Annotated in this window: 51 protein-coding genes and 3 pseudogenes (2 of these 54 cut by a window edge); 19 read left to right on the top strand and 35 right to left on the bottom strand. The window is 66.3% G+C overall.

The genetic code is table 11. The features are described 5' to 3' along the window. On the top strand, positions 1-950 hold the 3' end of the coding sequence (locus MOTC310_RS08925) for a molybdopterin-containing oxidoreductase family protein (RefSeq protein WP_331301555.1). 1,129 nt of this gene lie to the left of the window's left edge; only the last 950 of its 2,079 coding nucleotides appear in the window; its start codon lies off the left edge, out of view; it ends in the stop codon at positions 948-950. A 70-nt stretch (positions 951-1,020) separates the two neighbouring features. On the opposite strand, the gene MOTC310_RS08930 is transcribed toward MOTC310_RS08925, so the two are convergent. From MOTC310_RS08930 to MOTC310_RS08970, 9 genes and pseudogenes are all read right to left on the bottom strand, one after another. Next, the gene (locus tag MOTC310_RS08930; protein ID WP_091784834.1) at positions 1,021-2,799 is read right to left on the bottom strand and encodes a c-type cytochrome; all 1,779 of its coding nucleotides are present in this window, start codon (positions 2,797-2,799) and stop codon (positions 1,021-1,023) included. A gap of 97 nt (positions 2,800-2,896) precedes the next feature. Beyond that, complete coding sequence (locus tag MOTC310_RS08935) at positions 2,897-3,910, bottom strand: Vgb family protein (RefSeq protein ID WP_331301556.1); 1,014 nt, start codon at positions 3,908-3,910, stop codon at positions 2,897-2,899. A gap of 91 nt (positions 3,911-4,001) precedes the next feature. Next, positions 4,002-5,264 carry a DUF2325 domain-containing protein gene (locus MOTC310_RS08940; protein ID WP_091784837.1) on the bottom strand — a complete coding sequence of 421 codons (1,263 nt, stop codon included), beginning with the start codon at positions 5,262-5,264 and terminating at the stop codon, positions 4,002-4,004. A gap of 162 nt (positions 5,265-5,426) precedes the next feature. Next, positions 5,427-5,914: pseudogene (gene cynS, locus MOTC310_RS08945) on the bottom strand (cyanase). A 79-nt stretch (positions 5,915-5,993) separates the two neighbouring features. After that, complete coding sequence (locus MOTC310_RS08950) at positions 5,994-7,181, bottom strand: NAD-dependent formate dehydrogenase (protein WP_091784840.1); 1,188 nt, start codon at positions 7,179-7,181, stop codon at positions 5,994-5,996. A 284-nt stretch (positions 7,182-7,465) separates the two neighbouring features. Continuing rightward, positions 7,466-7,663, bottom strand: coding sequence for a hypothetical protein (locus MOTC310_RS08955; protein ID WP_091784844.1), 198 nt, complete (start codon positions 7,661-7,663; stop codon positions 7,466-7,468). Between the two features lie 11 nt (positions 7,664-7,674). Beyond that, complete coding sequence (locus tag MOTC310_RS08960) at positions 7,675-8,592, bottom strand: LysR family transcriptional regulator (RefSeq protein WP_331301557.1); 918 nt, start codon at positions 8,590-8,592, stop codon at positions 7,675-7,677. A 28-nt stretch (positions 8,593-8,620) separates the two neighbouring features. Then, on the bottom strand, positions 8,621-8,998 hold the full coding sequence (locus MOTC310_RS08965) for a hypothetical protein (protein ID WP_331301558.1): 378 nt from the start codon (positions 8,996-8,998) through the stop codon (positions 8,621-8,623). Between the two features lie 190 nt (positions 8,999-9,188). After that, positions 9,189-9,533: a winged helix-turn-helix domain-containing protein gene (locus MOTC310_RS08970; protein WP_091784853.1), complete on the bottom strand. Its 345-nt coding sequence runs from the start codon at positions 9,531-9,533 to the stop codon at positions 9,189-9,191. Between the two features lie 182 nt (positions 9,534-9,715). Between MOTC310_RS08970 and MOTC310_RS08975 the strand changes: the two genes are divergently transcribed. Continuing rightward, the gene (locus tag MOTC310_RS08975) at positions 9,716-11,248 is read left to right on the top strand and encodes an aldehyde dehydrogenase family protein (RefSeq protein WP_331301559.1); all 1,533 of its coding nucleotides are present in this window, start codon (positions 9,716-9,718) and stop codon (positions 11,246-11,248) included. Between the two features lie 45 nt (positions 11,249-11,293). Here the strand turns inward: MOTC310_RS08975 and MOTC310_RS08980 are convergent, their stop codons facing one another. Continuing rightward, positions 11,294-12,532, bottom strand: a complete 1,239-nt coding sequence (locus tag MOTC310_RS08980) for a molybdopterin molybdotransferase MoeA (protein WP_244514079.1) — start codon at positions 12,530-12,532, stop codon at positions 11,294-11,296. Positions 12,533-12,717: 185 nt separating this feature from the next. Between MOTC310_RS08980 and modA the strand changes: the two genes are divergently transcribed. The 3 genes from modA to MOTC310_RS08995 are packed head-to-tail and all read left to right on the top strand — an operon-like array spanning position 12,718 to position 14,251. Beyond that, positions 12,718-13,497: a molybdate ABC transporter substrate-binding protein gene (modA, locus tag MOTC310_RS08985; protein ID WP_091784859.1), complete on the top strand. Its 780-nt coding sequence runs from the start codon at positions 12,718-12,720 to the stop codon at positions 13,495-13,497. Positions 13,498-13,529: 32 nt separating this feature from the next. Further along, a complete protein-coding gene (locus MOTC310_RS08990; protein WP_091784862.1) occupies positions 13,530-13,739 on the top strand; it encodes a TOBE domain-containing protein in 210 nt (69 codons plus the stop codon). Continuing rightward, positions 13,739-14,251 carry a hypothetical protein gene (locus MOTC310_RS08995; protein WP_091784866.1) on the top strand — a complete coding sequence of 171 codons (513 nt, stop codon included), beginning with the start codon at positions 13,739-13,741 and terminating at the stop codon, positions 14,249-14,251. The genes MOTC310_RS08990 and MOTC310_RS08995 overlap by 1 nt, the downstream gene beginning before the upstream one ends. Positions 14,252-14,279: 28 nt before the next feature. On the opposite strand, the gene MOTC310_RS09000 is transcribed toward MOTC310_RS08995, so the two are convergent. The 3 genes from MOTC310_RS09000 to MOTC310_RS09010 form a co-directional block, all read right to left on the bottom strand. After that, the gene (locus tag MOTC310_RS09000; RefSeq protein WP_331301560.1) at positions 14,280-15,110 is read right to left on the bottom strand and encodes a substrate-binding domain-containing protein; all 831 of its coding nucleotides are present in this window, start codon (positions 15,108-15,110) and stop codon (positions 14,280-14,282) included. A 104-nt stretch (positions 15,111-15,214) separates the two neighbouring features. Further along, entirely contained in the window at positions 15,215-15,709 is a 495-nt protein-coding gene (locus MOTC310_RS09005; protein WP_091784878.1) for an SAM-dependent methyltransferase, read from the bottom strand. 320 nt (positions 15,710-16,029) lie between these two features. Continuing rightward, a complete protein-coding gene (locus MOTC310_RS09010; protein WP_331301561.1) occupies positions 16,030-16,791 on the bottom strand; it encodes a molybdate ABC transporter substrate-binding protein in 762 nt (253 codons plus the stop codon). Positions 16,792-17,830: 1,039 nt separating this feature from the next. On the opposite strand from MOTC310_RS09010, the gene MOTC310_RS09015 reads away from it, so the two are divergent. Together MOTC310_RS09015 and MOTC310_RS09020 are read left to right on the top strand one after the other, a co-directional pair. Then, complete coding sequence (locus MOTC310_RS09015; protein ID WP_331301562.1) at positions 17,831-18,826, top strand: ABC transporter substrate-binding protein; 996 nt, start codon at positions 17,831-17,833, stop codon at positions 18,824-18,826. A gap of 380 nt (positions 18,827-19,206) precedes the next feature. Next, positions 19,207-19,839, top strand: coding sequence for a tyrosine-type recombinase/integrase (locus tag MOTC310_RS09020; RefSeq protein ID WP_331301563.1), 633 nt, complete (start codon positions 19,207-19,209; stop codon positions 19,837-19,839). A gap of 167 nt (positions 19,840-20,006) precedes the next feature. Here the strand turns inward: MOTC310_RS09020 and MOTC310_RS09025 are convergent. Beyond that, positions 20,007-21,888, bottom strand: a pseudogene (locus MOTC310_RS09025) (GAF domain-containing hybrid sensor histidine kinase/response regulator). Between the two features lie 281 nt (positions 21,889-22,169). Between MOTC310_RS09025 and MOTC310_RS09030 the strand changes: the two are divergent. Both MOTC310_RS09030 and MOTC310_RS09035 read left to right on the top strand, forming a co-directional pair. Continuing rightward, a complete protein-coding gene (locus MOTC310_RS09030) occupies positions 22,170-22,943 on the top strand; it encodes a COG4705 family protein (protein ID WP_091778561.1) in 774 nt (257 codons plus the stop codon). 35 nt (positions 22,944-22,978) lie between these two features. Then, on the top strand, positions 22,979-23,755 hold the full coding sequence (locus MOTC310_RS09035; protein WP_091778562.1) for a COG4705 family protein: 777 nt from the start codon (positions 22,979-22,981) through the stop codon (positions 23,753-23,755). Positions 23,756-23,792: 37 nt separating this feature from the next. Here MOTC310_RS09035 and MOTC310_RS09040 read toward each other — a convergent pair whose 3' ends face one another. The 8 genes from MOTC310_RS09040 to MOTC310_RS09075 all read right to left on the bottom strand — a co-directional run bounded on the left by MOTC310_RS09040 (position 23,793) and on the right by MOTC310_RS09075 (position 32,617). Next, positions 23,793-25,121, bottom strand: coding sequence for a sensor histidine kinase (locus tag MOTC310_RS09040; RefSeq protein WP_091778563.1), 1,329 nt, complete (start codon positions 25,119-25,121; stop codon positions 23,793-23,795). Beyond that, positions 25,121-25,783, bottom strand: coding sequence for a response regulator (locus tag MOTC310_RS09045; protein WP_091778564.1), 663 nt, complete (start codon positions 25,781-25,783; stop codon positions 25,121-25,123). Before MOTC310_RS09045 ends, MOTC310_RS09040 begins: the two co-directional genes overlap by 1 nt. A 77-nt stretch (positions 25,784-25,860) precedes the next feature. Further along, positions 25,861-26,253, bottom strand: a complete 393-nt coding sequence (locus tag MOTC310_RS09050) for a hypothetical protein (protein ID WP_091778565.1) — start codon at positions 26,251-26,253, stop codon at positions 25,861-25,863. A 154-nt stretch (positions 26,254-26,407) separates the two neighbouring features. Further along, the gene (locus MOTC310_RS09055) at positions 26,408-27,193 is read right to left on the bottom strand and encodes a COG4705 family protein (protein ID WP_091778917.1); all 786 of its coding nucleotides are present in this window, start codon (positions 27,191-27,193) and stop codon (positions 26,408-26,410) included. Between the two features lie 117 nt (positions 27,194-27,310). After that, positions 27,311-30,421, bottom strand: coding sequence for an efflux RND transporter permease subunit (locus tag MOTC310_RS09060; protein WP_331301564.1), 3,111 nt, complete (start codon positions 30,419-30,421; stop codon positions 27,311-27,313). Next, the gene (locus MOTC310_RS09065) at positions 30,418-31,632 is read right to left on the bottom strand and encodes an efflux RND transporter periplasmic adaptor subunit (RefSeq protein ID WP_244513909.1); all 1,215 of its coding nucleotides are present in this window, start codon (positions 31,630-31,632) and stop codon (positions 30,418-30,420) included. Before MOTC310_RS09065 ends, MOTC310_RS09060 begins: the two co-directional genes overlap by 4 nt. Beyond that, positions 31,629-31,841 carry a hypothetical protein gene (locus MOTC310_RS09070; RefSeq protein ID WP_091778567.1) on the bottom strand — a complete coding sequence of 71 codons (213 nt, stop codon included), beginning with the start codon at positions 31,839-31,841 and terminating at the stop codon, positions 31,629-31,631. Before MOTC310_RS09070 ends, MOTC310_RS09065 begins: the two co-directional genes overlap by 4 nt. An 11-nt stretch (positions 31,842-31,852) precedes the next feature. Continuing rightward, positions 31,853-32,617 carry a COG4280 domain-containing protein gene (locus MOTC310_RS09075; RefSeq protein ID WP_091778568.1) on the bottom strand — a complete coding sequence of 255 codons (765 nt, stop codon included), beginning with the start codon at positions 32,615-32,617 and terminating at the stop codon, positions 31,853-31,855. 151 nt (positions 32,618-32,768) lie between these two features. On the opposite strand from MOTC310_RS09075, the gene MOTC310_RS09080 reads away from it, so the two are divergent. After that, a complete protein-coding gene (locus MOTC310_RS09080; RefSeq protein WP_091778569.1) occupies positions 32,769-33,617 on the top strand; it encodes a MurR/RpiR family transcriptional regulator in 849 nt (282 codons plus the stop codon). A gap of 244 nt (positions 33,618-33,861) precedes the next feature. On the opposite strand, the gene MOTC310_RS09085 is transcribed toward MOTC310_RS09080, so the two are convergent. The 4 genes from MOTC310_RS09085 to MOTC310_RS09100 form a co-directional block, all read right to left on the bottom strand. Beyond that, positions 33,862-34,338, bottom strand: a complete 477-nt coding sequence (locus MOTC310_RS09085; RefSeq protein ID WP_331301565.1) for a hypothetical protein — start codon at positions 34,336-34,338, stop codon at positions 33,862-33,864. 154 nt (positions 34,339-34,492) lie between these two features. Continuing rightward, a complete protein-coding gene (locus MOTC310_RS09090) occupies positions 34,493-34,933 on the bottom strand; it encodes a DUF421 domain-containing protein (RefSeq protein ID WP_091778571.1) in 441 nt (146 codons plus the stop codon). A 2-nt stretch (positions 34,934-34,935) separates the two neighbouring features. Continuing rightward, entirely contained in the window at positions 34,936-35,457 is a 522-nt protein-coding gene (locus tag MOTC310_RS09095; RefSeq protein WP_091778572.1) for a hypothetical protein, read from the bottom strand. 23 nt (positions 35,458-35,480) lie between these two features. Beyond that, complete coding sequence (locus MOTC310_RS09100) at positions 35,481-35,645, bottom strand: hypothetical protein (protein ID WP_331301566.1); 165 nt, start codon at positions 35,643-35,645, stop codon at positions 35,481-35,483. Between the two features lie 409 nt (positions 35,646-36,054). Between MOTC310_RS09100 and MOTC310_RS32780 the strand changes: the two are divergent. Both MOTC310_RS32780 and MOTC310_RS09105 read left to right on the top strand, forming a co-directional pair. Then, positions 36,055-36,183: pseudogene (locus tag MOTC310_RS32780) on the top strand (FAD-dependent oxidoreductase); the annotation flags it as partial. Positions 36,184-36,327: 144 nt separating this feature from the next. Beyond that, positions 36,328-37,233, top strand: coding sequence for an SDR family oxidoreductase (locus tag MOTC310_RS09105; protein WP_091778573.1), 906 nt, complete (start codon positions 36,328-36,330; stop codon positions 37,231-37,233). An 81-nt stretch (positions 37,234-37,314) separates the two neighbouring features. Here MOTC310_RS09105 and MOTC310_RS09110 read toward each other — a convergent pair whose 3' ends face one another. The 5 genes from MOTC310_RS09110 to MOTC310_RS09130 all read right to left on the bottom strand — a co-directional run bounded on the left by MOTC310_RS09110 (position 37,315) and on the right by MOTC310_RS09130 (position 44,791). Beyond that, positions 37,315-37,758 carry a low affinity iron permease family protein gene (locus tag MOTC310_RS09110; protein ID WP_091778574.1) on the bottom strand — a complete coding sequence of 148 codons (444 nt, stop codon included), beginning with the start codon at positions 37,756-37,758 and terminating at the stop codon, positions 37,315-37,317. Between the two features lie 30 nt (positions 37,759-37,788). Then, entirely contained in the window at positions 37,789-38,751 is a 963-nt protein-coding gene (locus MOTC310_RS09115) for a CorA family divalent cation transporter (RefSeq protein WP_331301567.1), read from the bottom strand. 425 nt (positions 38,752-39,176) lie between these two features. Beyond that, positions 39,177-41,834, bottom strand: a complete 2,658-nt coding sequence (locus MOTC310_RS09120) for an MHYT domain-containing protein (protein ID WP_091778576.1) — start codon at positions 41,832-41,834, stop codon at positions 39,177-39,179. Positions 41,835-42,286: 452 nt separating this feature from the next. Beyond that, complete coding sequence (locus MOTC310_RS09125) at positions 42,287-43,684, bottom strand: TadE/TadG family type IV pilus assembly protein (protein ID WP_091778921.1); 1,398 nt, start codon at positions 43,682-43,684, stop codon at positions 42,287-42,289. 423 nt (positions 43,685-44,107) lie between these two features. Beyond that, positions 44,108-44,791 (bottom strand): sigma-70 family RNA polymerase sigma factor, encoded by a 684-nt coding sequence (locus tag MOTC310_RS09130; protein WP_419539878.1) that lies wholly within the window; start codon positions 44,789-44,791, stop codon positions 44,108-44,110. Between the two features lie 312 nt (positions 44,792-45,103). On the opposite strand from MOTC310_RS09130, the gene MOTC310_RS09135 reads away from it, so the two are divergent. From MOTC310_RS09135 to MOTC310_RS09150, 4 genes are all read left to right on the top strand, one after another. Beyond that, positions 45,104-45,784, top strand: a complete 681-nt coding sequence (locus MOTC310_RS09135) for a response regulator transcription factor (RefSeq protein ID WP_091778578.1) — start codon at positions 45,104-45,106, stop codon at positions 45,782-45,784. Continuing rightward, positions 45,768-47,135 (top strand): sensor histidine kinase, encoded by a 1,368-nt coding sequence (locus tag MOTC310_RS09140; protein WP_331301569.1) that lies wholly within the window; start codon positions 45,768-45,770, stop codon positions 47,133-47,135. The genes MOTC310_RS09135 and MOTC310_RS09140 overlap by 17 nt, the downstream gene beginning before the upstream one ends. 344 nt (positions 47,136-47,479) lie before the next feature. Continuing rightward, complete coding sequence (locus MOTC310_RS09145; protein ID WP_175543975.1) at positions 47,480-48,202, top strand: Crp/Fnr family transcriptional regulator; 723 nt, start codon at positions 47,480-47,482, stop codon at positions 48,200-48,202. Between the two features lie 978 nt (positions 48,203-49,180). After that, the gene (locus MOTC310_RS09150) at positions 49,181-49,663 is read left to right on the top strand and encodes a hypothetical protein (RefSeq protein WP_139174033.1); all 483 of its coding nucleotides are present in this window, start codon (positions 49,181-49,183) and stop codon (positions 49,661-49,663) included. Positions 49,664-49,924: 261 nt separating this feature from the next. Here the strand turns inward: MOTC310_RS09150 and MOTC310_RS09155 are convergent, their stop codons facing one another. Beyond that, positions 49,925-50,218: a hypothetical protein gene (locus MOTC310_RS09155; RefSeq protein ID WP_175543976.1), complete on the bottom strand. Its 294-nt coding sequence runs from the start codon at positions 50,216-50,218 to the stop codon at positions 49,925-49,927. Between the two features lie 713 nt (positions 50,219-50,931). Between MOTC310_RS09155 and MOTC310_RS09160 the strand changes: the two genes are divergently transcribed. Further along, complete coding sequence (locus MOTC310_RS09160; RefSeq protein WP_091778583.1) at positions 50,932-51,507, top strand: helix-turn-helix transcriptional regulator; 576 nt, start codon at positions 50,932-50,934, stop codon at positions 51,505-51,507. Here MOTC310_RS09160 and MOTC310_RS09165 read toward each other — a convergent pair. Beyond that, positions 51,504-51,794 carry a hypothetical protein gene (locus MOTC310_RS09165; protein WP_091778584.1) on the bottom strand — a complete coding sequence of 97 codons (291 nt, stop codon included), beginning with the start codon at positions 51,792-51,794 and terminating at the stop codon, positions 51,504-51,506. The two genes, MOTC310_RS09160 and MOTC310_RS09165, sit on opposite strands and share 4 nt — an antisense overlap. A gap of 567 nt (positions 51,795-52,361) precedes the next feature. Here MOTC310_RS09165 and MOTC310_RS09170 point away from each other — a divergent pair. Next, entirely contained in the window at positions 52,362-53,636 is a 1,275-nt protein-coding gene (locus tag MOTC310_RS09170; protein WP_091778923.1) for a flavin monoamine oxidase family protein, read from the top strand. A gap of 95 nt (positions 53,637-53,731) precedes the next feature. Here MOTC310_RS09170 and MOTC310_RS09175 read toward each other — a convergent pair whose 3' ends face one another. Further along, positions 53,732-54,424 carry an ArsR/SmtB family transcription factor gene (locus MOTC310_RS09175; RefSeq protein WP_091778586.1) on the bottom strand — a complete coding sequence of 231 codons (693 nt, stop codon included), beginning with the start codon at positions 54,422-54,424 and terminating at the stop codon, positions 53,732-53,734. A 177-nt stretch (positions 54,425-54,601) separates the two neighbouring features. On the opposite strand from MOTC310_RS09175, the gene MOTC310_RS09180 reads away from it, so the two are divergent. Then, the gene (locus MOTC310_RS09180) at positions 54,602-55,369 is read left to right on the top strand and encodes an antibiotic biosynthesis monooxygenase family protein (RefSeq protein ID WP_091778588.1); all 768 of its coding nucleotides are present in this window, start codon (positions 54,602-54,604) and stop codon (positions 55,367-55,369) included. Here the strand turns inward: MOTC310_RS09180 and MOTC310_RS09185 are convergent. Then, positions 55,344-56,090: the 3' portion of a DMT family transporter gene (locus MOTC310_RS09185; RefSeq protein WP_331301570.1), read on the bottom strand. The gene runs 192 nt beyond the window's last position; the window shows 747 of its 939 coding nt (coding positions 193-939); its start codon lies off the right edge, out of view; it ends in the stop codon at positions 55,344-55,346. The genes MOTC310_RS09180 and MOTC310_RS09185 overlap by 26 nt on opposite strands.

Genomic DNA, 56,090 nt, shown 5'->3' on the forward strand with positions numbered 1-56,090 from the left:
TCCACGCCCTGCTCGTGCAGAGCGGCAATCCCGCCTCGGTCTGTCCGGATAGTAACCGGGTCCGGCAAGGGCTGATGCGCGAGGACCTGTTCACCGTCGTGCACGAGCAGTTCTTGACCGAGACGGCGCGCTACGCCGATGTCGTGCTGCCGGCGACGATGTTCCTGGAGCACGACGATATCTACCAGGCCATGGGGCACAGCCACATCCAGATCGGACGGGCGGTCATCGATCCGCCTGGCGAGGCGATCTCTAATCACGACCTCGTCTGCGCGCTGGCGCGGTGCTTCGGCCTCGATCACCCGACCTTCGCGATGACCGCCCTGGAATTGGCCGACGCCACGCTGCGCGCCTCCGGCTATCCGCCGGCCGCCGACCTGGCGGAGCGGCGCTGGCTCGACGTTCAGCTACCGTTCCGATCAGCCCATTTCCTCGACGGGTTTGCGCATCCGGACGGCCGGTTCCGCTTCCGGGCCGATTGGCGGGCGCTGGGCGACACGGAGGGCCGGCTGTCCCCGCTGCCCGACTGGCTGCCGCTGATCGACGGCGCGACGGACGATCGCCCTCTGCGCCTCGTCACCGCCCCGGCCCGGCAGTTCTTGAATTCGACCTTCACGGAGACGCCCAACGCCCGCAAGCGCGAGGGCCGCCCGCAGGTGCTGATCTCCCCGGAAGACGGTCTCCGCTTCGGGGTTGGGGACGGGGCGCTCGCACGCCTTGGCAACGCGCGCGGCGAGGTAGTCCTGCACGCCCGGCACGTGCCGGGCCAGCGGCTAGGCACGATTGTGGTGGAGAGCATCTGGCCAGCAGGCGCGTTCGGAGGCCCGGGCCACGGCATCAACGTTCTAACCTCGGACGAGGCCGCGCTCCCGTCGGGGGGCGCCGTCTTCCACGACACCTCCGTGTGGATCCGGGCGGAGGCCGAGGCCGTGACGACAGTCGCGGCCTGACACCGGCTGGCCCTGGTGACGTGGCCGCCCGGTGGCTGCCGCCTGACGAATGGTCGAACCTCGCCGGGCCTCAGTTCCTGCGCTGGCCGAGCGCCCACACGTAGGCTGCCACCGCCTTCAGGTCGGCCTGGGACAGCTCCACGCCGCCCATCGGCGGCATTGCGTTCTGGTGTTCCTTCGGCTCGGGCACGCCGTTGGCGATCGTGCTCTCGATGCCCGCGAGGCTGCCGTCGCTCCAAAGCCAATGGCCGCTGGTGAGATCGGCCCCGACTGGTGAGCCCTTGCCGTCCGAGCCGTGACAGCCGCCGCAGGTAGCCCCGGCTACTTCCCCGTGGAAGATCCGCTCGCCAAGCGCGACTTGGTCGCGCGTCGCGCCCTTCGGCACCGGCAGAGCGGCGACAGTACGGCCAGCATCCGGATGCATGCCCTCCGGCGGCGATGCCTTCTTAGATGCAGTTGGTGCCGCCTGCGGGCTCGGCGCCGCAGCGACCGCCGCGTTCGGATCGCCACCCGTGTAGGTGACGCGCCAGATGCGGCCCTTCACGTCGTCGGAGATGTAGAGCGCCCCGTCCGGGCCGACGGCCAGACCGGACGGCCGGTACTCCGCCCGGCCCGGTTCCTTGACGGCCCCGGCGAAGCCGTCGGCGAAGACGATAAAATCGCCCGCGGTTTTGCCGTCCTTGAACGGCTGGAAGACGACGCTGTAGCCACCCTGCGGACCGGGCGCCCGGTTCCAGGACCCGTGGAAGGCGATGAAGGCGCCGTCGCGATAGGCTTTCGGGAAGGCTTTCTCAGTCCCGGACCCGACGTAGAACTTCATGTCGTTGGGCGCCCAGTGCGCCGGAAACCACGCGACCGGCCCCTGCCGGTCGGCACAGAGCCCGACTTTGCGGCCGCCATCGCCGCCATATTCGGGAGCCAGCACCAACTTCTTCTGCGCCGGATCGAAGTAGCATTCCGGCCAGCCGTAATCGGCGCCCTGCTTCAGCTCGACCACCTCCTCGGAGGGCAGCTCGAAGCCCTGCTTGGCCGTGTAGAGCTTCGGCCAGTCCTCGTGCAGCTGGTCGCGGCCGTGCTGCGTGGCGAACGCTCGGCCCTGGGCATCGAGGGCGATGCCCTCGCCGTTGCGGATGCCGGCTGCATACCGCTCGGCTGGCGAGAACGTCTGGTTCCGCGCGTTGGCGTCGTAGCGCCAGATGCCGCCACGCGTCTCCTTCTCTGTGCAGGGCTCGTTGCCGGGCGAGCCCGGCACGCGGTTCTTCACCTCGCAGGCGTTCGTCGCCGAGCCGAGATCGACGAGGAGATCGCCCTTCGGCGTGATCGCGAACGGGTGCATCGGGTGATCGCCGGTCAACGGCAGGCCCGAGACGACGACCTCACCGGCAGCTTTGGGCGCCACCTCACCCGCCTTCAACGGATAGCGCATGATACGGTCGTTGCTCTCGGCGAAAACCGCGCCTTGGTGGAGTGCCAGTCCGGTACCGCCGTGACCGCCCTCGGCCGGGCTCTCGCCGAAGCGCTCCGTGACGTCGGCCTTGCCGTCGCCGTTCGTGTCCCTGAGCGCGACCAAGAAGCCACCCGGCGGGGGCGTGTCGTTCTTGTAGTACCGGCCGCTCCAGGTGTTGACGTAGAGCGTACCGTCGGCCGCGATGGCCATCTGCCGGGCATGGCCGATCCCATCGGCGAAGATCGTCGCACAGAAGCCAGTCGGCAGGCTGAGGCCGCCCGTACCGGTCTTGCAGGCTGTCTCGGCAGCCCGCGCGGGGATGATGGCTGGCCAAGCGGCCAGGAGGGCGATCGTCGCGACTCCAGCCGACACGACGCGATTCACCGGATGGATACGGGGCATGATGGGTCCTCTCGGAACGCTGCGACAAGCCACGAATGCAGGAACTAGGGCGCACGCGGCCGGACGTCCTGGAACCGCCTACGCGCGGCAACACGCGTCATGGGGAGCCCAGCGGCACGGCCAGAACCCGGAACGGCAGGTCGGGCTTCGATCCCTTCCGCGCCGGGTCTGTGATGACGGCGAGTTGCCCGACCGTGATGAAAGCCGTCGCGCCGACCTTGGTGGCGCCTGTGACACCGCCAGCGATGCCATCTCGCAGAACCTCCACCTTCGCGGTGTCACCCGAGAAGGTCACGCGATCGAGCCGGCCGCCGCCTTCGGCTAAGAGGAAGGAGCCGTCGCCGAGCGGCCGCAGCCCATCGGCGAGCACCAGCGGTCGCGAGGGCGTCAGCGGTGTCACCGCACCGGCCTGCCCATCCTTCACATCGATCCGGAACAGCTCTGCGGTGGTGAAGGTGTCCACATAGAGGTTGCCGTCAGTGCCGAAAGCGATGCCATCGAGCCCGGCCTCCTTGCCTGCGGGCGCGAACAGCGGGTCGCTCTTCCAGATCTCCAGCGTCTGCGAGCCGGGCTTCAACCGCAGGATCTGCGGTCCCAGCGTGTTGGTGACGTAGGCTGCTCCGTCCGGTCCGATCGCGATGTCATTGCAGATGGCCGGGCTGACAGGGAACGACGCGCTGACCTTACCGGCGCCCGTCTTCAAGTCGAAGCCCTTCAGCGCCGCACCCTTCACATCGCTCGGTCCCTTGATGCCGAGCGCCGAGAGATCGTTCGAGCAGACCCACAGCGTGCCCGACGCCTCGTCGGCGAGCACGCCGAAGGTCGAGCGTGTCTCGAACGCTCCGGGTACGATCCAGACCTCGCCTGAGGTGGCGCCCGGCTTGATCCGCGTGACGCCGCCGCCGGCGAAGTTGCTGACGTAGAGTGTGCCGTCCGCGGTGGCGGTGATGCTCTCGGGATGGGCTGCGTCCCCAGGCAGTGCGATATCCTTCGGGGCGGCCAAAGCCCCTCCACCTGCGGCTTGAATCAGGAGGCCAGCGAGAAGCGTCACGCCGAGCTTCTGCAGCGGCGCGCCTCGCGAAGACGGGTTGCACACCTTCGTTCGCATCATTGCTGAACCTTTTGCATGCCGCGCAGGGCCCACACGCCTGGGCCGGGATCGCCGCGTTGCCTATCGGCAACCCGGAGATCCGATTGCGATCTCAGGAGGCGCCTGCGCAGGTCACGGCGGGCGCGATCGCGTGCACAAAGCTCGCGAGACTGGCGCTGCGCACCGGCCGAAATGCCTTACCGCTCATCTCGCAAGCTCGCTTCACCATGCCGGTCGCCTCGTGGCTGACGCACTCGACTGGGAACAGCACCAGATCGCTTCTGCTGACGAGACCGGGCAGGAGAGACATGTTCTCTTCGGTGCCGCCGTCGTGGCTGAGTAGCCGCCCCCCGCGCGCTTCGACGAACCGGCGCAGCCGTGCCACCTGCCGTGGACGGCCGCCGACGTAGAGCAACGTGCGCTCCGCGAGGGCATCATTCCGGTCGGCGCGGCAGGGTAGTGGGTGAGCGTCGATCGGCTCGTTCGCGCCTGCCAGCAAGGCTTCGACCGCAGCAAGTTCCGCCTCGACCGCCTGACGGCGTGCCGCTTCGGCTTCCAGATCGGCGCTTAGCTTGCCTGCGGCGTGCATCAGCACGGCTACCTTCTCTTCGAGGGCCTCTGCGTGGGCGCGCTCCCGTTCGAGATGTGCAGTCAGATTTTTCACATTCTCACGGTCCGCGTCTGCCGGCTCGGCGACGGCTATGCGGGAGAGCGCCTGCTCCGCCGCGATGGCGCGGTTGCGGACACTCAGGCCGTCGCGCTGCTCCATCAGATCGACGACGCGGCCCTCCAGAGCTGCGATCCGCTCGTCACGCTCCGCGAGATCGGCCTCGAGTTGGCGCAGGCGTCGAATGTCGGCCCGGTTCGACTGGCCGACCAAGTGCGAGAGCATGTGCACCTCGCCGAACACGTCCTGCACAAGGGTCCAGTCGGTGGCGGGGTGTGTAATGGCCGCCCAGTAGGCGCCGGGTATCTCGCCGCGCTCGACCGAGGCTCGCCAGAGCGCCCTGACCGCCTCAGCGGTGTGCGCTTCAGCGAAGCGCTCGATTTCCCGCTCATGCCGCCGGTCTAGGGCCTTCTGGAGCAGGCGACCGCCCCCGTCCTTCCGGCCGGCGATCTGAACGATCTCGCCATGCAGCCGATGCTCAGTGATCGTTCGCGCATCCGGTCGCCCGAGCTTGGCCAGGATCGCGCGAGCCTCGGCATTGGTCAGGCAGGTGCCGACGATCGAGCAGTGCAGGCTCTCGGCCAATTCCCAGATGCGGTCACGCGGCTTGTCGGCCGCATCTGCACAAGGCGGGGGAACGAAGGCGGGATGGCCGCCCGACACGAGCGCGCGCAGTGCGGGACCGTCGAGATGGGCATGTGGCGGCACCGGCCTCTCCCCAGAGCGCTATATCCGTTCATATATAGCACTCTGCCAAAATCGACACGGTCTGCCTAGGGGGCTGGTCGACCGTTTCGGTCAAGCCTGTCCGTGGCGGTGCGGACAAGGTTCGGAGGCGCCATCCGTCACGGCCCGCCGGCCTTCTTGGATCTACGTTTCCTTGAGGCCGTATTCCGGCGTATCGTCGTCGTTGCCGTAGTACTTGTACGGCAGGAACTTGCCCGACATGGTGAGCTTCACGCGGTCACCCTTGTTGTCGGCCTCGCGGGCCATGTCCATGTTGAAGTCGATCGCCGACATGATGCCGTCGCCGAACTCCTCCTGGATCAGCTCCTTGAAGGTCGTTCCGTAGACCATCACCAGCTCGTAGAACCGGTAGATCAGCGGGTCGGTGGGCGGCATGGACGGGATCGAGCCGCGATAGGGCGGCTCGTTGAGCATCCGCTCCTCGGAGGGGGTGAGGCCGAAGAGCTCGGCCGCCCGCTTGGCCTGGACTTCGGCAGCTTCATCTGGCCCATGCAGGCCGCGGTGATCAGGAACGGCGACAGGCCGCCGATCTCCTCGTGGATGTGTTTCCAGCTCCAGCCCTTCTCGCGCTTGATGTCGAGAAGCTTCTCGGTGAGGTCCTCGCGCTTCATCGTCGGCTCCCGATCCCCTCGTGAGAGTGAAGCAGCCGGCCGCCGCGGCGGGCCGGCCACTTTGCTTTGGATACCGACGTCAGGCCTTGGCCATCTGCCCCTTGCCGGCGTCGCTCACGCTGTAGGAGCGGGCCCCGACGCCAGCGAGCTTGCCCCCCTGAACGATCAGATACTCGTCGCGGATGGGGCGGCTCTCGAAGTAGCATTCGAGGATCTCGCGCGTGCCGGCCGCGTAGCGCGCCTGGGCGGATAGCGAGGTGCCGGAGATATGTGGTGTCATGCCGTGATGTGGCATGGTCCGCCAGGGATGGTCCTTCGGCGCCGGTTGCGGGAACCAGACATCGCCGGCGTAGCCCGCGAGTTGACCGGACTCGAGGGCACGCACGATCGAGTCGGTGACCGCGAGCTTCCCACGAGCGGTGTTGACGAGGTAGGCGCCGCGCTTGAACAGCTTCAGAGTCTCGTCGTTGATCATGTGCTCCGTCTCCGGATGGAGGGGGCAGTTCAAGGTCACGACATCGCAGACGCCGTACATCTCCTCGCGGCTGGCGTGCCACGTCAGGCCCAGTTCCCGCTCGACGCTCTCCGGCAGCCGATGGCGGTCTGTGTAGTGCAGGTGCATATCGAACGGCTTGAGGCGCTTGAGCACCGCGAGGCCAATGCGGCCGGCGGCGACCGTGCCGACATGCATGCCCTCGACGTCATAAGAGCGGGCGACGCAGTCGGCGATGTTCCAGCCGCCCTTCACGACCCACTGGTGTGAGGGGATGTAGTTGCGGACGAGTCCGAGGATCATCATCACCACGTGCTCGGCGACGCTGATCGAATTGCAGAAGGTCACCTCCGCGACCGTGATGTCGTGCGCGTTCGCGCCATCGAGGTCCGTGTGGTCGGACCCGATGCCGGCGGTGACGATGAGCTTGAGCTTCTTCGCCTTTGCGATGCGCTCCTTCGTCATGTAGGCCGGCCAGAACGGCTGGGAGATCACGATCTCGGCGTCGTGCAAATGCTGATCGAGGACAGAATCCTCCCCTTCCTTGGAGGAGGTGACGATCAGTTCGTGACCGAGCCCTTCGAGGTAGGGACGCAGACCGAGTTCACCTGAGACGCTGCCGAGCAAGTGGCCCGGCTGGAAGTCGATAGCCTTCGGGGTCGGCAGGGTCTGGCCGTCGGAGTAGCGCTCGATCTTCGGCAGGTCGTCGCGCGCGTAGGACTGAGGCATTCCATCGACGGGATCATCGTAGAGGACAAGAACGATCTTGGCCATGAGATTTCCCTTTGCTCGAAGACAAAGGAGACGACGACCGGCAGCGCGATGTGAGGCGCCTTTTTCGAATCTTCGATGAAACCGGACGTTTCCCCGCGCGCGCTCCGTGAGAACTGATCTCGTCTCAACTGCAGCGGTGCGGGGTCATATTCCTGGTCGACTTAAATTGAAGCAAATTGATTTTCCGAATTGCGTGATCGAAATCGTCGATCACGCATCCCAAGCCTGCGCGGCACCGGATGTTCGCCGATCGCGCGCGGTCCCGAGCCGAACTGTGTTCGAGATCAATGCCTGGTCATGGCGCGCAGGTCTTCCCGTCTCACCAGCAGCTCTGCCAGGTAGCGCCGGTAGAGGTCGAGGCTCGCCTGTCTTCGGATCTTGAAGGCCGCATACAGGCTGCCATCATCTGGCGCGCGCATCGCGATCAGGATGCTGTCCCGCACAGCCGTGATGTCGCGCTCGATCTGTTCGAGTTCGGTCATGGAGACATCCTTCATGCCGGTTCGCAGAGGTCGACAAAGGTCATGTCGTAGTCCGCGTCGAGGACGATCCGGAACAGCGCAGCGGCCATTGACGGCAGAGGGTCGCGCTCGGACAGGACGAGCCCGACCGACTGGCGGTACGCGGGCTCAACCAAGTCGCGCATGGCGAGATCGTCCGTACCGCCGAACAGGTGCCGGAAGGTGTGCGGGACGATGCTGGCGAAGCCGCCTTGGCGCAGATGCGCGCAGATCCCGAGGAACGAGTTGCTGGTCACCGCCGGCATCAACCGGAGGTCGAGGGAGGCGGCGAGGCCGTCGAGGATGCGGCGGTTCTGCATGTCCTCGCTCAAGAGGCAGAGCGTGCATCCTGCGGCATCGGCCCATGTCACGGTGTCTCGCTCGGCCAAGGGATGGTCGGCGCGCATCGCCAGGACATAACGCTCGCGGTAGAGGGGTACGCGCCGCACACGTTCCAAGGGTTCGTTCTCGAGGTAGGTGAGCCCGGCCTCGATCTCGAAGTTGTCGAGCGCGCGCTGGATCTCGCGGGAGGAAAGCGACCGGATCTCGATACCGGCCTCCGGATGGAATTGCCGGAATCGGACCGTGAGGAGGCCGACAGCACCCATCGCCGCTGGCACGACGCCGAGGCGCAGCACGCCGCGCAATCCCGCCCGCAAGCCGGAGAGGTCCTCACGGAGGCTGTCGTAGTCGATCAGGATCTGCGGGGCCCAGGCAAGCAGATGTTCCCCCTCGACCGTGAGGCCGAGATAGCGCTGGCTCCGTACGACCAGCGGAACCTGAAGATCTTCCTCCAGCTTTCGAATGGCGGCCGAAAGGGTCGATTGGGTGATGTTGCAGGCCTGGGCGGCGCGGGCGAAATGCTTCTCGCGGGCGAGGGCCACGAAGAAATGAAGGTGCCGCGCGAGCATCGAACGCCGCCTCCGCGGTCGGGCCGGGTCAGTTCACGTGCCCGGCCGTCTGGGCGCTGGCGGTCAAGAGCGTGCGACCCAGTTCCGCGAGCTGATCGCGAGCGAGATTGAAGGCCAGTGCCGTCGCCCCGACGCTGAAGACCAGGACGGGCTCGCCGCGCTCGTCGTCGCCGAGGGTGATGAGATCGACGGGGAAGGGCCGGGCCGACGCGGTGGACGGCTCCTGTTCCGATCCACTGCGACTGAGTGCCTGTCCACCCAGCGCGATCAGCAACCCGACAACGGATTGCACGTCGTCCCTGCATAGGACGATCTCGTTCACCTCGTGATCGTCGACGACGATTTGGAGACGGATGCGGTTTCCGTCCGTGCTCGTATCGCCCACTACCCGCGTCACGAGCGGCATGTACTTCCCCCTCGACCGCCGATCACCGCCGGCACCGGCTCGTGTCGAGCGGCAGAGCGTCGGCAGGCGGCTGGGTGATCCGGACCGCGCCGATCGTTATATTCGATGTGATATATCGATCAAGCAGGAGGCCGACCGAAGGCCAGGGTTCGCGAGGGGTAGGTGCACCGGCTGACTGGGGGAGGGGCGTTCAGGTCTTGCTGTGCGCGGACGGGGCGATGCGCGCCAGAAACGGTGCCGCTGCCCGCTCGGCTGCCCGCTCGATCGCGCGGTAATGGGCGACGAGATCGGCCCCGAAGGCCGACAGCCGCGCGCCGCCACCGGCCTTGCCGCCGATCTGCGCCTCGATCACAGGCTGGCCGAACCCCTTGTTCATGTCCTCGATGAGCAGCCAAGCGCGGCGGTACGACATGTCGAGCGCGCGCCCGGCAGCGCTAATGGAGCCGTGCTCCGCGACCATCTCCAGGAGTTGCACCTTGCCCGGACCGATGCGGTTGTCGGGTGCCAAGTCGATCCGAATGCTGAGCCGGGCCATCGCGTCCTTCCTCGATCCCACCGCGTGTCTACCATCCCCGCGCACCACTATCATGCGCGACCGCGGTTGCCCCCTTCAACGACCGCTATATCCTAACGCGAACATCGCCCGGATGCGGCGACCTCGCCCCCGCGGCTTGGTTCACGCTCCGGTTGACGATGGGAACAGGGAGAAACCGAGCCATGAACGTCCGTGCCGACATTCCGGCCATCTCGCCCACCATCCCGCCCGCGATCCGCGACTGGCTGTCGAAGGACCGCACTCTCCTCATCGACGGCAAGTGGGTGCCCGCTCAATCGGGCAAGACCTTCGACGTCACGGATCCAGCCACTGGCGAGGTCATCGCCAAGGTCGCCGAGGGCGACAAGGCCGACGTCGATGCTGCCGTAAAGGCGGCGCGCCGCGCGTTCGAGAGCGGCCCGTGGTCGAAGATGACACCCTCCGCACGCGGCCGCCTGCTGCATCGGATCGGAGACCTGATCCTGGAGCATGCCGACGAACTCGCCGCTCTGGAGGCCATCGACAACGGTAAGCCGATGGCGGTCGCCAAGGCCACCGACGTCACCCTTTCAGCCGACATGTTCCACTACATGTCCGGTTGGGCCACCAAGATCGAGGGCAAGTCGATCCCGCTCTCGGCGCTCGCGGCGCCGGGCTCGGACTTCTTCTCGGTGACCCGCCCCGAGCCGATCGGAGTGGTCGGCCAGATTATCCCGTGGAACTTCCCGCTGTTGATGGCGGCATGGAAGCTCGCGCCGGCGCTGACTACAGGCTGTACGGTGGTGCTCAAGGTCGCCGAAGAGACACCGCTCTCGGCGCTACGCCTGGGCGAACTGATGCTGGAAGCCGGCCTTCCGGACGGCGTGGTCAACATCATCGCCGGCTTCGGCGAGACCGCGGGCGCGGCGCTCGCCGGCCACCCGGACGTCAACAAGGTCGCGTTCACCGGCTCCACTGAGGTCGGCAAGCTGATCGTCAAGGCGGCTTCTGGCGACCTGAAGCGCGTATCGCTGGAGCTCGGCGGCAAGTCGCCCAACATCATCCTGCCCGACGCCGACCTGTCGCTAGCGATTCCGGGGGCAAACGCGGCGATCTTCTTCAACCACGGGCAATGCTGCAACGCCGGCTCGCGCCTGTTTGTGCACCGCTCGATCTTCGACAAGGTGGTGGAAGGCATCGCGGCGGAAGCCGGCAAGATCAAGCTCGGCCACGGGCTCGACGCAGGTACCGAGATGGGGCCACTCGTCTCCGCGGTACAGTATGAGCGTGTGACTGGGTACCTCGAGGCCGGGCGAAACGAGGGCGCCAAGACGATCGGGTGTGGCAACGCCGTGCCCTCGGGCAAGGGCTACTTCGTGCCGCCGACGATCCTCACCGACACCAATCCCGGAATGAAGGTGGTGCGCGAGGAGATCTTCGGGCCTGTTCTGGTGGCGACGCCCTTCGACGAGGTGGACGACGCGCTGATCGCAGAGGCCAACAACACGGTCTACGGGCTCGCGGCCGGCGTCTGGGGCAAGGACACAGGCCGGGCTCAGCAGATCGCGCATCGACTTCGGGCTGGTACGGTGTGGATCAACTGCTACCACGTCTTCGATGCCGCCCTGCCGTTCGGCGGTTACAAACAGTCCGGCTGGGGCCGTGAGATGGGCCAGGCGGTGCTGTCGAACTATCTTGAGACCAAGGCGATCACCACACGACTGGGAACGCTCTGACAATCACGCCGGCCCCGTCTGATCGAGGGGCCGGCAGCCGTCCCGTCAGAAGCCAGCGACGGTGTCGAACCGAACGATCTCGACGCTGTCGCCGGTACGGGCTGCGGGCGCCGACGGCGGTCTCACGACAACGGCGTCGGCGCCTGCCAAGCCTGACAGCATCGCGTTGTCCTGCGAAGGCAACGCAGTGAAGCTCAAACATCCGCCGGCCTCCCGGTCGAGACGGCCGCGAAGAAAGGTCGTTCGAGGTCCGACCGCCGCGATAGCGCTGCCGAGAACCGCCCACTCACGAACCGCGTCCTGGCGGCCCGCACCACCGAGCAGCGCTATGGCGGGCTTGAGGAAGATCAGGGCGGCGATCGTCGCAGCGCAGGCGTTGCCAGGCAGGCCGAGGATCGGAAGCGATCCTAAGGTTCCGAACAGCGTCGCTTTCGCTGGTCGCATCTGCACCTTGTGGAACGCAGCCTTGAAACCGAGTCCTGCAAGCGTCTGGCCCATAAAGTCGAAATCGCCGACGGACGCCCCGCCGGACGTCACCAGAAGGTCCACATCGACGGTCGATAGGATCCGAGCCAGAGTATCGGGATCGTCGCGCACGATACCGAGGTCGATCGGTATGCCGCCCCAGGCACGAACGAGGGCTTTCAGCGTCGGTCGATTGGCATCGATGATCTGTGCGCCGCCGCCGGGCGACAACGAATCCGACAGCTCATCGCCCATCGAGAGGACAGCGACCCGCGGCCGGCTGTAGACCCGCGCGTGAAGATGCCCCGACGAGGCCAGCAGGCCGATGTCACGCGCGTTCAGCCGGCGGCCTGCACGGACGATCGACTGACCCGTCTCGAAGTTGCTGCCCGCAGTTCGGATATGGCGATATGGCTCGGCGCCCGGCAGGAGGACAATCCGTCCATCGACCTGCTCGGTGAGCTCCTGGATCACGACGGTATCGGCACCCGAGGGAATCGGCGCCCCGGTGAAAATGCGGAGGCAGGTACCGGGCGAGAGCCGAGCGCCGACGGTGTCGCCGGCCTTGATGGCGCCGGTACAGGGCAGTGGCGCGCCGGCGTCACTCCAACGGAGAGCGTAGCCGTCCATTGCGGCAACTGGAAACGGTGGCGCGTTGAGCCGAGCGACTATGTCGATCGCGGCCACGCGGCCCAACGCGTCGTCGAGAATCACGCTTGCGGCGCCTACCGGACGGAGAAGTGCCGCCATCCGATCCAGCGCCGCCTGGACCTCAACCCCCAAGGCGACACCGCCGACCGATGGCTTCGTCGCTTCCACCTCATCCTCCTCCGGATCGTGTATCGATTCCGCTGCCACCACTACCCGCGGCTATGCATCGTCGTATATAGCGATTCCGAGAGTTGGGGCTGCGCGGTTCGCGCCTTCACGGCCTCGCTTCAGAGAGTGGCCTGAGCCAAATTGTCGGCGTGCCATCCCTACTACTGAGCAGGAACCCCAGCCGCATGCACCGTCTGATCCGCACCGGCCTGATCGCCGTACTGCTCCTCGCCGCCGGCGCAGCTCAGGCGGCGGAGACTACGACTGTGTTTGCGGCGGCCAGCCTCAAGAACGCATTGGACGATGCCGGCAAGGCATTCACCGCGCAGTCCGGAATCGCGATCCGGTCGAGCTACGCCGCGTCGTCCGCTCTCGCCCGGCAGATCGAGAGCGGGGCGCCTGCCGATCTGTTCGCCTCGGCCGACCTCGAATGGATGGACTACCTCGCCAAGAAAAATCTCATCCGACCGGACACGCGGGTGAACCTGCTGAACAACCGCTTGGTCGTGGTCGCACCAAAGGACGCGAAGGAGGCCACGATCGCCTTTACGCCGGAGGGTTTTGCCAAGGCGCTCGGCCCTGACGGCCGACTTGCCACCGGCGAGGTCAACTCCGTGCCGATCGGCAAGTACGCCAAGACCGCCTTCGAGAAACTCGGCCTGTGGGCTGGGATCCAGCCTCGGCTCGCCCAGACGGACAATGTCCGGGCGGCTTTGGCCCTGGTATCGCGCGGTGAGGCTCCGCTCGGCGTGGTCTATGAGAGCGATGCGAAGTCGGATCCGAACGTGAAGGTCGTGGGCGTGTTTCCGGCGGACAGCCACCCGCCGGTGGTGTACCCGTTCGCCGTCACCGCGGACGCGAAGGGCGATGGTGCGAAGCGTTTCCTGGACTTCCTCCGGAGCGCTGCAGCCAAGCCGTTCTTCGAGGCTCAGGGCTTCAGCGTCATCGACGGTGGCAAGAACTAACCAGCCCCGAACGGGCCAGGAAGGCGGATATCGTGAAGATCAGCGCGCGCAACATCATCAAGGGCACCGTGGCTGCGATCGAGAAGGGCGCCACCACGGCGCACGTGAAGATCGAGATCATGCCCGGGCAGATCGTCACCGCCGCCGTCACCAACGAGGCTGTCGACAGCCTCAAGCTCGTGGTCGGCGGCCCGGCCTACGCCGTGATTAAGGCGTCCGACGTCATGGTCGCGGTCGACTGATGACGTCGAGATCCCGCGCCATCCTGACGGTCGGGCTGGTGGTCTGCTGCATCGGCCCGGCGGTGGCCGAGGATGCGCCGGCCTGCGCGAGCTTTGCGTGGTCGGTGGCGCGGGATCGCGCCGCATTCGCGGCGCCAGACCTGCCCGTGCTCGCCTCTGGGTCGACCTTACCGGCTGGCACGGGGGCGGCGCAGGTGGCTCTGAAGCCGGCGGCGGACGTGGCACTGCCGGTTCAATCCGAGAGGACGGCAAAACCAGGGACGTTTGCGGGCTTCGTCACGGCCGCGGTGCCCTCCGCCGGCACCTATCAGCTGACGCTTTCAGACGATGCCTGGATCGACGTCAGTCAGGATGGACGCACGACGCTCAAGCCTGAGCGCATCAGCGGAAAGGCGGGTTGCCCAGAGGTCCGCAAGAGCCTGCGCTTCGCCCTCGGCCCTGGCCCGATAACGATTGAGATTGGCCGCGCGCCGAACCCACAGATCAAGCTCGACCTGCTTTCTGTTGAGTGACCGCGAGAACGGGACTGTCGCAATTGCCTTATAACCCGCTGATCGGCGCGAGCTCGTGGCGGGTAAGGATTGCCTGCCCCTTCTCGGAGACGAGGAACAGGGCGAGGCGCATGGCGTCCGGGTTTTCGGTGATGAGCGCCATGGCATAGGTCGCCGGCACCGACAGATTGGAAGGCAGTCGCACCAGGTTGAGACCGGGCGCCTCCTTCATCGTGCCACCTTGGCCGCTGCAGTAGTACAGGAGCGCGTCAGCGTTGTTGCCCAGAAAGACGGTAGCGCTGGGACTGCGGCCTGCCATCGGCACCATCGCGTTTGGTGAGCCGAGCAGCTTGAGCGCCTTCTTCTCCAGCACGGCCTTGGCGCCGGGATGCACGGCCTCGGCACGCTCGAAGATGGCTTGGGCATAGTCGCCACCGGGATCAGCGCCGGGCGTCGAGGTCGCTAGCCGCAAGTCGGGCTTGAGTAGGCGGTCGAGCAGATTGTCCGGGGTCAGGCCGAGATCAGCGCGGGCGAGCACGCACAGCGTGTTGCGGGCGAATGGCACGACGGCCTTGGCCTTGCCTGCCTCGGCGAGGCGGCGGGGGCCGGCCAAGTCGGCGGAGAGGTAGAGGTCCGCCTGCTCTCCGTTCTCGATCCGTTGCCGCAGCAGCCCGGCTGGCCCAAAGGTTGGCGCGGCCACCGCTTCCGCGGGTAGGCCGGAGGCGGCAATCACGTCTTTAAGTGCGGCTACGAGGCTGCCGGCAGCGTAGACCCGCACCGGCGCTGCCCATGCATCGGTCGCAAAGGTCAGCGTGAAAGATCCCATGAGTGCCGCTAGGCGAAGCGCACTTGCCGGCGCGCGGAGGTAGGAGGTGACCAAGGAAATCTCCAGACACGCGCCTCAGGGCTATATCTGACTGGATATAGCCCATCGCCAATCGGCGGCACCCCTGGCGCGGACACTTTATGCATCCAATCGAGGTGTCAGATGTCGGTCTCGTAGTCGCCAGGCTGCGGTGGGGCGATGGGCGTGAAGAGGGACCGGTCTGGCTTGAGGTCGAGGAGCGGCGTCCCATCCAGGCAGTCGAGGCCTCGAACCATCAGCTTGTGCCCCTCAATGGCGATCAGCGTGGCGATCGATGTGCCGATTGGGTTCGGTCGCACAGGCGAGCGTAGAGCAAAGGTGCCCAGCGTGATCCCATTGTTGGCTGGGCTCTGGCGGACGAGATCCCGCCGGGAGGCATCGAGCCAGTAAAGCACTTCGATCCTGTCGTAGGCGTCGAGCCCATCCAAGGCAGCAACCCAAGGTTCGAAGACCTCGATGCGGCATAGTGGGCCGTCTGGACGTCCTTGTCGCGGGCAGACGAGGCGATCGCTCCATGGCGTATTGATGCGGCCGATGTAGATTAGCCCAGCGTCACGTTTTGTGGGCTCTACGACAGCGACTTCGCCTGCTCGGATCTCGTTGAGACGTACCATGCGGTGCCCTTTTCAATCGGTGTGAGGCCTGTACTGGTACTTCGTCCGCTTTCGGGCTACGGCGAGGGCTAGTTGTGCGACCGCAATGGGCGCAAAGCCGAACGGCCGGTTCTGCGAACACTCGAGCTTCGGCATGACGCACTCTGGAGAAGAGCCGAGCGGAGTGCAGGCGGCCGGGTTGGGTCGAATGCGGAACTTCCACTTCGAGGCGAGTGGCTGACTTCCGCTTCTCACCCCGAGCGGCCATTCCGTTCCACCTTCTACCCAATCCAGGCTTGCGCGAGGTCTGCTTCTTAGGGGGCGGCAACCAAACTGATCAATTAGCCGGGTTCCAGACCCTTGGCGCGGATGATCGCTGCCGCGGCAGGAGCCTTGAGAAATTCAAGGAACGCCCCAGCCCGAGCCTTGTCCGCGGTGGCCGAGGTACCTCCAGTCAGCACCACGAAAGACTGAACCTCCGCAGGGAACGGACCGACCACGTCTACCCCTGAAACTGACATCAACTCAGGCATCAGTTGTACAGCAAGGTCCGCCTCGCCGCGAGCGACGACATCTCCGGTCAAACCGTTCGGGATCGCTTTGCCCCTGGCCTTCACCTCGTCGGCAATCCCGAGCTTCTGAAGAGCGGCGGCGAAAACCGCGCCGCTCGCGCCAGACGTGCTATAGGCTACTGATCCTGCGCTGATGAGTGCCCGCTTTAGTGCTTCCGCAGAGGCGATGTCAGGCCGCGCGGCACCTTTTTTGACGGCGAGGCCGACGCCCGTGCGAGCGAGAGTAGTCGCGGTGCCGTCCAAAACCTTGCCCTGCTGAATAAGGGCCGCAATAAGGGGCGGCGTCAGGACCACAACGTCGAACGCTTTGCCAGCCTCGATCTGCGCCTTGAGGATAGCGGAAGTGTCATAGGTGACGTTGAGGCGGTCACCGCTCGCCTGCTCGAACTGCGGCACGAGTTCAACCAGGGCGGTCTTCAGCCCCTGTGAGCAGAGCACGGTGACCTCGGCTGCGTGGGCGTTGACCGCGATACCGTGGACGGAAATTGCGAGCAGACAGAGCGTGCGTAGCTTTCCTGCAAATTCGATCATCGTGCCCCCTCAGCTCTGGCTCCATTAACTCCGCATTCGCTCCCTGCATCACAGGCGGCCTGGAACATCCTCCAGACTAGGTAGCCAATTTGCTCAGCTTGCGCGCCACCGAATGACGAATGCCGCTGACCACTGAAAGTCCGGTTCCAACCGTACAGCAGGAGTCTGCTTCCCACCCATAGCGACCAGCCCGCTTCCGGCCGATTGTGTTGAAAAACTCGGTACCAGGCTGAAACAGCACTGCGAGTCACGTTGGCTGGAGAAGGTCCTGCTAGCACATCGCTCAGAATTCGACGCGAAGGTAGGCTTGCATTGGACAAGGGGGGCGAAAATTCTCAGTAGCGCCTCCTTCGATGAAGCCTGAAGCAGTGCCTCCGAGTTTTTTAACAAGATCGGCCCTAAGCAGACCATCCCGATGTCCGCCTCGTAGCATCCCGGCATGCCGGTCTGCTATGGTCGGTTTGGTTGAGAAAGTTCGTTTTGAATGGTCTCGGTTGGCATCCAAAACAGACCGATGGCTATGGTTCGCCCGGACCCATACCGAACCAGTCCGGCGCCAGGAACATAGGTGAATGTCGGCCGGCTATGGCGCGAACAGAATGTGCTTATGGACTACCGGAACGACTTCACGCCCTCCGAGCAGCGCCGGTGGCTCGCGGACCAGACGTGGGCTTGGAGAAGCTACGACCTCATAGCTCGATCTCAGTCCGTTGAGGCTCTGGCACAATCTCTTGAGCTTCTGCGTGTTCCAGTCTACCGGCGGCCGAAGCTAAGCAAGGACGGCTGAGGCATACCCAAAACGAACCGACGCAACCATCCGCAATGGGTGGCTTCGCGACGGTCTGCTTTCGCTTAGCCGCCAGCAAGCGGACTTTCACCGCTGCCGCTGCGACCTTATAGCATCGCGGAGTCGCTGGTCTAGACGCAGGTCGAGGACGGGGCGATGGCCCCTTGTTCTCGTGGCGTCCTTTGACCGGGCTGTATACCTTACATACCCTATGATGCCATTGTAGACGGCACGATCCGTGGGGGAACGCAGATGAAACGCCGTCAGTTCCTTGCTGCTGGTGTAGCCTACGCTGCTGGATTTAGTTGCTTGAGTGTATCTGCCCTCGAAAATAAGTTATTTCGACTCGCCTTGATACACCCATCGAGACCTGTCGAACAAATGACGAGGCAAGGCTCGCCATTTTATAGAGCAATGTTTTTAGAGCTTGAGAAACTTGGCTTTATTGAAGGAAAGAATCTTGAGATAGCACGGTACTCCGCACTTGGGTCGCGCGAAGCTCTGCAGAAAATCGTTCATGAAGCCGCGCTGCGAAATCCAGACGCAATTTTAGCTTCTAGCGGACGAACGGTGTTGATGCTCAAGCAGGAGACGCAAACCGTTCCTGTTGTCGGTTTCGTTAGCGATCCGATTTCATATGGGATCGTGAACTCCATAGCTCACCCCGGAGGCAATATTACCGGGGTCATTGTCGACGGTGGAATCGAAACATGGCAGAAACGACTTGAATTATTGAGAGCTGCGAAGCCGTCCATTAAGAGCATATTCCACGTCGCTCCACGATCAGCGTCGGAAAGTCGAGTAGGCGTTGCTATCAACGATGCAGCCCGAAACGTTGGACTGACCCTGGTTGGACCTCCGGTCGAGAGCCCGCATCAAGCGGCGGAATATCAGCGAGCATTTTCCGAGGCAGAATCATCGGACGCTTGCTTGATAAATGCAGCTCCAGAAAATTTAACAGCACGCAAGCTCATTTGTGAACTCATCACCGAGAAACGTCTTCTGGCGATGGCACCCTATCGAGAATTTGCCGTGGATGGTTGTGCAATGTCGTACGATTTCAACTTGATAGATCTGAACACCTATGCGGCGCACCAAGTTGCCAGTATATTTCAGGGCACAAATCCTGGAGAGATCCCGTTTTATCAACCAAAGAATTTCAATTTTGTGATAAACTCATCCGCGATGGAGCGCCTCGGTTTGACATTGGACGCGAATGTTTTAGCGCGGGCAGACGAGGTTCTTTAATCGATCTGGCGCTCAGATGCCATCGGTCGGCGCGGGAGCCATCCACCCCATCTACTTTGGCGAAGCGCCAAAGGCGATTTGGTCGGCAGATATGCGTCGCAAACGGCTGTAAGGGCCGGTTCGTTAAAGGCGCACCCAAATCAGATCAACCGTTGCTGGCTTGAACGTCCGATTTCGCCCGCGGTGCTGAAGGCCGTTCGCCACCCCGAGCCGAAGTTGCCGAATGGCTGACAAACGTCCGCTTCAGGGGAACGCCGACAGCGGTTCTGCCGGCTGGGTTGGGTCGCAACCAGCCCGTCCGCTTAGGCTGACCTCACCCCGGGGGCATCGGATCGAGTGTCTTCTCGCCTGGTCGGCATGGGCCGGCGAGGAGACAGACGATGGGACACTCCGCATACGATCCGGCAACGAAAGGCCGATCGGCCTGGAACGCTGGCCGCAAGCTCGGGGCCAAACGAGCACTCAAACCTCAGCAAGTCTGGGCCATCCGGTTCTGGCTCGACCGCGAACGGCGCACCCGCGACCGGGCGATGTTCGATCTCGCCATCGACAGCAAACTTCGTGGCTGCGACATCGTAAAGCTAAAGATCGGCGATCTCGTCAGTGGTGGTCGCGTCCGTGGCCGGGCTATCGTCATTCAACGCAAGACCGGCCGACCAGTGCAGTTCGAATTGCTCGAACCCGCCCGTACCAGCATCCTCGCATGGCTGGAGGCCAGGGGTGGAACGCTCGACGACTATGCCTTCCCGAGCCGGCTCGACGGCGTCACGCACATCAGCACCCGGCAGTATGCGCGCCTGGTCGATGAGTGGGTCACAGGCATCGGGCTGCGCAGCGAGGACTATGGCACCCATTCCCTCCGACGCACGAAGGCGTCGTTAATCTACAAGCGGACCGGCAACCTGCGTGCCGTCCAGATCCTGCTCGGCCATACCAAGATCGAGAGCACGGTCAGGTACCTCGGCGTCGACGTCGAAGATGCTTTGACCCTAGCCGAAGGAACTGAGATTTGAGCGTTCGGCCCCTCGGCTTCTGCGTCGAGGGGCTTCGAGACCAGCCCAGCAGCAATGCGCCCAACCCAGTCACTCGAAGGTCGAGAACAGCGCTTCCGAAGCGGACATCGACTGCAATCGCTACTTCAAGCCCCACGACCAGGGCCTCTATGCCACGCGATCCGATCTCAGCGAACGGCCGGGGCCCCAGCCACTTGCGGTTCGGCGACGAGGTCCCGGATGCGCTCACCGAGTGCGTCCATCCGGAACGGCTTCGTCAGCACCTGCATGTTTGGCCCTAGGAGTCCGTCGCCGACCGCCGCGCACTCGGCGTAGCCAGTGATGAAAAGCACCTTAAGGTTGGGCCGGCGCGCCCGGGCCGCATCCGCCATTTGGCGCCCGTTCATCCCGCCGGGGAGACCGACGTCGGTCACCAGCAGGTCGATGCGCGCCCCGGACTGCAGCACCTTCAATCCCGCGGCCCCGTCGGCTGCCTCAACCGTCGCGTAGCCCATGTCGGCCAGGACATCGACGAGCAGCATCCGCACCGAGGGTTCGTCGTCGACGACAAGCACGGTCTCGCCCCGGCCCACGCGTCCGAGGCGGGCCGTCTCGTCGGCGGCGGCATCCGCCCTCGGCCTCACCGTGGTAGCGCGGCAGGTAGAGGCAGACGGTCGTGCCCAGCCCCACCTCGGAGTGGATGCGCACATGGCCGCCCGACTGGCGGGCGAACCCGTAGATCATCGACAGGCCGAGGCCCGTGCCCTCGCCCATCGGCTTCGTGGTGAAGAACGGCTCGAACACCCGCGCCACCACCTCGGGCGGCATGCCGGTGCCGGTGTCGGTCACGCAGATGGAGAGGTACTGGCCCTCGGGGATGTCGTAACGGGCCCCGTAGTCGCGATCGACCCAGCGGTTGCCGGTCGCGATGGTGATGCGCCCGCCATTCGGCATCGCGTCGCGGGCGTTGATGCACAGGTTGAGCAGCGCGTTCTCCCGCTGCCCGGGGTCGATCAGCGTCGGCCAGAGGCCGGCCGCCCCGACCACGTCCAGGGCGACATGCGGCCCGATGGTACGCCGGACCAGCTCCTCCATCCCCGAGACGAGGCGGTTCACGTCGGTGGGCTTCGGGTCGAGGGTCTGGCGGCGCGAGAAGGCGAGCAGGCGGTGGGTCAGCGCGGCGGCGCGCTTGGCGGCACCCTGCGCCACCGACATGTAGCGTCCCACATCGCCGAGCCGGCCCTGGCCCATGCGGGTCTGCATCATCTCCAGCGACCCGGAGATGCCGGCGAGCAGGTTGTTGAAATCGTGCGCGAGGCCGCCGGTCAATTGCCCGATGGCCTCCATCTTCTGCATCTGCCGGAGCTGCCCCTCGGCCGCCATCAGCTCGTCGGTGCGCTGCCGGACGCGCGCTTCGAGCGTCTGGTTGAGGTCGCGGAGGCGGGCCTCGGACTGGCGCAGGCGCTCCTCGCTGGCGCGCAGGGATTCCTCCGCCTTGGTGCGTTCGAGCAGGTCGGCGGCCTGTCGCGCCAGGATGTCCAGAAGCCTGAGGTCCCGTTCCGTCGGCTCGTGAGCCTCGGCCCAATGGGTCGAGATCATGCCTAGCAGCCTGCCGTCGCGCGCCATCAGCGGGGTCGTCTGTGCGGCCCGGATGCCGGCCCGGCGGAAGGCGAGCAGGTCGTCGGTCCCGGCGATCTCGTCCCAGGCCTCGAAGTCCGGGACGACGAAGCGACCGCCGAGCCTGAGCGCCGCCGTGCAGCTCGTCACGGCAGCCGGATCGACCATCGCCCAATGCCCCTCGGCCTCCGGCGTGATCCCGCGCGAGTACAGCAGTTCGAGGTGGCCGGGGTGCGTAAGGTGGTCCGCCGGGCAGAGCCTCTGCATCGTGCCGTAGTCGGAGCCCGTTATCTTGACGGCGGCGTCCACGACCTTGCCGCAGAGCGCCCGGAGGTCGTTCTCGCCGATCAACTCGACGCAGATGCTGTGCAACAGGTCGAGGTCGGATTGGTCCTGGTCCTGCGTCTTGGCGGGGCGGCGGGACTTCGACGGGAACGCGACCACTGCGGCCATGGGTGGACACTCCACGCGCGGTTATAGCCCCGCGTGACCCATACGCCGGATGAAGCCTAAGCGTTCCGGAGGCCGGCGAACCTAGCCGGCAACCGTTGCCGAGTTGCTACAGAAGGCGGACCCGACCGTTCGTGCCCTCGGAGTTCAGGCGATGCCGCCGAGGCCTCAACGCGGAAAGTCCGTACCCGCTAAGTCTGCGCTCAGTCTGCTGCGTCACCGGCTCCGTCGCGGACGAGCCCTGCGACGGGGCCTCGTTCCGAATGTGCGAGGATCGACCCGGAATGCAGGCGGAACGACGGTCAGCACCGAGCAAGGTACCGGCGGTGACCCGCGGCTATTGGATCATTAAGATCGTCGCGACGACGCTCGGGGAGGTAGGTGGCAACGCCGTGACGCTGACCCTCGGGCTCGGCTACCTCGCCGGAACGGCCATCTTCGCCTCCGCCCTGATCGTCCTGCTGGCCGCCCAGTTCCGGGCCGAGCGGTTCAACTCGTTGCTGTACTGGGCGGTGATCACGGCGACGACGCTCGCCGGCACGACGCTGGCCGACTTCTGCGACCGCTCGCTGGGCATCGGGTACCCGGGCGGCTCCATCCTGCTCCTCTCGCTGGTCGTCGCCACCCTTGTCCTCTGGAAGCGGACGCTCGGGACCATCGCCGTCGAGACGGTCCACTCGCCGAAGGCCGAGGGGTTCTACTGGGCGGCCATCATGTTCTCGCAGACGCTCGGCACGGCCCTGGGCGATTGGATGGCCGACAGCACGGGGCTCGGCTACAACGGCAGCGCCGCGCTCATCGCCGTCGCCCTGGCGGTCGTCGCCGGCCTGCACTTCCTGACGAAGGTCTCCCGGCCGCTGCTCTTCTGGGCCGCCTTCGTCCTGACGCGCCCGCTGGGCGCCACCCTCGCCAACTCCCTCGACAAGCCGGCCGCCAACGGCGGCCTCGGCATCAGCGACATCACGATCTCCGCCGTCCTCGCGGCGGCGATGGTCGCCTGCGTCCTGCTGATCCCGCAGCGGGCGGGGCACGACCTGGAAGACCGGGAAGCGGCCTGACGCCGGCATCCCTCACGAACATCGGAAGGCAGCCCATGGACGACGCCCATCGACAGGCCCTGAGCAAGGTGCCGGCAGTCACCCTCGGCTTCTGGGTCGTCAAGATCCTGGCGACGACCCTCGGCGAGACCGGCGGCGACACCGTCACGATGACCCTCGGCTGGGGGTACCTCGCGGGGACGGCCTTGTTCGCCGCGCTGCTCCTGGCCCTCGTCGCCGCGCAGATCGTGGCACACCGGTTTAACCCGGTCCTCTACTGGGCGACCATCATCGCCTCGACCACGTTCGGCACGACCATGGCGGACTTCGCCGACCGGTCCCTCGGGATCGGTTACGCCGGCGGCTCGGCCCTGCTCCTCGCCTGCCTCGCTGCGGTGCTCGGGGCCTGGTACGCCTCCGAGCGCACCCTCTCGGTCGACACCGTCTCGTCCCCGCGCGTCGAGGCGTTCTACTGGGGGGCCATCACCTTCTCCCAGACCCTCGGCACCGCGCTCGGCGATTGGCTCGCCGACACCAACGGCCTCGGCTACGAGGGCGGGGCGCTCGTCTTCGGCGCGGCCCTCGCCGTGGTGGTCGCGCTGTACTACGGGACCCGGGTCTCCCGGGTCGGGCTGTTCTGGGCTGCCTTCATCCTGACGCGGCCCCTCGGGGCGATGGTCGGCGATTTCCTGGACAAGCCGCTGGCGGAGGGCGGCATGAACCTCAGCCGACCGCTGGCGTCCGGCGTCCTCGCGGCCCTCATCGTCCTGCTCGTCGTGTTGCTGCCCCAGCGCCCGGGCCGGCATCCCCACGCCGAGGCCTTGAACCGGTGAACGCGGACCGGCCCCACCCCCATGCCGGCTGCGGTGCTTACGGGATGACGGCGGAATCGGATCGGGCCTCGCTCGCGGCGGGGATCCGCACGGTCGCCACGAGGCCGTGGGGCCGGTCGGTCCGGTTCGCGAGCACGACGGAGCCCCCGCATGTTTCCGCGACGCTCCGGACGATGGACAGCCCGAGGCCTGTGCCCTCGGTCTCGACGTGGCCGCCGCGCACGAACGGATCGAGGATGCGGTCGATTTCGTCGGCCGCGATGCCCGGGCCGTCGTCGGTCGCCCGGAAGACCGCGAAGCCGGCCTCCGCATAGACCTCGACATCGATCCGACCGCCCACCGGCGTGTGCCGCAGCGCGTTGTCGAGCAGGTTGCGGATCATCACGCGCAGGCTGGTCGGGTCCGCCCTGACGTCCGCCGGCTCGATGCGGCTGAAGCCGAGGTCGGTCGACCTCTCGTCGGCGACAGGGATCATGGCGGCGACCACGTCCCGGGCCGCCGCGTCGAGCGACGTCCCTGCGGTGGCGGCCGCCGTGCCTTCCTCGTACCGGGCGAGGGACAAAAGCTGTTCGAGAAGGTGGCCGAGACGCCGGATGCCACCCTGGAGCGCGGCCAAGCGGGGAAGGGCCTCCGCCGGCATGCCGAGCCGCGACAGATTCTCCGCCTGGACGGTCAGCGCCGTGACCGGGGTCCGAAGCTCGTGCGCGGCGTCGGCGACGAAGCGGCGGCGATGCTCGACCATCTCGCCGACGCGCCCGAGGAGCCGGTTGATCGCATCGATGAAGGGCAGGAGCTCGACCGCCACCCCCTCGGCCGGCAGGGTTCGCAGGTCGTCCGGGGGCCGTGCGTCGAGACGTCCGGCGAGGACCGACAGCGGCCTGAAGCTCGCCTGGATGATCACACCGACCAGCAGGAGCAGGCAGGGCAACAGCAGCAACAGGGGAACGAGCGTCTGGAGGAGCGTGTCCCTGACGCGCTCGTCCCGGCTCGCGGTCGATTGGGCGATTCCGACGCGTTTGCCGTCCGGGCGCGTTCGGACCAGGAGCCGCCACCGTGCGCCACCCTTCCCGACCGTCGAGATCCCGTCGGGGGTGTCGCCCGGGACCCCCGCCAGGGGCGAGCCCGGACGGACGGCCCCCAGGACCTCGATGACGACGCGGAACTCCGGTTCGTCCTGGGCGTCGGTCAGGTCGAGGCCCGTGCCGCCCGCCTGGACTGCGAACCGGTCGACCTGGTGCAGGACGGCGTCCTGGAGTTCCGTGGCCTCCTCGGCGGCGCGACGGTACGACAGCAGCCCGAAACCGATGTTCGTGCCGACGACGAGCACCGACAGTCCGACGAACAGGCGGGCCCGGACTGAGCGCATCACGTCGGCCGGTCCACCATCCAGCCGACCCCGCGGACGTTGCGGATGACGGCGTTGCCGAGCTTGCGGCGCACGGCGTGGATGAGGAACTCGACGGCGTTGCTCTCGACCTCCTCGTTCCAGCCGTAGATGCGCCCCTCCAGGTCATGGCGCGACAGGATCGCGCCGGGGCGATGCATGAGAGCCTGCAGGCAGGCGAATTCCCGCGCCGTCAGGCGGCAGGCGGTGTCGCCGGTCCGGGCCTCGAAGGTGGACGGGTCGAGGCTGACGACGCCGTTGTCGAGCAGCGGCGCCGCCGCGCCGCGCGGACGGCGCAGGACCGCCCTCATCCGGGCGAGCAACTCACCTGGCTCGAATGGCTTCGTGACGAAGTCGTCGGCGCCGACGTCGAGGCCGCCGATGCGGTCGTCCAGCCCGTCGCGCGCGGTGACGATGATGACGGGCATGGTCGCGCCGTTCGTTCGCAGGCGCCGCAGGACGGACATCCCGTCGTCGCCCGGGAGGCCGAGGTCGAGGAGGACGATGTCGTAGGCCTCGGTCGCCGTGGCATCCTGGGCGGACGCGCCGTCACGGACCCAGTCGACCGCGTAGGCCGCGTCCCGCAACGCCTGCTGGAGCGCGGCCCCGATCATCCTGTCATCTTCGACGAGGAGAACCCGCATCGTCCCATCCATCCCGTCGCCGCACGGCGCGGCGTTCTTCCTCAGGCAGCCGAAGGCCCGCGCCGCCGACGGCCTCCTCAGCCAACCGCGTTCATGGTCTGCACGAGGTCGGCGAGCGCGACCTTGCAGGCCGCGGCGGCCGGCGCCGAGGCACGCAGCGCGTCGAGGGCGCGGTCGATGGCCTTGTCGACCTTGTGCCAATCCGCCGCCGCCCGGGGCTTCAAGCCGGCCTCGGCCTCGTCCCACTGCGTTTCCAGATCCTTGATCCGCGCCTTGGCGGCGGCGAGATCGCCCTTGTCGACGAGGGCCTGGGTGTCGACCGCGATGGCCTTGAACTGGCCCAGGTCGCCCAGCTTCGATGCGGCGGCCTGCGCGGTGCCGAACGAGGGGCCGGCCCAGCCTTCCGCTTGCAGATACACGGAGGTGAAGGCCAGGATTGCGGCGGCGCAGGCGACGGTCTTGACGGTCATGGAAAGCGCTCCTCTCGAACCGATGCCCGTATCCGGACATCGTGGCCCGTCTGCTCCCCTTCACTTAGTCCCCGCTTAGGGGTGGAGAGCGCCCGCGTTCGGCGGCGGCCAGCCTTCTCGGCCCCGTCCCGGGGAAGGACACCGACCGGCGCGGTCACGCCCGCTGCGCGGTGCGCGCGGCTCCGGCCGGCGCGGCGTTGAAGGTCACGAAGGCGACCAGGGCGACGATGACGCTCAGGAACACGAGGCTCGTGACGACGGTGCCGAAGCCGAGCCCCCCGTACTCCCGGGATTGGGAGAGCAGGTCCCCGAGGGCCGCGCCGAGCGGACGGGTCAGGACGTAGGCGACCCAGAAAGTCAGGACGGCGCCGGCTCCGAGACGACGGGCCAGGGCCGTCGCGGCGATCAACGATCCGAAGGCGACGACGCCCCAGTCGAAGCCGAGCCCCAGCGCCTCCGTAGCGAGGTCGCCCGCCGCCGTGCCGAGCGCGAAGGTGAGCAGGATGGCGAGCCAGTAGAAGCCCTCGCGCCTCCGGGTCACGATGGTGCGGATCGAGAGCGTGCCCTCGAACGCGTGCCAGAGCGCGAAGGTCGCCGAGAGGGCGACGGCGAAGGCTGCGGTGCTGGCGTAGAGGCTCACTTCCAGCTTGTCCGTCAGGAAGTCGGTCAGTTGCGTGCCGACGATGCTGACCAGCAAGACCGTGAGCCAGTAGATCCACGGCACGTAGCGGCGCGTGCGGGCCTGGAGGGCCAGCGCGGCGGCCAGAAGCGACACCATGATGGCGCCGGTGACTGCGGTCCCCAGGCCGACATGGACGGCGAGGTAGTCGGCGCCGGTCTCGCCGACCGTGGTCGACATGATCTTGATGACCCAGAAGATCAGCGTGGCCTGCGGGACCTTGTTCAGCATGCGCGCGGAAGCGCTCACCGTCGGTGTCATCGCCATTCCCCTTCGGTCTGCATCGGGTGACGCGAGGGTCAGGGAAGCGGCTTAGGCGTGGCTTAGGGGCTCGGGGCGCACCGGCGCCCCGCATCGTGGATCGCCGGCGAACGACGGTCATCGCGCCTCGACCGCCGGGCGCCCTGCCTCGGTCGGCCGGCGCCGGGTGAGCGCCAGCCTGAGCCTGTCCATGTAGAGGTAGACGACTGGCGTGGTGAACAGCGTCAGCACCTGGCTGACGGCGAGGCCACCGACGATCGCGTAGCCGAGCGGCTGGCGGATCTCCGAGCCGGTCCCGGTGCCCAGCATCAGGGGGACGCCGCCGAGCAGGGCGCACAGCGTCGTCATCAGGATCGGGCGGAAGCGCAGCAGGCAGGCCTCGTGGATGGCCGCCTCCGGAGACTTGCCGCCCTCGCGCTCTGCCACGATGGCGACGTCGACCAGCATGATGCCGTTCTTCTTCACGATGCCGATGAGCAGGATGATCCCGATGATGCCGATCATGTCGAGCGGCCGCCCGACCAGCATCAGCGTCGCCAGCGCGCCGAGGCCGGCCGAGGGCAGGGTCGACAGGATGGTCAGCGGGTGGATTGTGCTCTCGTAGAGCACCCCCAGGATCACGTAGACCGCGAACAGGGCCGCCAGGATCAGCGGCGGCGTCGAGCCGAGCGAGGTCTGGAAAGCCTGGGCGTTGCCCTGGAACGCGGTCGCCACGGAGGACGGCATGTGCAGGTCGGCGGCCGCCTTCTGCACGGCCGCGACCGCCGCGCCGATGGTGGCGCCCGGGGCGAGGTTGAAGCTCAGGGTCACGGACGGGAACTGGCCCTGGTGGTTGACCACCGCCGGCATCGTGCCGGTCTCGATCCTGGCGATCTGGCTGAGCGGCACGGAGGTGTTGTCCTGCGACCGGACGTAGATCCGCTGCAGGGCGTTGGGCCCGAGCTGGTAGTGCGGGTCGACCTCCAGGATGACGTAGTAGTAGTTCAGCGGCAGATAGATGCGCGCCACGTGGCGCTGCCCGAACGCGTCGTAAAGCGTGTTGTCGACGGCGGCCGGGTCGATGCCGAGGCGCGAGGCGGCCGTGCGGTCGACCACGACGTTGAGCATCCGCGCCGCCGACTGCTGGTCGCTGGCGACCGCTGTCAGCTCGGGCAGCTTCCGCAGCGCGTCGAGCAGCTTCGGGCCGTAGTGTTCGAGCTCCGACTGGTCGATGTCGGTCATGGTGAACTGGTACTGGGTCTTCGAGACGACGGCGCCGATGGTGATGTCCTGGGCGGCCTGCATGTAGACCTTCATGCCCTGGACCTGGTCGAGGGCCTTGGACAGGCGGGCGATCACCTGGTCGGCGGTGACGTTCCGCTCGGTGTCCGGCTTCAGCGTGATGAAGACGCGGCCGTTGTTCTCCGTCACGGTCGGACCGCCGGGGCCGATGTAGCCGGCGACGTCCGCCACCGCCGGATCCTTCATGATGATGCCGAGGATGGCTTGCTGGCGCTGCTTCATGCCCTCGGGCGAGACGTCCTGGGCCGCCTCGCTGATACCGACGACCAGGCCCGTGTCCTGCTGCGGGAAGAAGCCCTTGGGGATCGTCCAGAACAGGTAGCCGGTGAGCGCCACCGTGCCGAAGAAGGTCAGCAGCGTGACGAAGCGGTAGCGCAGGGCCAACTTCAACCCGTCGTCGTAGCGCGCGGTCAGCCAAGTGAAGAAGCCCTCCAGCCAGCGCGATAGCCGTCCCGGGGCCTTCTCCTCGCCGCCTGGGAGGAGCCGGGCGCACATCATCGGCGTGAGCGTCAGCGACACGATGACCGAGACGAGGATCGACACCGCCACGGTCACCGCGAACTCGCGGAACATCAGCCCGACGACGCCGCCCATCAGGAACAGCGGGATGAACACCGCCACGAGCGAGATCGAGATCGACAGGATCGTGAAGCCGATCTCACCGGCCCCGTCGAGCGCCGCCTGCATCGGGCTGGCACCCTCCTCGATATGGCGGACGATGTTCTCGACCATGACGATGGCGTCGTCGACCACGAAGCCGATGGCGATGGTCAGCGCCATCAGCGACAGGTTGTCGAGGCTGTAGCCCAGCACGTACATCACCGCGAAGGTGCCCACGAGGGAGATCGGCACCGACACGGCGGGGATCACCGTCGCCCAGAGCCTGCGCAGGAACAGGGCGATGACGCCGACCACCAGCACGATGGTCAGGAGCAGGGTGAACTGCACGTCCTTGACGCTGGCCTGGATGGTCTGGGTCCGGTCCGAGGTGATCCGCACGTCGATGCCCGGCGGCAGCGAGGCCTGAAGCTGCGGCAGCGCCTTCTTGATGGCCGCCACCGTCGCGATGACGTTGGCGCCGGGTGCCCGCTGCACGGCGAGCGCCACGGCCGGCTTCTCGCCGACCCAACCGGCGATGGTGACGTCCTGGGGCGCCTTCACCGCGCGCCCAAGGTCCCGGACCCGGATCGGGGCCCCATCGCGGTAGGCGACGATGGCGTCCTCGAAGCCGGCGGCCGTCGTGATCTGGTCGTTGCTCTGCAGGGCCACGGCCTGCTGGCCGCCGTAGAGCTGCCCCTTGGGCTGCAGCACGGTCAGGTTCGAGAGGGCGGTCCGCACCGTCTCGAAATCGAGGTTCTCGGCAGCGAGCTGGGCCGGGTTGACCTGGATGCGGATGGCCGGGCTCTGCAGGCCACCGACGCCGACGAGGCCGACCCCCGGGATCTGCGAGATCTTCTGGGCCATGAGCGAGTAGGCGTAGTCGCTCACGGTCGTGATCGGGAACACGTCCGACGACATGGCGATCAGGAGGATCGGCACGTCGGCCGGGTTGGTCTTGCGGTAGGTCGGCGGGTTGAGGAGCGCCGCCGGCAACTGGCCCTGCGTGGCGTTGATGGCCGCCTGCACGTCGGAGGCGACCGAGTCGATGGTCCGGCCCCGGTCGAATTGCAGCGAGACCTGGGTGAAGCCCGTCCCGCTGCTCGACGTCATCTGGGTGAGGCCGGGGATCTGGCCGAACTGGCGCTCGAGCTGGGTGGCCACCGAGGAGGCGACGGTCTTCGGGTCGGCGCCGGGCAGCTGCGCGGTGACCTGGATCGTCGGCGAATCGACGTTCGGGAGCGAGGCGACTGGCAGGAGCGTATAGCTGATCGCGCCGAGCACTACGACGGCGAACATCAGCAGGCCGGTGGCGACGGGCCGCCGGATGAAGCCGGAGGAGATGTTCATGGCAGCATCCCCGCCGAGGCCGTGGAGGTGTCGGGCACTTGGTCCGGCGACGCGGGCGTGATCCGCGTGCCGGGTTTGAGCCGGTACTGGCCCTGGACCACGACCGTCTCGCCGTCCTTCAGACCGTCCGCGACCAGCGCGACGCCGCGGGTGCGCTGCTTGACCGTCACCGGGCGGACCGAGATCGTGTCGTCCGCCCCGACCACGTAGACGAACTGGCCTGTGTCGCTGACCTGCAGGGCGTTGGTCGGAACCGTCAACGCCCCCTTCTCGACCGAGGTGGTCACCGCGGCGTTGACGAAACTGCCGGCCCAGAGCTGGCGCTGGGCGTTCGGGAAGACCGCCTTGAGCTGCACGGTGCCGGACCTCGGGTCGGCCTGGTTGTTGATGAGGAGCAGGGTGCCGGTGTCGAGCTTTCGGTCGCCGGACTGGTCGTAGGCGGTCGCGGCGACCGGGCCCCGGTTCAGGGCCGCCTGCACGGCCGCGATGTCGCTCGTGGGCAGGGTGAAGAGCACGCTGATCGGCTGCACCTGCGTCAGGACGACGATGCCGTTGGTGTCCGTGGGATTGACGATGTTACCGATGTCGACCCGGCGGATTCCGGTCACGCCGTCGAAGGGCGCGCGCAGCGTCGTGAAGTCGAGTTCGGTCTGCGCGTAGTCGATGGCGGCCTGGTCGCCCTTCAGAGCGCTCTCGGTCTGCGCGATCTGGGCGCGCTCGCTGACGACCTGCTGGTCGGTCGCGAAACCCTTCTGCAGGAGGGGCTCGTTGCGGGCGAGGTTGGTCTTCTGGTTGGCGAGCAGCGCCTGGTCCTTGGCCAGCTGGGCCTGCGCCTGTTCGAGGCGGGCCTGGTAGATGCGCGGGTCGATCCGGGCGAGCACGTCGCCCCGCTTCACGAACTGGCCCTCCGTGAAGTCAGCACTCTGCAGGTACCCGGTGACCTGGCTGCGGATTGTCGCCAGGTTCAGCGCGTTGACCGTCCCGACGCCGGTCAGGACGATGGGCACGTCCTGGGTCCGCACGGCCGCCGTCACGACCGGCACGGGCGCCGGGGCGGCGGCTTCCGGGGCCGGGGGAGGTGCCGCCTCGTGGCGATAGGCGGCAAAGCCGACGGCGCACAGGGCCAGGACGGCGACCATCAGGCCCCGTGGACCGCGTCGCGTGGACGGCGTGCCGTGTCCGCCGTCCAAGGGTGTCGGCGTACCGGTCATCGCGCGGCTCCCGAGCGACGCAGGACGCTCTCCACGAGGATCGCCGCAACGCCGCAGAAGAGCAGGATCGCCATCCAGGGGACCGGCTGCGGCGCCATGGTGGCGAACACCCAGACGAAGGCGATCCAGCCTAGGGTGGCGGCGGCGAAACCGACATCGTCGACGACGAGGCCCAGAAGCTCCCGGGCGATGGCTCTGATGGCGTTCATGACGGATCGGCTCAGCGGAGGGCCAGGAATTGACCGGTGCCCGCGCGGCGGCGGCACAGCGGCACGGCGAGCGAGGCGACGGCGAGGAAGCCGAGGGTAAGCCCGAGGATCGACCAGTCGGCGCCGGGCCAGTCCAGGCTGATGCCTTCGCCGACCCAGAACGTGCCGAACGCCGCGAGCAGGACCCCGACTACGAACTTGAGCGCGTTCTCGGGCACCGTCGACAGCGGCCGGTGTAGGATGAGGCCGAGCGCCGCCACGAGCAGGAGTGCGGCCACGGCCCCGACGCTTGCGGGAACCAGGAGGCCGGCGCCGCCAGCCCCGACGGCGATGACGATGAACACGACCTCCAGGCCTTCGAGCATGGTGATCTTGAACGCGGTGGCGAACCCGACGGCGTCCCAGGCGCCATCGGAGGGACCAGCCGCCCGCAGGCTGCCGGTCTCCCGTTCGTAGGCGACGGTCTCGTCATGAAGGGGGATGACGCCGGCCGCACGCAGGACGGCCTTCCGCAACCACCGGAGGCCGAACAGCAGGAGCAGCCCGCCGACGACGAGTTGGACGTCCTGGAGCGGTATGCGGGTCAGCGCCGGGCCGAACATCAGCACGACGGCCAGCAGGAGGGCGAGGGCCGCGCTGGTGCCGGTGAGGGCTCCCCGCCATCCGCGGATCGCACCGACGGCAAGCACCACCGTCAACGCCTCGACGAATTCGACCGCGGACGCCAGGAACGCGGCGAGCGCCGTCGGCCATGCATGGATCCAGTCGACGGTCATCCGGGTCGCCCTCCTGCCGACGGGCCTGCGCGCATCGGCTTGATGGACGGCCAAATTGTAGGTATCACTACCTTTGTCAAGAGCTGTGTAGAAATCACTACATTGCGGACTCGGGGCGGATCGAAATGCCTCGCCGAACGAGGGGAACGCCGTGACGGAAGAGTTCGGGACCTTGGTCCGACGCCTGACGCCGACGCTGACGCCGTCGGCGGCCCGGGTCGCAAGCTATCTCGACCGGAACCGTGCGGCGGTCCTTGCGAGTTCCGCCGCCCAGATCGCGGCCCAGCTCGGCACGTCGGACGCGACCGTCATCCGGGCCGTGCAGGCGCTCGGCTTCGACGGCCTGGCGGACCTCAAGCAGGCGCTGGCTGCCGGCCTGGATGACCGCGGAACGCCGGCGGCCGATATGCGACGCACCCTGGCCAGCGTCGGCGAGAACGCGGGCCAGGCCATCGACGCCGTGCTGGCGGCCCATGAAGAGGGAATGGAGGCGCTGCGGACGGAAGAGGGAAAGGCGGCCATCCTCGCGGCCATCACCACCCTGCATCCGGCGACCCGCATCGGCGTGTTCGGGATCGGGCCTTCCGCCCACCTCGCCCGATACCTCGCCTTCCAGCTCACCCGTTCGGGGCGAGGCAGCTTCCTTCTCGACGCCACGGGCTGGTCGCTCGCCGACCAACTGCTCGGCCTGCAGGCCGGCGACGCGGTCCTGCTCCTCGCCTATGGGCAGCCCTATCGCGAGGTCCAGGCCGTGATGGCGGAAGCCCGCCGTTTAGGGCTGCCGGTGGTGCTGGTGACCGATAGGCACACGAGCGCGTTGGCAAGGCAGGCCACGGTCGTGCTGCTGGCCCGGCGCGGTCGCGCGAACGAGGTCGCCCTTCACGCCACGACCCTGATCGCGCTGGAAGCCGTCACGCTAGGCCTCGCGGCGGCCGACCGCGACCACGCGCTCCAGCAATTGGCCGACCTCAACCGGCTGAGGAAGCTGATCGGCGAGTGACCGGGTTGCCTGGAGCTTTTCGCAGTCGTCCTGGGCCGGCTCAGCCTCGGGCCTGCAAGGACGCACCAGAACGGCTGCATTGGGGCGACGACGGCGGCCGACGCCATTGTAGGTCCCGCAACCTCCGAGGCAGACTTGGATCCGACGAGTTGGCGCCCGAACGCCACCTCGGCCGCAGCCCGCGAGTAGCGGTCGCCATCGGCAGTCAACGCGCGGGGCCGTGATTGCGGCCCCGCGACCGTCCTTAGGCGGCCAAGCCCCACTTCTCCGCATCGGCGGGCTTCCGCTTGTAGATGGTGCCCGCGAAGTCGACGTGAAGTTCGGTCCAGGGGCCGTTGCCCTGTCGCGCCAGCACCTCGAAGTGCTCGGGCTTGCGGCGGGGCTCGCCCGCCGAGGCCCAGCCCGCAGCCTTCGCCGAGGCGAGGACGCGCGCGGGATCTGCGGGAACGTCGGCGTGCTTGTGGCCCGGGGCGTGGTTCGGCTTCTTGTGCTCGATTCGGACGGGCTCGCGACCGTCGGCGGCGATGCGGGTGACCTTGATCTCGGAAGGCCGGAGCTCGCCCTCAAGTGAGACGCGGAGCCCCTCGCTCAGGGGGAAGGCTTCCAAACCCTTCGGCGTCAGGTCGGCTAGATGGGTCTTCCCGTCCGCCTCCAGGGTGAAGCGGTGTGCAAATACGTGTTCAATTGTGCCCGTCAGAGCGACTGTGTCGTGGTGCGGCATGATCTTCTCCGTAGAGCGCCCAACCGCAGGCGCAGCTCGGAAGTCGGCATGCAAGAACCTAAGTTCAAGTGGTCCTTTAGCTTCACACAGTTTTGTGAAACGCGCTTTCGGCCGGTATCGATTTGAGACAACGAGATGCGTTGCCGGGAGCGGCTCAGTCTTTCTCGATGACGGACACCTTGCCGTCTCGCTCGACGATAGCGACGGCGATCTTCTCTAGGTCGTCTAGCCCTTGCTGCCGCGCCGCCGTGCGCACGTCGGCCTGCTGCATCCGCAGGCGCCGCATGTTTGTCTCGTCCCAGTCGCCATCACGGTAGACCACGATCGGCGTGCCGTCGACGATGCGTTCGAACCAGACGAAGCGCAGCTTCAACCAGGACACCGAGACGTGCATCAGCCCGACGGTGAACAGCGCGCTCATGGCACCCGTGAACGAGTGGTCATCGCCGAGGATGGCGCTGACGCTCAGGCCGCCGAAAAGGAACAGCACCACCATGTCGATGGGCGCCTGCTGACTGGCGGTCCGTCGCCCGACGAGGCGAATGACGAACAAGACGATGAGGTAGGCCGCGGCGGCCTTAAGCACGGTGTTCATGTCTACGGCACCGCGTACTGCGACCAGGACAGGGTCTCACCTGCATCGAGCCGGGCGGTGAGATCCATCCCGCCCCGGAAAGCCGGCGAACCCGTGAAGCGGATCAGCGCGTGGCTCTCCCCGACCTGCACAGGGAACACGAGGCGGATGTTGCTCCCGGCAATCTCCCAGGTCGCCGGCCGCGGCGTAATGCTCTCAAGGCCGAATTGGTCGACGAGGTCCTTGGCGATGGTCACGGCCACTTTGTCGCCGCCCGGTGGAACACGTGTGTCGAAGCGAATAATCGTGGGCGCCCCGAAACGGACCACTGGCTCGTAACGGATGCTTATCGAGCCATCCTTGTTCGTTAGACTGCGCTCGCTGAACGGACCATGCCCAAGCAGGCCGAGGGCGCACACCAGCACGAATCCGACCATGGCGAACCGACCCGCAAGTTCAGCCTTGCGCCATCGGTCCTCGAAGGCCGGGTAGAACCCGTTCGCGATCTCCTCCGGCATCGGGGGGTCGTCGTGGATGACTTCCAAGGTTGTTCGCTCCCCGTGGCCTTTCAGGGCCCCACTTCGGCCAGCCGAGGCACCGGGATGCCAAGGTCGGCCGACGCGTTCGGTTCCGTCGCGGTGAAATACGCCATGGCCTCGGTCCGACCCCGCAAGGGCACCTGGCTGATCTCGCGCCAGTCGCTGGCACTATGTTCCGACACGAGGATGGCCACGCCATGCGCCCTCGTCGCCTGTTCCAGACAAGCGGCGACGTTGACCGTGTCGCCGACCGGCGCATGTCGACGAAGGCGACGGCGGCGTTCTGCCTGCGACCGGCCCGGAGGGTGTCGTCTTGGTAGGCGAGTCGGCCGGACAGTTCCCTGTAGCGTGCTTGGTGGAAGAACACCGGCTTTGACGAAGAGAATGCTCACGGCATCGGGAAGCGTCTGCTTATCGGTAGCCTGTGCTCCGAAGCGGACCAGCGGCTTTCGGCCGGACTGCGTCATGTCGGAACGCCGTCACCCGCAGAACCGGACGTTCGCCTTGGCGCCCAATTGAGACATTCAGCTGGCCGCGAAGACATCCTGTAAGCGGACGCTACCGGTCAGATTCTGTCGCGCGCGATGGCTCGTATGGGCGTCTCTGTTCTTCGCGGGCAAGGTGACGCATCCCTTCGACTTCACTACCGCCCACAGTGCCCATGACAGTGGGCAGCGTGCCGCCGACGAGGCCATGGCCGCACTCAGGAACAGGCGGAGCAAAGCTGCCTGACGGGAGCCCTCGGCGGCGTCCACATGGCCGCAGGCGCCGGAACATCCGGGGGCGGCGTCCATTTCAAGTGACCCCGGACAGCATCACCTGACACGCGTGCCGCACGAGCTGTCCCGTTCGAAGGCGGCGCGACAGGACAGTTCCATGACCGACGACGCCGACAAGCGCCTCACGATGCAGGACCCGCGCACCCAGTACCCGCAGCCGCCGTTCAAGCGACAGCCTCAGGAGGCGCCGGGCCTCGCCGGAGCGATGGACCCGAAGCCGGACCACGGCGAGACCAGCTACCGGGGCCACGGCCGCCTCGCTGGTCGCAAGGCCCTGGTGACCGGCGCCGATTCCGGCATCGGGCGCGCGGCCGCCATCGCCTTCGCCCGCGAGGGCGCGGATGTGGCGCTGAGCTTCGTCGAGGACGAGATGCTGGACGCACAGGAGGTCGCGAAGCTGATCGAAGCCGAGGGGCGCAAGGCCGTCCTGCTGCCCGGCGACATCACCGAAAAAGCGTTTTGCGAGGCGCTGGTCCGGAAGGCCGTCACCGACCTCGGGGGCCTCGACATCCTGGTCAACAACGCCGGCAAGCAGACGAACCAGAAAGATATCGGAGACATCACGGACGAGCAGTTCGACCGGACACTGAAGACCAACCTCTACGCCATGTTCTGGATCACCAAGGCGGCGCTGCCGCACATGCCGGCGGGGGCGTCCATCATCAACACGGCTTCGGTGGTGGCCTACAACCCGCCGCAGATCCTGGTCGACTACGCCACCACAAAGGCCGGCATTGTTGCCTTCTCGAAGGCGCTTGCCAAGCAGCAGGTCGCGAAAGGCATCCGCGTAAACGCGGTGGCACCCGGCCCGTTCTGGACGGCTCTGCAGCCGTCCGGCGGCCAGCCGCAGGAGAACGTCGAGAAGTTCGGCTCCGAGGTCCCGCTCGGCCGTCCCGGCCAGCCGGTGGAGCTCGCGCCGGTCTACGTGTTCCTGGCGAGCCAGGAGGCGAGCTACGTCACCGGCGAGGTCTACGGCGCCACGGGCGGCAACGGCACGGCCTAATCGGAAGCGCACCCATCGGTCTCGCCGCAAGGTGAAGCGGGGTCCGGAGCCTAAGCTGTGAGCTAGCGCCTGACCGCCGCGCTAACCCATCCTCTCTGCGGCGCGGGCCGCCTTCTCATGGGCCCGCGCCTCGGCCTCGTCGGCCGCCTCGCGCGCATCGTTCAGGCGCTCGGCTCGGGCGCGCGTCTCGCAGCGTTGCTTGAGCTCGTCGAGCTCCTCCTCGGTCAAGCTCTCGATACCGATGTAACGGTTCTGGGCCGCGCTCGACCGGATGAGCTCATCGAGCTTGGCCTGGATGGCCGCCCCGTCCCGGTTCTGCGAGTTCTGGATCAGGAACACCATCAGGAAGGTCACGATGGTGGTGCCCGTGTTGATGACGAGCTCCCATGTGTCCGAGAAGTGGAAGTAGGGACCGCTTGCCGCCCAGGCCACGACCGAGGCCGCTCCAAGCGCGAAAGCAAGCGGATGGCCGGCCCACTTGGCGACCTTGCCGGCGAAGGCGGAAAAGTGGCGGGAGAGGGTCATCGCGGAACTCTGCTCGGACGGCATTGGCCTCTAACCGCGCGGCGGGCGGATGCCGAGCACCCGGATGATGCCGTAGGTCGCGGCCGCCGACAGCAGGCTCAGCCCAGCCACGAACAGGAAACCGCGTGGGTCGTCGGCGAACGGCAGACCCTTCACGTTCATGCCGAACAGGCCGGTGATGAAGGTCGGCGGCAGGAACAGGGCCGAGAGGATGGACAGCACGTAGAGCTGGCGGTTGCTCTCCTCCGCCACCCGGGCGGCGAGCTCCTCCTGCAGAAGGCGCGCCCGCTCGGCGAGCGCGGTCACGTCACGGTCGAGGGCATCCAGCCACTGGGCCAGCCGCGCCGCCACGGCGATTGCGGGAGCGTGCAGGTCCCGGGCTAGGTCGTCCTCCTCCAACCGGTGGAAGACCGCGGCGAGCCCGAGCAGTTGCCGGTGCAGGCGCACTGCGCTGCGGCGGATCGGCCCCAGGCGCCGTCGGTCGTCGCGCACGCGCCCGTCGAGCACGCGGTCCTCAATGCAGTCGACCTCGTCGGAGAGCCTCTGCCCCGTCGCCGCCATGGCGGCAACCACGAAGCCGACCATCGTCTCCAGCAGCAGCACGGGGGAGGTAATCGGGCGCCCTTCCTCGGCGGTCGTCCGCGTGGCGTCCGGGCTCTCGGCCAGGCCTTGGCACCCGCTCACCAGCGACCGCGGACCCATGACGAAGTGAAGGCGGCCGGCGATGTCGGGCTTGGCCCCGGGCCGGGCGAGGTCGGCGACCACACCGCCGACATGCCCGTCCGCGACTGTGACGCGCTGGTGTTCGTCTTCCCTGAAGACGGCTTCGGCGAGCGACCGCGGCCCGACGTGCCCGGCATCGATCAGCGGCTCCAGGTCCGCGGCCTTCAAGTCGAAATGCAGCCAGAGGAAGCCCCCGCCGAATGCGTCGAGATCCGGCAGCGCCTCGTCCGGAGCCAGAAGGCGTCCGCAGCCCCGCTCGTCGAAGGACATCGCCCAGAGCAGTCCGGGCAGGGGCGTACCTATCGGAATTGACGGCACGTACGGGCAACCCCTTCAGTCGGCTGCGACCGCCAGGAGGGAGAAGGTGCCCGCGATGGCGAAGTTGGCGGCGACGAGTAAGGCGAGGACGGTCATGGGGGTGTCCGTTCATGGGCACCACACAACGGCTAACGGCCACGGTTCGTTGCGAGGCGGGGCAAGCTGGCTGTTGACGCCCGGTCGCCCGCAACGTCGGCATGCGGCGCCCACGGCTGGGAACGCCCCTGACACGTCAGGGCTGTCGACCTCGGAGCCGGTCGACACAGGTCTCAGGCGCGCCTAGGCCGCCCGGGAGAACGTGGGACATGGCTCTCCCTGTATTCAGCGCCTATGGGACACTTCGCGAACGATGATGGAGCCATCGCGGCGGCGTTCGGTCAGGCCGAAGCCTGCGGGGTGCCTTGGCGTTCCGAACCGTGGCCGAGCCGGTCAACCTCCGCCGCGAGGTCCTGGAGGCTGGCGTCACCCTTGCGCAGCACTCGGTCCGCCCCGGCCAGCCTGCGGCGCTCTTCGCCCGAAACGTCCCGCGCGCTGAGGACGACGACCGGGATCTCCTCGCAGCCCGGCCGCCCCCGCATCTCGCGCAGGAACGTGAACCCGTCCATCACGGGCATCGTCAGGTCGAGTAGCACCAGCCGGGGCCTATCCTCGGCCATGCGCCTAAGGGCCTCGGCCCCGTCACCGGCCTCGCGCACCGACCAGCCGTTGCGTTCGAGGACGCTCCGGAGGCGTGCCCGCATGTCGGCGTCGTCGTCGACAACGAGGATGTCGCCGGCACCGCGTCCGACCCGGTCGAGGACGCCCTTGAGCCGTCCCCAGTCCACCGGCTTCGGCAACGCCTCCGCCGCACCGAGGGATGCACTCAGCGCCGCGTCGGCCACGAAGCTTACCATGACCACGGGGATGTCCCGCGTGGCGTCCTCGCTCTTGAGGGTCGCCAGCACCGTCCAGCCGTCCACGTCCGGCATCATCACGTCGAGCAGGATCACTCGCGGCTTCAGGTTACGGGCCATCTCCAGACCTGTCTTACCGTCGGGGGCCGTGCGCACCGAGAAGCCCTGCCGGGCGAGGAATCGGGTCATCAATTCGCGCTGGCTGGCCTCGTCGTCGATGACCAGCACGAGGCCGCGCCCCGGCTCGCCGTGCCCTTCCTCATGCGCGGGCTCGGCTGCGACGCCCTCGTCGGGCACCTGCGGAAGCGTCGCCGGCACGACGAGAGCGAAGCACGTGCCCCGGCCCTCGACGCTGGTCACCGTGATGTCGCCGCCGAGAAGCTGGGCGAATGCACGGCTCAGGGCCAGGCCAAGGCCGGTGCCTCCGTAGTTGCGCGTGGTGCTCTCATCGGCCTGGGTGAAACGCTCGAACAGGCGCCCGACCTGCTCAGGGCTCATGCCGATGCCGGTGTCCTCCACGGTGAAGCGGAGCCAATCGCCGCCGACGCCCGCCTCGCGGGCGACCCCGAGGGTGATAGTACCGCCCTCGGTGAACTTGGCCGCGTTCGAGAGCAAGTTGAACACGCACTGGCGCAGCTTCACCGCGTCCGTGCGTGCCAGTCCCGCATCTTCGGAAACCGCGACCACGAGGCGGTTGCCTTTCTTCGCGACCAGCGCATCGACCGTCCCGGCGGCGTTGCGCACGAACTCGGCGACGTCGATGTCCTCGGGGTACAGATCCATCTTCTCGGCCTCGACCTTGGACAGGTCGAGCACGTCGTTGATCAGCCCGAGCAGGTGCTGGGCGTTCGACTTTATCTTCCCGAGATCCTTCAAGAGGCTATCCTGGCCGAGCTCCTCCGCCTCCTCCTCCAGCATCTCCGAGTAGCCGATCACCGCCGACAGCGGCGTGCGCAGCTCGTGACTCATGTTGGCCAGGAAGCGGCTCTTGGCACGGCTGTGTTCCTCGGCCTCATCCTTGGCTTCCCGCAGGGCGGCCTCGAACGCCTCGCGTTCGGTGATGTCGGAGTGCACACCCACCCACTCGCGGATCGTCCCATCCGCGTTCCGCACCGGGCGCCCCTTGACCGCGAATAGGCGGTACGCGCCGTCCCGGTTGCGCACGCGGTGCCGGAGCTCGTAGCCCCGGTCCGCCGCCACGGCTTCCCGCCAAGCCGCCTTCGTCGCCTCGACGTCGTCGGGGTGCACGGCCTTTGCCCAGCCGGTGCCCTGGCACTCTTCCTCAGACTGACCGGTGTAGGCCTGCCAGTACAGCTGGGGCCCTACCATCGCGCCGCGGGCGTCGGCGGTCCAGATGATGTCGCCGACCGCCTCTGCCGCGGCCCGGAAGCGGCCCTGGCTGGCGTGGAGGTGGCGCTGCACCCGCTGCTGGTCGAACGACGCGGCCACGATGGCCATGAACAGGATCGTGAAAGTCGCGCCGGACACGTACAGGGCGAGGTTCTGCTGGCTGACGCTGACGCCCGCGGCGTGCGCGGCATGCCCCCCGAGATCCTCCGCCGTGAAGGTCGCCGCGGCCATGCCAGTGTAGTGCATACCGGCGACCGCCAGACCCATGACTATGGCGGCGGCGAGCTTCTGCCAGACGCTGTTCTGCCGGAAGGTCAGCCATAGCGCGGCGGTCGCGGCGGACACGGCAATGGCCACCGATGCGGCGACCACGGGCAGGCTGTAGGCGAGGTTGCCCGGCACCCGCATCGCCGCCATGCCGGTGTAGTGCATGCCCGCGACGCCGACACCCATCAGGGGACCGCTGACGAGGGCGTCGCGCGGTCCGGCGTCCGGGCGGCTGACCCAGGTGAAGGCGGCACCCGTGGCCGCGATAGCCAACAATAGGGATGCCACCGTGATCCCGAGGTCGTAGGATGCCGGCATGCCCATCTCGAAGGCGAGCATGCCGACGAAGTGCATCGCCCAGATGCCCCCGCCCATCGCTAGCGAGGCTGCCGCGACCCATGCCCAGCGTAGACCGGCGGCAGCCCCACGGACGCGGCTGCCGAGGTCGAGTGCGGTGTAGGAGGCGAACACCGCGATGGCGAGGGACAGTGCGACGAGCGCGGGATCGTAGCCGGTGGGGACCATGAAAATTCCGGTGACGTCTCCGAGGCTATAGCTCGGAAACACGGCAGTCCGCGAGCAATCGCCCTTTCGTGAACGACGTCAACGCGAACCGTCGCTGCGTCCCATCTGGCAGGCGCAGACATCACTCACCACAGCGGCAGGGTTCGCCCGACGCTGTCGATGGATCGCCCGCGAGATGGTAGCGCCGGCCCGTTAGGTGGCCGTCCACTTTTCCGATGAAGTGGCTCCGAAGCTGATCAGCCGCTTCCGGCCATTTCCCGTCACGTTGGCGGGCGCATCGAACGTCTGGGTAGGGTGGTTTCCCGACGGTCCGCTTCCAGTCGGCAATGCTTGGAAGCGGACCCAGTCTCCGTGCCAGCTCACGACCCTTTGCAGAGGCTGTCAGTGCCTGTTTGTGGGCCAGGGGACGAGACAGAAACCTGTGGGCAGAACTGATTTGGGTGTTCGAGATCTTACTGGGTGAGCAGCAGCTTTCCCGAGATCGGGCCTACACCCTTCGGCACCGGCACGCTGGTCGAGTCGTAGTTTGCGTTGAGGTACAGGTTCGGCCCTTGATAGAGGTTCACCTGCTGGGCCACGATCACCGTGTAGGCCGACTGGTCGGCAACAGGCTTCTTCGCATCGATCACGACCCGGCCCGCTGGCAGATAGATGGTGCCGAGCATGGTGCGAGCGTCGTCGCTGATGATACGGTAGGTCCGCATGGGTCTTGTTGCGCCGAGCGGCGGCGGCGTCGGCGCAGTAGGGGCGAGCGGATCTTGGTCGACTGCTGCTGTCGGATCCACTGGATTGGAGACTACGCGCTCCTCCATCATCAGCAGGCCTGCCATGACACCGGTCGTGGGTGCTGCAAGACTAATGGACGTCTTTGAGTCAAATAGCAGCCCACCCTTGTCGCCGGTGAAGTAGAAGGCGACGTCGGCGCCACTCAAGGAGCCTTTCTTGTCCACGATGAGCGGGCCGTCCTTCATCACATAGATCCCTGACTGCAGCGAGACGGCGGCGTTCTTGGTGATGTGCAGGCCGCCGCAATACGTGCCAGGGCTCAGCGTCACGCTCTGGTCGACGAGGTTTTGGCTGATGTCGCCCTTCTTGTTGGCGGACGCTGGGATCGAGGTGCAGGCGTCTACTGTCGGTGCAGGACGATCTTTCAGCGGATCCTTGATGATCGGGCAGCCAGTCTGTGGAGGCGGCGCAAAGTTGGCTCGGAGGCCCACAAAGCCACCGGCGGAGCATATCGACTGAGCGCGGGCATAGGAGCTATCTTGGCCTAACATGCCGGCCGGATTGCTGGAATTCGAATAAAGCGAGCAGCCCGCCGCAGTCACCTGCGCGCTTTTTTCCAGGTCAAATGCGCCGGGGGCAGCAGGATCGAGCGTTAACATGCAAAGACGCATATTGCCGACGACGCTCGCCTTCGATCGAAGTGCGATGTGAGCTGTGCGCACACCGACGAACGGTCCGAAGGAGAGCTTGAAATCCTCAGAAGCGGTCGCAGCAACGCTCATCTTATCGTCGGGAACTGTGACCTGCACGGATAGCGGTCTGTCAGGCGGCGAGGTGACTCCGTCCCGAATGGCCTGTTCAGTCACGCCGCTTACCGAGGCGGGGGTCGCGGAGGCGAGCTTGAGTGCATTGCCACCTGAGAGCACCCCTTGGTCGAGTGCGTTCTGTATCTGGCTGCGCCGGGAGGACAGGCGCGCGTAGTCGATGCCGCCACCGACGAGGCCGAGTAGGACGGTAGCGCTCAGGCCAAAGATTACAGCCACGCCTCCGCGTCGATCGGTCCAAAGGCTCCGTCGCGGCGTGCGCCCTGATCGTGTTCTTAAGTTGGGCTGGGGCGGCACCATAAGGGCAGACATCACTTGATTTCTGGGTCGGCTCGCGACCAGGCGACGCGGAGAATGGTGGGGTCGGGTTAAGGCCTGCTTGAGGTGAGCACCATTTGTCCGTTCGGGGCATGCGGCCAAGATCCTGCCGCCAACCCAAGCCGTCTTCGAGCTAGAGCCAACTATGACAGCTTTCGGGCTGCGCTATTGTTGGCTTGGTCGGCTGCTGTGGGTCGAGATCGGAATGGCTGCTCGGGGTGGGTTTTGCGACGGTCCGCTATCCGAAAGGAGATGCCTCGAAGCAGACGCTATCCCCCGCCGCCTCGCGGCGAGCCGGCTCAGTATGGAAACTGCATTTAGGTGAGGTCCGTGATGCGAGACCGACGAGCAGCCTCATCCAGGGGTCATTCACTGTATCGGAAGCGTCTACGGCTCAGATCTAGATCAAGCCTGTGGCCGACTCTCGAACGGAAGGCCCAATGTGCCCACGAGAACAGCTCGGGCTCGGCTGACCCGGCTCTTGACCGTCCCCACCTGGCAACCAAGCTTCACCGCCGCCTCCTCGTAGGTGTAACCTTCGGCGCCGACCAGCAATAGCGCCTGACGCTGAGGGACAGGCAGGCTGTCGATCTTGTCCCATACGATCTGTAGTGTATTGGCTTCCTCCTGAACTGGGCGAGCGGTCAGAAGGGCTGCGTGCTTCCCGTCAGCATCCTCAACTTCGCGCTTGCGTTTTCTCAGCTCTGAGTAAAATTGATTGCGCATGATCGTGAACAACCACGCGGTGAAATTTGTTCCTGAAGTATAATAGTGCCACTTCGTCCAAGCTCGGGCGAATGTCTCCTGCACGAGATCATCGGCACGGGCCACATCCCCGCATAAAGAAAGAGCAAAGGTCCGCAGCGCAGGTAGCGCTTTGATCAGATCGTCGCGGAACTCCACTGCTACGGTGCGGCCACGGTCGGCGAGCGCCACCTCAAAGCGTGTGACAAGCTCGGCCAGTCGTGCTGGCAACGCCTGCTGTTCTGCTAAGCCGAAATACTCCTGCAAAGGCGCTGAGAGAGCGCCAGGAAGGCTTGTGATCGCGGCCACATCGCTGCGCTGCACCTTGACCCTATCCGTTTCCATGGGCACCCGATGAGGCATTGAGAAGAATTATCCCGTGAATACATTGTTCACTTTGTCGCATCGAAGCTTATGTCGCCACATTCCGTATTTACTGTTGACCATAAAGCCCCGATGTGTTGCTTATAGACTTCGGCTTCGAGCCTGTTGCGTTCCAAAACCGGCGACGGCCGGGTTGCAATGTGGAATAATACGTAGATGAGCGCTGTAATTGTCGGTTTGTAAGCAAGCCCGTTTGTCGGCCGATCGTCAAATTACAAATCCCCAATCTTGGCCGCTCGGCCCCGCCTGCCGGATCTGGAGGACCGCAGCCGCATGAAGATCCTGGCCGTCGAAGACGACGCCCCGACCCTGGCGCTCCTCGTGTCGAGCCTTGAGGAAGCGGGACACGTGGTGGAGCAGGCCGGTGATGGGCAGACTGGGCTCCGGCTCGCACGCGAGACTGCGCACGATGTCGCCGTCGTAGATCGCATGCTCCCGGGCCTCGACGGCCTCGAACTCGTGCGCCAACTCCGCGCCTTGGGCGTCCAGACACCCGTTCTCTTCCTGACCACAATGGGCGGCATCAGCGATAGGGTCGATGGCTTGGAAGCCGGCGGCGACGACTACCTAGTCAAACCGTTCGCCCTCGCGGAACTACTCGCCCGGATCAACGCACTCGCTCGCCGCCCGCCCCTCGGGCGCGTCGAGACGATCATTCGGGTTGCTAATGTCGAACTCGATCTCGTCACGCGGCGGGTGACCCGCGCTGGACATGTCGTTGACCTACAGCCGCGAGAGTTCAGCCTGCTGGAATTTCTGATGCGCAACGTGGGGCAGCTCGTCACCCGGCGTCAGCTTTTGGAGAGCGTCTGGGACTTCCACTTCGACCCTCGGACGAACATCGTCGAAACCCACATGAGCCGCTTGCGGGCCAAGCTCAACAGCGACGGTGGGCCGGACCCGATCGAGACGGTTCGTGGCTCGGGGTACATCCTCCATGCGGACATATCGTGATCTCCTGCGGAGCGCGGGCCTGCGTTTCGCGCTGCTGTACACGCTCGCTTTCATGGTTTCGGTCGGCGCGATCGGTTGGTTAACGGTACTCGCGGTGACCGACGCTCTGGAGCGGCAGGCACAGCGCGGGGTGGATAACGAGGCCAGAGCTCTCGTCGACGAGTTCAACGCCGGTGGACGGCAGGATCTTGAAGCGGCACTGACCGGGCGGTTCGCTAACCCGCTGACCCATACCCGCTACGTCCTTATCGGGGCTGACGGCCACGTCCTCCTCGGAGACGCAGCGCTCCTGCCCTATACACGCGATCCTGCAGGACCTGCTGCATCCCGGAGCGACGTTCCACTTACGGCTGCACGAAAGCTCGGGGACGGTAGCATCGTTCTGGTGGCGGACGATCTTACAGATGTACGCGACGTCGAGGCCGTGGTGACGCGCGCCTTCCTGACCGCGCTGGCGGCCGCGGGCTTGCTCGGGCTCGGCACCGCGCTCCTGCTCTCCAGCGCGTTGCTGCACCGCCTCGATGCTATCACCCGCACCGCGGAAGCGGTGGTCGCCGGAGACCTGACGCAGCGAATCGCGCGGACTGGCTCGCAGGACGAGTTCGACCGTCTTGCCGCAACTCTTAATCGGATGCTCGACCGGATCGGTGGACTGATGGTGAACCTGAGGCAGGTCTCGACCGACATCGCGCACGACCTGCGCACACCGCTCTCGCGGTTGCGGCAGGGCTTGGAGGCAACCAGCCACCGGGCCACGACGGCCGGCGATTACCGAGTAGCCGTAGAGCATGCCGTCGAGGAGACCGACCGTATCCTGGACATCTTCTCAGCACTGCTGCGTATCGCTCAGATCGAGGCCACCACGCTTCGGAAGTCGTTCCGACCGGTCAGCCTCTCGGAACTTTTTCATACCGTCGCCGACGCCTACGCTGCTCCGGCGAGTGACAGCGGTCGCACGCTTGTGGCGCGCATCGTCGAGGATGCCTGGGTGCAGGCCGATCACGACCTGCTCGCGCAGCTGTTCGTCAACCTCGTCGAGAATGCTCTGCAGCACACGCCACCGGGAAGCACGGTCGGTCTCGAACTCGATGTGCGAGGCGGTTCCGTCTTGGCTGCGGTCCGCGACGACGGCCTCGGCGTCCCGGCATCGGAGCGGGAGAAGGTGCTGCGCCGCTTCTACAGGCTTGAGCGTAGTCGATCAGGCCCCGGAAACGGCCTCGGCCTCAGCCTCGCCGCAGCGGTCGCGGAACTGCACGGAGGTCGCCTCACGCTCTCGGATGCGCAGCCTGGACTGCGAGTTAGCGTTACATTTCCTGTTGCTCTGCCCATTGGTGAGGGGGTGGCCGGCTGATGACTGCTTTGGGGATCGCCGGCTGGCTGCAAACCCGACTGGGTTGAGTCGGAGCCGAAAGGGTCATGAGCTGTTTTCCGGTCGCCCACTTCCGGGCAGAGGATGCATCGGAACGGATATGGCCGTCAGATCCCCCCGATCTGCTCCGAGACTATAGAACCACAGCGGCACGGTGCGGTCTCCGACGTAGCTCGCCAACATATGTGAGGGCCAAATGTACTGACATAGGTTAACATTATCACTGAATGCCACGTAGTCGGCATAGGGAACACCTCGCCTTGCTAGATCGCCTCGTCCGCAAGCTCGCACATGGAGCGGCGCTCAGCGAGAACGATCATGCTTGCTTGAGCCATATCGTCCGCCACGCACGCATCGTTGAACCACAGCAACGGCTTGTAGATGAGGGCGATGCGAATCAGCGCGTTCTCGTCATGCTAGAGGGATGGGCCTACCGCTCGAAGCTGCTGGCCAGTGGCGAACGCCTGATCACTGACCTGATCCTCCCCGGCGACATCAGTCACGTGCTCACGAACCTGCTCGGCTACGCCGACCATTCCGTGACGACCCTGACCAGCGGTATCATGGCAGAGATCCACCCGGCTGAGATCGAGGTGGCGCTAGAATGCTCGCTCGGCCTCAGGCGAGCTCTGCGTTGGAGTTCGCTCCAGACCGACAGCATCTTGCGTCAGGCGCTGATCAACAACGGACGGCGCTTGGCGGCCACGCGCATCGCCCATCTAATCTGCGAAGTACGGGCTAGGTTGCACGCAGTCGAAGTATCAGTCGAGGAGAGCTTTGCGTGGCCTCTGACCCAGGACGAGCTTGGCGACGTGACCGCGATGACGAAGGTTCACGTCAACCGGTCTCTTCGGGTGCTACGGGAGAATGGGCTGATCCTGCTGCAGCAGCGTCGGATGCATGTGCCGGATGCAGGGCGGCTCGCGGCCTTCTGCGATTTCACGCCGGACTACCTTCATCTCGGCTACAACTCCGCCGAGGTGAGACGCTCTGAGATGCGCGCGAGCACCATGGAGATGCAGGCGGCTGTGCGGCAGAGGGTAGACTGAGGTGAAGGTAGCGCACCGGCCGCACCCTGCAGACGCCGGTCCAGTCATCGAGCGGATTTCATTGGCCGCGTCCCCCCCCAAAGCCGACGTTCCTTGAGGGCGAACGAACGGCCGCGTTGTAGAAGCGCCAATGGCGTCCCGAGCGACCGGCTTGGGTGGATTTCTGCCCGTCCGCAGCTGAGAGATAAAAGTATGGTAGCGGACGTTCGGCCGGGTCACCGGTCGCGCAAGGTAGAGAGCCCGGTTAGGTACGTGTCTCTAACGCGCGATCGTCGGCTCCCGGACGTCGCCAGAATACAGACCACCAGCTCTGCTTGGTCGGAAGCGACGCATCTATAGGGCCGGAAGGCGCTTCGAAGACTGACCGCTTGCGGCTTCGCTCAATAAGCCTGCCGAGGTGTCTCAGTGCGATGAGTCCTTGATCTGCCATCAAGAGGTGACCCTCGCAGGCGCCGGCGTTCCTCATGCACCGAACGATCTCCTCGGAGTGCGTAATGATACTCTGGGCCTCTCTGCAGTAGAGGTCCAACTCGGAAATGTCCGACATTTGCCCCCTCTGTGCTGACTTGATGTCAGTTCATGAAGCGATGATTATCGTCACAGCTGCGGAGGCACATCATCCATTTGGGGCTACCGGAGTAGCCTGCTCCGATGGAATGTGTGGCTGAGGCTCATCCGCAGTTCCAAAATGGCCAGTGCGCCAGCGGGCGGGCGGTTCTGCGAAGGCTATCAACTGCCCGCCTTCGCCGTCCGCGTTCTTCTACGATTTCGCGGAGGGCGCCAATCAGATTCCCGTAACAGATATTGAGTCGACCTCAAAAACATATAATATTTGACGGCTTCATTTTAGGTGTAGAGTAAATTATAGACGCCGCGAAGGGCTGATCATCCCATTACGTGACCGGTTATTATGCAGCAATCTGGACCGATATGCTGCGTTCGTAGTGTCTGTGTTCAATTCAAGCCCGGAGCACGTGCATGCTACAGAGATCTATTCTTCACCGCCACGCGGATGGATCCGTCCACTACACCCACTGTCATGGCGAGTACGACGCGAGTTGCGATGTGCGGGCCCGCATCTCAATCGCGAAGCTTGGACGACGCCCGCACAGGCGGTTGCGTCTGTTCGGACTCTCCCTCAGCATCGCTACCGCGGCGTTCTGGGGCTTGATGCTGCTCTCTCCACCCCTTACCGAAGCCCACAATACGCCGGTGCGCCTCGCGCCGTGTCTGACGGCGGCGGGCGAGGTCAGCCCCTGGTTCGAGCGTGAGATTCAGCGCCGAGCCAGACTCAGCAATGCGGCGTTTGAGCGGGGTGGCTTCAAGATGTTGATGCTCGACTATCAGTCCGCCCAGGGGCAGTGCGCCGCCGGCCGAGTTGAGTCCGCCGTGCAGACTTACCAACATTTGGCGGAACGGCTGGTCGCCTTGTACGAGCGGATCGAGCCAGACGAGCGTTGAGACGTTCGTATAGGGTCGAGGAACTGCTCGCCCTGATCTTCGAGCGGCTTGCTGGCGGCCAAGGCTCGTTCCGCCCTCCGCATCCACGCGCCGAGATGTGGCACAACGTTACGTGCGATCCGGTGCGGCCGTCGTCCGCCCTCGGCTCAGAACCATACCGTCGAATAGGTCTTTGGGGCTCGAAATGGGCGGCCTAAAAGGCCGCCAGATGAGATTTGGAGGCCTAAGTCTCGGCCTTGCCGGGCTCCGGGGGACACTCACTCAATTGCCGCCACCTTGCTGTATCGATGGGCCTCCTGGCCGCGCTTCCGCCTCAGCTCGGATGGCCACAGGCTTCGATGCAAGGTCGGCAAACAACATCATCTCGTCAAACGGCAGCTCATGATCGGGTGCGATGTTCAGCGACACGACAAACGAGAGGGCGGTCGCAACGACAGCCGCAGCGGCAACGAGTAAGTATGTCACAGCCGTGGCGTGAGCTCGGGCGGCATGTATGGCGGCGCAGCCCGCCGCGAAGGCGCAGACCTGCACGGCCGGCGCAGATATGCTGATCATCGACTTGTCCTACACGAAAGCGTCGCGGCCGGCAGGTGCGGAAAGGCCGAAGGCGGCGCTGCCGCAAACTGCGTCTTGCAAGAGGAGCACAGTGCGCGGTCAGTCGTCGCTCAGGGCGGGCGCCACGTCGCGGCTGGGCTCATCGGTCGGGCAGCCGAGCTCGTAGCGCTCGTAATCCGAATTGGCGTCCGCGCAAGCGGCTACGTTAGCCCCGACGAGGCCCGGCGCTCCGGCGTCTCTGGTGACCTCCGAAGCCTTTACTGGATCGCCGACAGCAATCTGCGAAAGCGCCGCCACGACAAGTAGCGCGCACACGGCCATAGGGGGGGTCAAGCGGTACAAGTCTGTGATCTCCGAATGGATCTACGGGTCGGACGACCGGGGCACTATATGAGATCGCCGCTAGCAGGATCCCTTAAATGAGGGATGTGCAGCTATTCACTAAACTCAATAGTCGGAAGTTAAGCGTCGTGTTGCATATCTGTTGCATCTGCAGATTTGCGGCAGATAGAATGTAGAAACATAGACATTCCGGCATAGGAAAGCACCTAAGGTATGTATCACCATCGGGACGCAACGAGACCTTGTCGTCCCAATAATAAATTCTATTTCATCGTATCGAAAGGGTATGGCGGGGCAAATTCGCGCCTTATAATCAGTCTACAGTTTCCCGATGGGGTCGGCTGAGAGAGGTAACGGGAGGACCATCAAACATGCTGGTGGGCATGCCATTGCTGCGCGTATTCGACCGCATGGGATGCGGGGGCATCATCCTGGCCACCACCGGCCAAATCCTGGCGACAAACATCAGCGCTCGGCTCACCCTGAAGCAGATGTTCAATCTTGACGACGCCGCCGTCGCTGCCCTGAACGGCTCGGGGCGTGAGACTATCAAACAGCTGCTCAGCCGAGGTCGATCTCGGATCAACCTCGATAATGAAGATTGGATTCTGATCGAGCGCAGCTGTCGGCGGCCGCTGATCATGACCTGCGTACCGGTACCCGTGCTCAGCGACGACGGTCCGCACTCGGTTTTGCTGCTGATCGATCTCGATGCGACACCGCTGCCCAACACGGCCTGCCTGGAGCAGATATTCGGCCTCACGCGCGCCGAGGCGCGGCTTACGCTGTTCCTGGTCGGCGGCAAGACGCTGGCGGAGATAGCGGAGATGCTCAACCTCAGCGTCGCGACGGTGCGGACGCAGCTCAAATACGTGTTTGACAAGACGCACACCCATCGCCAAGCCGAGTTAGTGGTGCTCGTCTTGCGCCTGGCGTCGCTGCCCTAGATTCTGGCCGGTGGACCCTCCGTGTTCAGCGCCTCGGCACTCAAGGCAGAGGCCGCCGCGGCGAAGCATTCCCGCACCCAATCGGCTGCAGACGAGAGCGTATCGAACACGATGGCCTCGTGATCGCACGGTCCGAAGCCGGCCTGCAGAAACCAGCCCCCCTCGGCCGGAAGAAGGACTGCAGCCAGGCACTGATCGGCGAAGACGAGGTGCGCGTCCTCAGAAGCCCGTCGCGTCGCGGCGCAGACCCCCGTGAAGCTCACATAGACCGAGCTTTGAAAATTCAAGCGGATCTCCCGATCACTGAGTGAGCGTGGCACCGCAACGCAGCCGAGATCGACACTTTCTGCCATCAAAGCGGTATGGTTGTCATCCCCCTTTTGAGGGCAGATTCGTTTCTGGAATGGTGAGAACCTATTCTTGTATTTTAAGTTCAACTTTCGAATGTTTCAGCGGCAGCTCATTTTTACGCTGCCCGTCAAGGTCAGGCTCCCACCCCGGGTTGAGTTTGCCAAGAGCCTGACGAACGGCCGCTTTGGAGTAGCGCCAACGGCGGCGTGGGCGGCTGTGTTGGGTCGGTAGGAGGCAGTCCGCTTTTCCGGCCCGCTTTCTCCGAAGCGGTCATTCCGCTTCCGGCCAACTTCCGTCAGGCCGGCCTGCCATCGCGCGCAGAACCGGACGTTCGGTTTCGCGCCCATCTCGGCCATTCAGCCAACTCCGGTGCCTTCTCCGAAGCGGACACTCCAGCAGCTCAGCCGACAAAGTCCAAGTAGCGCTGAGCCACCTCGAACGATGCCGCTCCCCGCGAGCCTCGGTGCTTGTGGCACCCAATGGTCGGCCTCACGTACAGCCTCATGGCAAGCGAGTTTGACATCATCATCGTAGGCGGCGGCGCAGCTGGCATTGGCGCGGCACGGCAGCTTGCGGCGGACGGGAAGGCGGTGCTGCTGCTTGAAGCGTCGTCGCGCCTCGGAGGCCGCGCGTACACGCAAGACCTCGGAGGCCATCCGCTCGACCTCGGCTGCGAGTGGCTTCACTCGGGCGACCGCAACGCGTGGGTCGGCATCGCCGAGGCATCGGGCTTCCCGGTCGACCGCAGCGATCCGCCGTGGACGAAGGCGCATCCCTCCATCGCCCGGGACGAAGACGCCGAGGAGGCGGCCCGGAAGGCGTTCGGCGATTGGGAAGAGCGCCTCGCCCAGGTCGCGCAAGGCAGCGACCGCGCAAGCGACGCCCTTGAGGCGGGTGTCAAATGGAACGCCTACGTGCGGGCTATCGCCGGCTTCATGAGCGGCATGGCACCCGAGCAGATCTCCGCCACCGACTACCTCGCCTACGACGATGCCTCGACCGGCAAGAACTGGAACCTGCCGCTCGGCTACGGCACGCTGGTCGCCGCCAGCCTGCCGTCCTCAACTGCGCTGCGGCTGGCCACGCCGGCCGAGCGGATCGAACTGACGGCGGAAGGCGTCGCCGTGACCACCCGTGTCGGCACCGTCCGCGCCGGAGCCGCCATCCTCACCGTCTCCACCGCGGTCCTGGCTGGCGACGCGATCCGCCTGCCCGCCGGGGTCGACCCCTGGCGCGAGGCGGCCGCCGCGCTGCCGCTCGGACGCAACGAGAAGATCTTCCTGGAGATCGCGCGCGACGCCGCGTTCGCGCCGGACAGCCACGCCTATGGCGACCTGCGCGACCCGCGGGCCGCCGCCTATTCCATCCGACCCAACGGCTGGCCGGTGATCGAGGCGTTCCTCGGCGGCGAGGGCGCCCGCATCCTGGAGGAGGACGGCCCGGCCGCCGGTTTCGCCCACGTCGCGGCCGAGTTGGTCGCCCTGTTCGGCAGCGACGTGGCGTCGGCCATCCGGCCGCTAGCGGCGACGTCGTGGAGCCGCATGGCGTCCATCGGCGGCGCCTATAGCTGCGCCCTGCCGGGCCGGGCCGATGCGCGGGCGCGGCTGGCCCGGCCCTTCGAGGATCGGCTCTTCTTCGCGGGCGAGGCGACGCACCCCTTCGACTTCATGACCGCCCACGGGGCCCACGACAGCGGGCTGAGGGCCGCCGACGAGGCCCTGGCCGCGCTTCGGGACAGGCACCGCCTCGGAAGACGAGACCCGCTCGCCGCCGCGTGAGTGCGAGCGGCCTGGTAGCGGCCTGGGCCGCAGAGCACAGAGCCGTGGTCGACGATCTCGACGCCGGCGTCACCCCATCCCCCTTCGCCGTGCCCTCAAACGTGGAGCCCGAAGGTATCCGCGAACCCGCGCCGGCCGGTTTGGGTCAAGGTGACGACCCGCCCGTCCCTGGCCCGATCAATCCAGCCTAGTTCCTCGCAGCGGCGGCAAAGCAGCGCCCCGAGGCGACCGGCGAGGTGTGGTCGCCTCTCGCTCCAGTCCAGACACGGGCGGCAGAATAGGCGCTTGGTCCGGCCGACGGGCTCGACCGACACCCCGAACCGCGCGAGCCACGCGTGACCAGCCTCGGTCGCCTCGCCCGCCTCTTCGCCCAAGACGATCAGGCCGCGCGAGACGAGCGCATCGGCGATGGCGACCCCGAGACGTCCGGCAAGGTGGTCGTAGCAGGTTCGGGCCGCCCGCAGCTCCGGACTGACCCGCGGTGTCGCGCGTGGCTTGGCCGCCCCCGGTCCCGCGGCCGCCACCACCAAGATGGTCTCCAGCATCCGGGCGACCTCGGGCGAGGCGAGCCGGAAGTATCGGTGGCGGCCTTGCACGGCGACGCCCAGCAGGCGCCCCTCGACCAGCTTCCCGAGGTGGCCGCTCGCGGTCTGCGCCGTGACGCCCGCCGTGTAGGCGAGTTCCGTGGCCGTCAGGGCCCGGCCATCGAGCAGGGCCGTGAGGATGTTGGCCCGTGCGGGATCCCCGATCAGGGCGGCGGTGCCGGAGAGGCTGGCGGCGTTCGTCATCGCACGACCATAGGCCCCCGACGTTCGCTGATCACGACGGAACGCTACGGTCGCGACCGAAGCGTTCGCCGCTGACATCATGAGCTTCCCGCCACACACTCCTCGTCAATGCAGCGTCGGCCGGCTACCTGGCCGGGATCAACTCGGCCTCACCAGGCCTGCAAAGACGGAGGAGTCATGTTCTCGGTCATCTTCGAGGTCCATCCCGGCGAGGGCCGGAAGGACGCGTACCTTGAGCACGGCAAGGTGCTGAAGCCCGAGTTGGAGAACATCGACGGCTTCATCGACAACGAGCGCTTCACGAGCCGGACCCGACCGGGTTGGGTGCTGTCGCACTCGACCTGGCGGGACGAGAAGTCGGTGATCCGCTGGCGGACGCATGCGGGCCACCATCTCGTCCAGGAGGAGGGCCGGTTCGAGGTGTTCTCCGATTACCACCTTCGGATCGGTGAGGTGACGGCGGACAGCCACCCGCCCCAGGGCCATGCGGTGCGCGAGCAGCGGCTCGACGCGACCGAGGTCGGCGACGCCAAGGTGTGCCAGTTGTGCGAGACGGTGCCTCGCGCCGGCCAAGCCCTGCCGGACGACCTGACGGGCGCGCTCGGGCTCGCGCTCACGGCCGGCGGCCTCGTGGCATCGGATGTGTTCGACTCGATCTACAATCCGGACAAGACCATGCTTCTGTTGTCGTGGGTCGATGCCGACGCGGCCTCGGCGTTCAGGCCTGTCGCGCCAGACCAGGCCGAACGCATGCGCATCCGGACCGTGCGGGTGATCCGCGACTACGGCATGTTCGACCGCCGCGAGCCCGCAGTTCTACCCGCCGGTCGACCGACGGGAGTAGCGGTGAGCCCGACGCTCCGTCCGCTCCGCCACGGTCGTCGCCGGCCGACGCGGCATGGCTGCGCCGGCATCGGCGTTACGCGGACCGTTTGCGCCCGGTGACGCCCATGGCGATGCCGGCGAGGATGATGAAGGCGGACAGGATGAGCATCGGGTCGAATCCCTCGCCGAGGACGGCGGCGGAGAGCCCGATGCCAAGCACCGGCGTCGCCAGGACCCCCAAAGCGGCCGTGGTGGCGGGAACCCGCCGGTTCACCACAGTCATCGCCCAGAAGCCAAGGGCGGTGCCGATCACGCCGTTGTAGGCGAGCGCCAGCAAGGCGGCCGTGCTCGTCCGGCCAGGATCAGGCGGCGGCCCCTCGACCAGAACCGCGAGGCTGGCAAGCACCATCGTGGCCAGCAGGCACTGCCAGGGCATGAGCTGCAGCGGCGTCGCCACCCATCGATGGGCGCGGGTGTAGACGATGCTCACCGACCAGCAGAGGGCCGCCGCGAGCAACAGAACCTGGCCTAGGAGGGCCTGCCGGTTCCCCCAGTCCAGGCTCGCCGGCCCGAAGAGCAGCAGCAGGCCGACGAGGCCGACGACGATGCCGGCCGATTGCCGGGCCGAGATGCGCTCGCCGAGGAAGAGGAAGGCGGCGGGCGCCACCCAGAGGGGCGTGGTGTAGCCGAGCACGATGGCGCGGCCGGCGGGGACGAGCGCCAGCCCCATCGTCATGAGGGCCGCGAAGGCGGTCATGTGGAACAGCGAGATAGCGAGCAGGACGGGCAGGTCGGCGCGCGGCGGGCGCCGAAGCTGCCTGGTGGCCAGCAAGGGCGGGAA

The sequence above is a fragment of the Methylobacterium oryzae genome (genome assembly GCF_036441375.1).
GTDB classification, from domain to species: domain Bacteria; phylum Pseudomonadota; class Alphaproteobacteria; order Rhizobiales; family Beijerinckiaceae; genus Methylobacterium; species Methylobacterium oryzae_A.

Bases quoted from the DNA above. Each gene is read 5' to 3' on its own strand.
- MOTC310_RS09105 (WP_091778573.1), top strand. From the start codon at position 36,328: ATGACCGACGACGCCGACAAGCGCCTCACGATGCAGGACCCGCGCACC.
- MOTC310_RS08995 (WP_091784866.1), top strand. From the start codon at position 13,739: ATGACGTCGAGATCCCGCGCCATCCTGACGGTCGGGCTGGTGGTCTGC.
- MOTC310_RS08935 (WP_331301556.1), bottom strand. From the start codon at position 3,910: ATGATGCGAACGAAGGTGTGCAACCCGTCTTCGCGAGGCGCGCCGCTG.
- MOTC310_RS09045 (WP_091778564.1), bottom strand. From the start codon at position 25,783: ATGCGGGTTCTCCTCGTCGAAGATGACAGGATGATCGGGGCCGCGCTC.
- MOTC310_RS09135 (WP_091778578.1), top strand. From the start codon at position 45,104: ATGAAGATCCTGGCCGTCGAAGACGACGCCCCGACCCTGGCGCTCCTC.
- MOTC310_RS08955 (WP_091784844.1), bottom strand. From the start codon at position 7,663: ATGACCGAACTCGAACAGATCGAGCGCGACATCACGGCTGTGCGGGAC.
- MOTC310_RS08975 (WP_331301559.1), top strand. From the start codon at position 9,716: ATGAACGTCCGTGCCGACATTCCGGCCATCTCGCCCACCATCCCGCCC.
- MOTC310_RS09040 (WP_091778563.1), bottom strand. From the start codon at position 25,121: ATGCGCTCAGTCCGGGCCCGCCTGTTCGTCGGACTGTCGGTGCTCGTC.
- MOTC310_RS09060 (WP_331301564.1), bottom strand. From the start codon at position 30,421: ATGAACATCTCCTCCGGCTTCATCCGGCGGCCCGTCGCCACCGGCCTG.
- MOTC310_RS09055 (WP_091778917.1), bottom strand. From the start codon at position 27,193: ATGACACCGACGGTGAGCGCTTCCGCGCGCATGCTGAACAAGGTCCCG.
- MOTC310_RS09005 (WP_091784878.1), bottom strand. From the start codon at position 15,709: ATGGTACGTCTCAACGAGATCCGAGCAGGCGAAGTCGCTGTCGTAGAG.
- MOTC310_RS09140 (WP_331301569.1), top strand. From the start codon at position 45,768: ATGCGGACATATCGTGATCTCCTGCGGAGCGCGGGCCTGCGTTTCGCG.
- MOTC310_RS09065 (WP_244513909.1), bottom strand. From the start codon at position 31,632: ATGACCGGTACGCCGACACCCTTGGACGGCGGACACGGCACGCCGTCC.
- MOTC310_RS09130 (WP_419539878.1), bottom strand. From the start codon at position 44,791: ATGGAAACGGATAGGGTCAAGGTGCAGCGCAGCGATGTGGCCGCGATC.
- MOTC310_RS09050 (WP_091778565.1), bottom strand. From the start codon at position 26,253: ATGACCGTCAAGACCGTCGCCTGCGCCGCCGCAATCCTGGCCTTCACC.
- MOTC310_RS09015 (WP_331301562.1), top strand. From the start codon at position 17,831: ATGAAACGCCGTCAGTTCCTTGCTGCTGGTGTAGCCTACGCTGCTGGA.
- MOTC310_RS09010 (WP_331301561.1), bottom strand. From the start codon at position 16,791: ATGATCGAATTTGCAGGAAAGCTACGCACGCTCTGTCTGCTCGCAATT.
- MOTC310_RS09150 (WP_139174033.1), top strand. From the start codon at position 49,181: ATGCTACAGAGATCTATTCTTCACCGCCACGCGGATGGATCCGTCCAC.
- MOTC310_RS09110 (WP_091778574.1), bottom strand. From the start codon at position 37,758: ATGACCCTCTCCCGCCACTTTTCCGCCTTCGCCGGCAAGGTCGCCAAG.
- MOTC310_RS09035 (WP_091778562.1), top strand. From the start codon at position 22,979: ATGGACGACGCCCATCGACAGGCCCTGAGCAAGGTGCCGGCAGTCACC.
- MOTC310_RS09120 (WP_091778576.1), bottom strand. From the start codon at position 41,834: ATGGTCCCCACCGGCTACGATCCCGCGCTCGTCGCACTGTCCCTCGCC.
- MOTC310_RS09085 (WP_331301565.1), bottom strand. From the start codon at position 34,338: ATGCCGCACCACGACACAGTCGCTCTGACGGGCACAATTGAACACGTA.
- modA (WP_091784859.1), top strand. From the start codon at position 12,718: ATGCACCGTCTGATCCGCACCGGCCTGATCGCCGTACTGCTCCTCGCC.
- MOTC310_RS08930 (WP_091784834.1), bottom strand. From the start codon at position 2,799: ATGCCCCGTATCCATCCGGTGAATCGCGTCGTGTCGGCTGGAGTCGCG.
- MOTC310_RS08960 (WP_331301557.1), bottom strand. From the start codon at position 8,592: ATGCTCGCGCGGCACCTTCATTTCTTCGTGGCCCTCGCCCGCGAGAAG.
- MOTC310_RS09070 (WP_091778567.1), bottom strand. From the start codon at position 31,841: ATGAACGCCATCAGAGCCATCGCCCGGGAGCTTCTGGGCCTCGTCGTC.
- MOTC310_RS09170 (WP_091778923.1), top strand. From the start codon at position 52,362: ATGGCAAGCGAGTTTGACATCATCATCGTAGGCGGCGGCGCAGCTGGC.
- MOTC310_RS09160 (WP_091778583.1), top strand. From the start codon at position 50,932: ATGCTGGTGGGCATGCCATTGCTGCGCGTATTCGACCGCATGGGATGC.
- MOTC310_RS09115 (WP_331301567.1), bottom strand. From the start codon at position 38,751: ATGTCCTTCGACGAGCGGGGCTGCGGACGCCTTCTGGCTCCGGACGAG.
- MOTC310_RS09180 (WP_091778588.1), top strand. From the start codon at position 54,602: ATGTTCTCGGTCATCTTCGAGGTCCATCCCGGCGAGGGCCGGAAGGAC.
- MOTC310_RS09175 (WP_091778586.1), bottom strand. From the start codon at position 54,424: ATGACGAACGCCGCCAGCCTCTCCGGCACCGCCGCCCTGATCGGGGAT.
- MOTC310_RS09090 (WP_091778571.1), bottom strand. From the start codon at position 34,933: ATGAACACCGTGCTTAAGGCCGCCGCGGCCTACCTCATCGTCTTGTTC.
- MOTC310_RS09125 (WP_091778921.1), bottom strand. From the start codon at position 43,684: ATGGTGCCGCCCCAGCCCAACTTAAGAACACGATCAGGGCGCACGCCG.
- MOTC310_RS08950 (WP_091784840.1), bottom strand. From the start codon at position 7,181: ATGGCCAAGATCGTTCTTGTCCTCTACGATGATCCCGTCGATGGAATG.
- MOTC310_RS08965 (WP_331301558.1), bottom strand. From the start codon at position 8,998: ATGCCGCTCGTGACGCGGGTAGTGGGCGATACGAGCACGGACGGAAAC.
- MOTC310_RS09020 (WP_331301563.1), top strand. From the start codon at position 19,207: ATGGGACACTCCGCATACGATCCGGCAACGAAAGGCCGATCGGCCTGG.
- MOTC310_RS08970 (WP_091784853.1), bottom strand. From the start codon at position 9,533: ATGGCCCGGCTCAGCATTCGGATCGACTTGGCACCCGACAACCGCATC.
- MOTC310_RS09030 (WP_091778561.1), top strand. From the start codon at position 22,170: ATGCAGGCGGAACGACGGTCAGCACCGAGCAAGGTACCGGCGGTGACC.
- MOTC310_RS09075 (WP_091778568.1), bottom strand. From the start codon at position 32,617: ATGACCGTCGACTGGATCCATGCATGGCCGACGGCGCTCGCCGCGTTC.
- MOTC310_RS09155 (WP_175543976.1), bottom strand. From the start codon at position 50,218: ATGATCAGCATATCTGCGCCGGCCGTGCAGGTCTGCGCCTTCGCGGCG.